This is a genomic window from Streptomyces sp. NPDC047453 (genome assembly GCF_040643155.1).
Lineage (GTDB): Bacteria > Actinomycetota > Actinomycetes > Streptomycetales > Streptomycetaceae > Streptomyces.
The window spans coordinates 1-55353 of sequence record NZ_JBEYTS010000038.1; the positions used below are offsets into that span (position 1 = coordinate 1).

Genomic DNA, 55353 nt, shown 5'->3' on the forward strand with positions numbered 1-55353 from the left:
ACCCCGGTCAGCTACCTCGCCGGACTTCACTTACGCGGCGCGGTCATCTGGCTCCGCAGCCTCACATGAAGATCTCAACTCGGCACAGACCCTAGCGCGCGCAGCCGACTTCAGCCATCCGTGCAGGCGACTTCGGAGGCTGACAAAGTCGTCGCTCACGAGCCCTGACTGTTCCATGGGGGTGTTTCAGACGTCCAGTCGTTTGCAACGACTCATGAAACGTGATCGCCGCAGGTGGACCGCCGCGCGACGGAGTGTTTCATGAGCGACCACCTATGAAACACCGCCCTACGTCGTCGGTCAGAGCGTCCGGGCTGGCGAGCTGTGCGCGAAGATCCCGAGTTCAGATGGCTACGCTGGATCCGCAAGCTGGAGGTGGTGGCGATCTGTATGGGTGACGGGCACGGGCCCGGGCGGTCTGAGCAGGAGGATGCGCTCGAAGCCGGATGGGAGAGGCACCGGCCCGCGGTTTTCGGTGTGGCCTACCGGCTGCTGGGGAGTGTGGCTGATGCCGAGGACGTGACCCAGGATGTGTGGCTGCGGGCGGCCGGAGCGGATCTGCAGGGCATCGGTGATCTGCGGGCCTGGCTGGTGACGGTGGCCGCGCGGCGGTCGTACGACATTCTCAAGAGTGCCCGCTTCCGCCGGGAGACCTATGTCGGACCGTGGCTGCCGGAGCCGCTGCTGACGGGGCCGGACGCGTCGCAGCCGGTACTCGTCGATGAGTCCGTCAGTTCGGCGATGCTCCTGATCATGGAGGAGCTGTCCCCGCCGGAGCGGGTGGCCTTCGTCCTGCACGACGTCTTCGGTCTTGAGTTCGGCCGGATCGCCGAAGTGCTGGACGTCTCTGTGCCGGGTGCCCGGCAGTTCGCCTCTCGGGCGCGACGGCGGGTGGCCAAGGCGAAGCAGTCCATGCCGCAGGCGTCGAAGGCGGAACGCGAACGCGTCCTCGCGGTTTTCCGCGCCGCCTACGAGGCCGGGGACCTGGCCGGCCTGGTCAGGCTCCTGCACCCGGACGTCGTCTACGTCACCGACGGCGGCGGCAAGGTCTCTGCGGCACGCAAGCTCATACACGGCGGCGAGCGCGTCGCCGAGGTCATGGTGCGTGTGGGGCACCAGTGGCACCCGGACCGTATCGACTTCGCCGAGGTCGGCGGCGAGCTCGCCCTGGTGTTCTACCGCGAAGGCCGGGTCTACTCCGTCGACACGGTGCAGATCACAGACGGTCTGATCACCGCGTACCGCCGGGTCATCAATCCCGACAAACTCCTGCGCGTCTGAGCTGTCACACCCGGAGGGGCTACCTCGTCTCCCTGATGAGAACGCAAAACGCGCGACGACGATCATGCGGAACGGCACTACATCCACCTGCTGCATCTTCCCGATGACGAGCCGCTATGAGCCCTGCGTGTCGGGCTGCATGCTCGAGTCGCCCCTCCAAGTAAGGACCTGTATGCAAGCCATCACTGTGCGAGACCGTGACGCCGGTCTTGCCGGGATGTCCCTGACGGACATGCCCTACCCCCATGCGGCCGAGAATGACGTCATCGTGCGGGTGCACGCGGCGGGCTTCACCCCTGGCGAGCTGGACTGGCCGGGCACGTGGACCGATCGCGCCGGCCGCGACCGGACGCCGAGCGTGCCCGGGCACGAGCTGTCTGGTGTCGTCGCAGAGCTGGGGTACGGCACCACCGGCCTGAGCGTCGGCCAGCGGGTGTTCGGCCTGGCCGACTGGACCCGCAACGGCTCGCTCGCCGAGTACGCCGCGGTGGAAGCCCGCAACCTCGCGCCGCTGCCGGCGGACATCGACCACACCCTGGCCGCCTCACTGCCGATCTCCGGGCTGACCGCCTGGCAGGGCCTGTTCGACCACGGCCGCCTCACCACCGGCCAGACCGTCCTGATCCACGGCGCCGCGGGCGGCGTCGGCTCGATCGCGGTACAGCTCGCCCGCGAGGCCGGCGCGCGCGTCATCGGCACCGGCCGGTCCGCCGACCGGGACAGGGCACTCGCCCTGGGCGTCGACACGTTCCTGGACCTGCAGACCGAGAAGCTGGAGGACGCCGGCGAGGCCGACGTCGTGTTCGACGTGATCGGCGGCGACATCCTCGACCGCTCGGCCACCCTGGTCCGGGCCGGCGGCACGCTCGTCACCATCGCCATGCCGCCCAAGGTCCGGCCCAAGGACGGGCGGGCGGTCTTCTTGGTCGTCGAACCCGACCGCGCCCGGCTCACCGACCTCGCCCAGCGGGTAAGGGACGGCCGGCTCAAGCCGGCCGTCGGTGCTGTGCGGCCGCTCGCCGAAGCACCCGCCGCGTTCGCCCCCGGCAAGCGCACCCCGGGCAAGACGATCATCCGCGTCACGCAAGACCGAACAGGAGACCGATCGTGATCGGAATACGGATCGCCGGTGGCTTGCTGGCCGTCGCCACGCTGACTGCGGCCACGGCCTGCTCGACCTCCAACCAGCCTGCCCACGCCAAGGGGCCGACCGAGGCCGTGGCATCGACGCGCCCCTCCGAAAGCCTCAAGCCGCTACTCCAGCAGGCCCTTCCGAATGTGAAGAGCAGGACGTTCACTTCGGCGGTCGTCGACTTCCCGCCCAACGCACGCGCGATGCCGCACCGGCACGGCCAGGCCTTCGTCTACGCCTACGTCCTCGAAGGCACCGTGCGCAGCAAGCTCGACGGCAAGCCCGTGAGCACCTATCACCAAGGCGAGAACTGGGTCGAGCAGCCGGGTGCCCACCACGTCCTCACGGAGAACACCAGCCGGACCAAACGGGCCAAGCTCCTGGTCATCTTCGTTTCCAACACCGGGGACAAGCTCAAGGTGGACGACCCGAGGTCGTAGCCCGGGGCACGCAGCGGGCGGCAACGTTCCGCACGAACTCTGCCCGGCCGGAACACACATCACCGGCCACCAAGACGCGCCCGAAGGGCGCAGCGCAGGCCACACGAACGAATCGAAGGAACCATGACCGAAACCTCGCGCGTCAACATCGGCAAGCAGCACCCGGCCGCCTACAAGGCCCTCATCGCCCTGTCCTCGGAGGTGGAAGAGACCGCCGCCGCAGCGGGCCTTGACCCGCTCCTGGTCGAGCTGTTGAAGATCCGCACCTCCCAGATCAACGGCTGCGCGTTCTGCCTGCGCATGCACACCCGCGACGCCCTCAAGAAGGGCGAAACCCCCGACCGGATCGCCGTGCTGCCCGGATGGGAAGAGACCGGCTACTTCTCCGAGACCGACCGCGCCGCCCTCCGCCTGACCGAGGCGATCACACGCGTGCCGGACGGACACGTCAGCGACGAGGACTACTACGCCGCCGCGGCTGTACTCACCGCAGACCAGGTCTCGGCAATCGCCTGGCTGGCCACTGTGATGAACGCCTTCAACCGCGTCGCGATCACCAGCCGGTACCCCGTCGGCAGCTGACCTCGACGCGAGCGCTGGCCACTCCAGCGACACCGCGACCGGTAGCCGGGTGATGTCCTTACGCACGACGACGCCGGTGATCCCGGCCTCGCCAACGTGCCCGTTGGCCCAGGAGACGATGTCTTTGGCCATCAGCCGTACGGTTGTGCGCCACGCCGACGTGGCGCCCTCGAGATGGTGTCCGACCGATGGCGGGGCACCCTGATGGTGGGACAGCCAGCCAAGGAGACGCTCGGCGAGGTTCGGCTCGGCGAGGCACCCGGCCGAGCCTCCCTGCCCCGAGCGTCTGAAGCGGTGTCGTAGGTTCGAATCCTGCCAGGGGCACAAGCGCAAATTCTTCGACATCCCGCAACCTGGGGCACCGACCAGGCTCTGCCTGTCACCTCCCCGCCCGCCGGTTCGGACCAGCCCCTGGGCGGAGAGCTGGGTGGTCATACTGTGCGCATGAATTCCGGGGTACTCGAAGCGATCCTCTACTGCCTGCAGTTCAGCCCGGAGCTGGGCGATGAGGAAGTCGAACGCATCAGTCGCATGATCCTGGAGCAGCCCTTCCACGGCCTCACCACAGAAGAGCAGTACGCCGGAATCGAGGCGGCACTCGCCGCGGAAGCCTGGAAGAACGACCTGTCCTGGCAGCCGCATGACGAGCCGTCGGTCCGAAACTTCCTACGGCGCCTGCTGGAACGTCTGCACGCGCTGCGGCCATGGCAGGAGCCGCCGTTCCGCAACCTTGGGCTTGGCCGCTGGGAGGAGTTCAAACACGGGGCACTGCTGGCCCACGTACGGCTGTACTCCCCGGCGCAGGACCAGATGCACGCGCGCCTGCGCACCGTGCCCGGCGACGAGCACCGGCTGCGGGGACTGGTGCTGCGTCTGCGGTCCGGGGACGAAGTCGCCCTGGTGGCACCGCCCTTGCCGAACGGAGACGATGCGGTGCTGGTGGCGGTGCCACCGCACAGGCCCGCGCAGAAGGTTATCGAGGCGTTCCTAACCCATACGGGGTATCCACGTGGGCGGGTGTCCCCGGCGGGCCGGCGGCGGTGGGGAAGGCGGAGCGGTGGAACGCTGCCTCCGGGGCTGCGGGGCTGAACGAGCGAGCCGGCCTGGCGGCGGCCCGCATGCTGGGGAGGACCGACATCGGGAATGTCCTGATACTCGGCAGTGGTGCAGGTCTACCGCCGACCCTCCAGCTCTCAGAGCGACTACTACCTCAAACCAGCGCCCAGCCGACCCGACCAAGCCCCCCAGGTCACACCGCCCAGCCCCGTCAGCCGGGCCCGGAAACGAGGCGGCTCGAACTCGAATAGGCTCGCTCCGTGAAGGTCTTGATCACCGGGATGTCGGGGACCGGCAAGTCGACGGCACTCCGTCTCTTGCGCCTGCGAGGGCACAGGACGGTGGACACCGATACCGACGCCTGGAGTCAATGGGTGACGCTACCCGATGGCTCCGCCGACTGGATCTGGCGTGAGCAGGCCATCACAGACCTGCTCAGCAACCACAATGAGGGCAACCTCTTCGTGGGCGGCTGCAAGACCAACCAAGGCCGATTCTATCCCCTGTTCGATCACATCGTGCTGCTGAGCGCGCCGGCCGAGGTGCTGCTGGCTCGGATCGCCGCCCGGACCAACAACCCCTACGGCAAGCGGCCCGAAGAACGAGACGCCGTTCTCCGCCACCTGACCACCGTCGAACCGCTGCTGCGTGCCACTGCGACCGTCGAGATCGACGCCACCGTACCCATCGAACGCGTCGTTCAACAGCTGGAAGAGCTCGCCGAGCACTGACCCCGGGACAGCCGCAACCCGAAAGCAACGGCGCATCGCAGACTGCATGCGGTTGTGGGTGTCGTTCATCTCCGGTTGATCATGCGGAAGGGCAGGGCCGTTGATCGGCTACCGGTCATTCCTTCGCGGCGCGTGGCCGCATGGAGCGCTACAAGGCCGAGGTGCGGCAGGTGCGCGCGTCCTGGGTCCGCACCTGGTCCACCCCGGCCACCCAGGCCGACTTCGAGGCCAGTCGCGCACGCTGAACAGCCCCAGGCACGGCCGGCGGCGGTATGCCGTCGGTCCGGCTCGTGCCGTGCCGCAGGTCGTGCTCCGCCGGATGGCTGGCGACGTTGGATGCGTCGGTGCGCAGCTCGTCCGCTTCGTCCGGCCCGCCGGGCTCCTCCTGGTAGGGCTGGGGCAGGTAGCTGCCCGGCGGGCGGCACAGGGCGAGCACGTCCAGGACGACCGCGGTCTCCAGCAGGTCGTCGCGGCACTCCATCGCCTGGAGGCCCACTTCTGTCAGCCCCGGTCTCGGTTGCCGCGCTCGTGCGCCACGGCCAGGTCCCGGCGGTCCGTGACGTTTCTGTGGAGCAGAGCCGGGATGGGCTGACTGATGCGGACCGTGTGCTCGCCGTACACGGCCTGTGCGGCTCGGCTGGTCACCCAGCCCGGCCACGGCTCCGCCGTAGACACTCGGTGCGGGATCATGCGCGGCACGCTGCCGGCCGCCTGCGACAGCCGGACCGTACACCGGGAACATTGACGTCGATACTGGCAAGCGTCAAGTCGCCATGACCCCGAAAGGCGTCGGCGTCCATCTGCACGGCATACGGCCGGATCACATCTCTGAACTGCCGCGTATCGGGGCAGCTCCTTCACGCACGCGGCCCCGCACGATGTCCTGCGGTGAGGCGGGCAGCTTCTCCGTGACGGGATGCGAAACGCTCACCTCGGCCACCAAGGCAGACTGTTGCGCTCACCGGCACGCGCGCACTCGACCGGGCGCGAGAAGTGCGGCTGCCGTAGACGTTCGCGTACAGAGATGAGCTTCGCGGCCATGGTTCCTCTCAGCGGTCAGGGAGTTGACTGAGAGCATGACGAACACACTGAACGACTCCACGACTTCCGCGAAGACGGACAGCATGATCCTGGTGATCGGAGGCACGGGCAAGACCGGGCGCCGGGTGGCTGAGCGGCTCACCGCACAAGGGCTTCCGGTGCGGGTCGGGTCCAGGTCCGGCGAGCCCCCCTTCGTGTGGGAGGACCCCGGCACCTGGGAGGCCGCCCTCGACGGGGTCCTCGCCGTCTACGTCACCTACTACCCCGACCTCGCCTTCCCGGGCGCCGCCGAGACAGTCGGCGCCTTCGCCCGGACCGCGGTCGCCAAGGGCGCCCGGCGCCTGGTCCTGCTCTCCGGGCGCGGCGAGGAAGGGGCCCGCATCAGCGAGGACAAGCTCAAGGAGTCCGGAGCCGACTGGACGGTCGTCAGGGCCAGTTGGTTCGCGCAGAACTTCAGCGAGAGCTTCTTCCACGAACCGGTCCTCGCCGGCGAGCTCGCCCTGCCGACCGGGGACGCGGTGGAGGCATTCGTCGACGCCGACGATATCGCCGACGTCGCCGTGGCGGCCCTCACCGACGACCGGCACATCGGCAGGACCTACGAGCTGTCCGGCCCGCGTCTGCTGAGCTTCCACGACATCGCCACGGAGCTGAGCAAGGCGACCGGCCGGCAGATCACGTACATCCCGGTCACGGTCGACGAGTACCGCAAGGCCCTCGAGGACAACGGGCTTCCCGTCGAGTTCGCCGACCTGTTCGAGCTGATCCTCGACGGCCGCAACGCCCACCTCGTCCACGGTGTCGAGGAGGCTCTCGGCCGCAAGCCCAAGGACTTCGCCGACTTCGCCCGGGACGCCGCCGCCACCGGCGTCTGGAACACCTGAGGAACCGAGGACCTGGCAAACCTGACGCACCCGGCGACCGCGGCCCGACGCGGCGCCGCGTGCGCTGTCAGCCGCCCGCCTTGTCGCCCCGCCAGGGGACGAGGAGCCCGCTTCGAAGCGATGTCGAGTGAGCGTCTACAGACGCTGCCCGACCACTTCCACGGATTCGCACGTATGCACATCGCCATGCGCCGCGACGTCCGCAGGCTGGCCGGCGGGGCACGCTCCGTGACGGCCGAGCAGATGGTCCCGGTCAGCACCTGATGACACCGGCTGCGTGAGGTGATCGACTGGCACCACCACAGCGAGGACGAGGTGCCGTGGCCCGAACTGCACCGTGCGATACCGATGTTCGCCGAGGCCGCGCGCACCCTCGGCGACGACCACGGGCGACTCGATGACGCCATGGACCGCGTCGACGAGGCCTTCGTACACGGTGTCCCGGCCGTCCTGATCCCCGCCGCCGACGCGTTCGGCACCATCCTGTGCCATCACCTTGCGGACCAGTAGCAACTGGCCTTCCCCGCCTTCGCGGGACTTGGCCCGCAGGCCTGTCTGTCCGTCGAACGCAGACTGCTGCGCACCGCGCCGCCGAAGGTCCTCACCCACCTGCCGGCGTGGATGCTCGACGAGGCGGACCTGACGACCGCAGGCCGGTTGGAGGCCACCATGCCGCCGCCCGTACGCCTGCTCGGCCGGACCGTACTGCGCCGGCGCTACGAGCGGACGCCGGCCGCGGCCGTCCGGCTCGCGCAGACGGCTCAGGTGTCCGACGACAAGGAGACGCAGCGATGACCCACGCCTCGGCGCTCCCCGCGCCCCCGGTGTCCAAAGCCCCGGCGCGGGAGGTGACCTCGCGCCCTATGCCGCCACCATCGCCATGGGCATGAGCGCGGGCTTCTACTTCACCGCTGCCCGCACGCTGGAATGCACAACGGCTCTGGCCTGCCTCGGCCGGGCCCTGGCACTCTGGGCCCCGTACCTGAGTCGGCGTCTGCTCCCGGCTGTTCCCCGTCTCGGAGAGCAGGCGTCCCGTACCCCCAACTCCCGGAGGACGACATTGGACGCGATCACCGGCCTTCTCGAGGGGCCCAGGGCACGCGGCGCCTTCCTGCTGAAGTCCGTGTTCAACCCGCCGTGGGCGCTGCGGATCGAGGACCGGGCGCCGATCTCGCTGGTGACGATGGTGCACGGCGAAGCCTGGGTCAGGCCCGACCGCGCCGAGCCGGTCCGGCTGCGCCCCGGCGACGTGGCGGTGATGCGCGGGCCCGACCCGTACGTCGTCTCCGACGCGCTCGACACGGCAGTGCAGATCACCGTCGGTCCCGACCAGCGGTGCAACACCCCTGCCGGGGAGGACGTCACGGAGACGATGGCCCTCGGCATGCGCACCTGGGGAGACGCGCTGGGCGAGGGTTCGGCGGTGATGCTCTCCGGCACCTACCTGGCGCCCAGCGAGATCGGCCGGCGCCTGCTGCGCACGCTGCCCGCCGCTGTCGTACGCCCCGCCGGAGAGGGCAACGACCCGCTGATCGGACTGCTCGCCGAGGAGATGGCCCGCGACGAGCCGGGCCAGGAACTCGTCCTGGACCGGCTGCTGGACCTGCTCCTGGTCAACGTACTACGCGGCTGGCTGGCCGATCCCGACTCCAGGGCACCGGCCTGGTACCGGGCCCAGAGCGATCCGGTCGTGGGTCCCGCGCTGCGGCTGCTGCACGACAGCCCCGCCCATTCGTGGACGGTCGAGTCGATCGCCCGCAAGGTCGGATTCTCCCGGGCCCAGCTCGCCCGCCGCTTCACCGCTGTCGTCGGGGAGCCGCCGATGGCCTACCTCGCCGACTGGCGGCTCGCCCTGGCCGCGGACCTGCTGCGCGAACCGGACACCACGGTGGCCATGGTGGCCCGCCAGGTCGGCTACAGCAGCGGCTTCGCCCTGAGCTCCGCCTTCAAACGAGTCCGCGGCCTCAGCCCCCAGGAATACCGAGCCCAGGCAGCGACAGGCACGGCGGGGGCCTGAGCCTGAGGTTCAACCGTCCGGCGTAGCCTCGCGCCACCGCCGGCTCCCCCTGAAGATCCTGTCCAGGACCGATCCAGCCGCGTGGCGCATCCGACGCCGCCTGCCTGGGCTCGCCATGAGCGCGCGTCGGCGTCCCACTCACCATCGTCTCGACCAGAGCGAGGACGCACCGATGACAGCCAATCCGTACCAGCAGGAGTACGGCGAGTTGGGCAGCGACACCCCCACACCGCAGCGGCCGGCCGAGCGACCGAGCAGAATCGCCGGCCGGCTGCTCGTCGTGTCGACCATCGAGATGGGTCCCATGGCCGGTCTGTTCTTCGCTTTCGACGTGTCGGTGATGCCCGGGCTGAACAGCACCAGTGACCGCACCTTCGCCACCGCGATGCAGAACTTCAACAGTGTGCTCTCCTCATCTCCTCTTCGGCCGTTCCGGTCGCCGGTCACGGCTCCAGGCGGCTGCGCAGGCCCGGCCGGAGGCGGTCGCCGTGGGCGGTGACCATGTCGTCGCACAGGCGCCAGATCTCCTCGACCGTCAGGGTCGCGGCCGTGGCCGGGTCCGCCTGCGCCGGTTCTCCCGCATGCTCGTCACCCCCAGCGGCAAGGTCGCCGCCCTCGACCCGGGCGCGGCGCGCGGCGCCCGCCGTGTCGACGGCCGGGGACGCGTACTCCTGCCCGGCCTGCACGACGCCCACGGGCACCTCTGGGGCCTCGGAGCGCTCGCCGTCCAGCTCGACCTCACGGGGACGAAGTCCCTCCAGGAGGCTGTGGACCGGCTCGCCGCCTACGCCACCGCGCACCCGGAGGTGACCTGGATCCAGGGCCGGGGCTGGAACGAGGTGATCTGGGGTCTGGGGAGGTTGCCCACCGCCCGCGACCTGGACGCCGTAGTCTCCGACCGCCCCGTATGGCTGGTGCGGGTCGACGGCCACGCGGACGTGGCCAACACCAAGGCGTCCGTCATCGCGGCGTGTCTGATGTGCCGGGGCACGTCCTCGATCGCCGCCCGCACCACCAGGTCGTTGGCGCTGAGGTAGGTGCGGTTGAGCGCCGCCGGCTGGGGCGGGAGGGAACCGACGCGGGTGGGCTGGACGCCCAGCGAGTCCACCTTGTCGCGGGTCAGCGCGGCCAGTACCTCCAGGGCGCGGGTCCCGGTGTGGCCGAATCCTATGCGCTTTAGTTGCTTGGATCTGAGTGAAAAACTCAAGAAACGCTCATGATTGTGCATGCTCGCCTCGGGTGTTGGAAGAGGAGGCCGCCCGGCGGACGCCGTCGCATCGCGCGTGGGCCGACCGGCGCTGCGGTTGCGGGACGGAGGCAGAAGGGTCGGAACCCGTGATGCGAGGAGGCGAGCGGCTGGGATGGGGCTGGTGTGGGCCCCGCCGAGGGGGAGCGGATCAAGGCCCGGCGCGCGGCCGGAGCCGGACTGTGGCCGGGGGCCGGAACGCGGTCTGTGGCGGTGGCGGCTCTCCCCGAGCCGCCACAGGCCGGCGCGCGGCCGCAGAGGGCCTCGCCCCAGCCCTTGTCGTAGACACGAGCCTCTGCGGGGACACGAGCCTCTGCGGGCATCACCTGAATGTGGCGGGCGGGCCACCCGCGCTGTGCCGGACAGCCGCGGCTGCGCCACGCTGGATGGGCGGGCTGCACGGCGCCCGTGCCGTTCCAGTCGGTGAACAAGGTGAGGCAGGTGAGGCGCCCATGGCCACCCTCGACATCCGCGACCTGCACTGTTCGGTCCACACCGACGCCGGGCCGCGCGAGATCCTTCATGGGGTCGATCTGGTTGTACGCCAGGGCGAGACCCACGCCATCATGGGTCCCAACGGCTCCGGCAAGACCACCCTCGCCTACGCGCTCGCCGGGCACCCGAAATATCTGGTCACCTCCGGCAGCGTCACCCTGGACGGCGAGGATGTGCTCGCGATGAAGGTCGACGAGCGGGCGCGGGCCGGGATCTTCCTCGCCATGCAGTACCCCGTCGAGGTTCCCGGCGTAACCATGTTCAACTTCCTGCGCAGCGCCGCCACCGCTGTCCGCGGTGAGGCCCCCAGGCTGCGCACCTGGCTCAAGGAGGTACGCGAGGCGATGGAACGCCTCCAGATCGATCCCGCCTTCGCCGAGCGCAACGTCAACGAGGGCTTCTCCGGAGGGGAGAAGAAACGCCACGAGATCCTCCAGCTCGAGTTGCTCAAGCCGAAGATCGCGATCTTGGACGAGACCGACTCCGGTCTGGACGTCGACGCGCTGCGGGTCGTCGCCGAGGGCGTCAACCGCGTCCGCGTCACGGGACAGGTGGCCACCTTGCTGATCACGCACTACACACGCATCCTGCGCTACGTCCACCCCGACCACGTCCACGTCTTCGCCGACGGTCGCATCGCCGACTCCGGCGGCCCCGAACTCGCCGACCGGCTGGAGGACGAAGGCTACGAGGCCTACGTGAAGGGCACGGCGCAAGGCTGAACAACACAATCCGCCCCGTGCCCCCGGCGGCGGCCCAGCCTTGGGAGCTTTCTCACGGGAGTCCTGCCAGTCTCGGCCGCCCGGCGCACGGGAAGTGGGTCTGCGCACCAGCAGGTCCGCCTATACGCACGACGCCCCAGGAGCTGGGGGCTTTCGCGCGAGTTCCGTCTCGATGAGACGGTTCAGATGCCGGCGGGCGTCCTCCGTCGTCAGCGGGGGCGTCTGCCGCAGGTGCTGCAGGGCCAGGCCGTCGGCGAGGGCGGCGAAGCGGACCGTGACGTCGTCGAGGTCGTCGCAGGTGAACTCGCCCTCGGCGACGCCCCGTTCGATCAGGTGGCGGATCTGGTGGCGCCAGGCCTCGTAGCGCTGGGCCTGGCCGCGGGCGAAGGTCTCGTCCGCACCCTGCTCCCCCACGTTCCAGGGGTCGAACCACATGCGCCAGTCCCGGTCGGTGTCCTCGGCCAGCCCGCACAGCAGGGGCCATGACCGGAGGGCGTGACCGACCTCGAGCACCTCGCGATCCGTCACGCCCGCGACGACGGGGCACCCCCAGTTTATTTCTCTCGCGAGCGAGATATCTTGGGAGAGGCCGGGCCGATGTGTAAGCACCGCACGCCCGGAGGTCTCGCACGTATGGAGGATTGCCGTGGCCCTGCCCGCTCTGTCACCGCCCGACTCGTCGCCGCAGGCGACTGCTCCGGCGCGGCATCGCTTGTCCGGCCGGGCCGTCGTCAGCTGGCTGACGAGTACCGACCACAAGAGGATCGGCACCCTCTACCTGGCCACCTCGTTCGCGTTCTTCTGCTTCGGTGGCCTGTTGGCACTGCTCATGCGCGCCGAGTTGGCCCGTCCGGGCACACAGCTGATCTCGAACGAGCAGTTCAACCAGGCCTTCACGATGCACGGCACCGTGATGCTGTTCATGTTCGCCACGCCCATCTTCTCCGGCTTCGCGAACTGGATCATGCCGCTGCAGATCGGCGCGCCCGACGTGGCGTTCCCGAGGCTCAATATGCTTGCCTACTGGTTGTACCTGTTCGGCTCGCTGATCGCGGTGGGCGGCTTCCTTACGCCGCAGGGCGCCGCCGACTTCGGATGGTTCGCCTACAGCCCGCTGTCCGACACGATCCACTCGCCGGGTGTCGGCAGTGACATGTGGATCATGGGTCTGGCGATGCAGGGCTTCGGCACCATCCTCGGCTCGGTCAACTTCATCACCACGATCGTCTGCATGCGCGCCCCGGGCATGACCATGTTCCGCATGCCGATCTTCACGTGGAACGTGCTGCTCACCAGCGTGCTGGTGCTGCTCGCCTTCCCCGTGCTTGCCGCCGCGCTCTTCGCGCTCGAATTCGACCGGAAGTTCGGCGCCCAGATCTTCGCTCCCTCCAACGGCGGGGCGCTGCTGTGGCAGCACCTCTTCTGGTTCTTCGGCCACCCGGAGGTGTACATCCTGGCGCTGCCCTTCTTCGGCATCGTGTCCGAGGTGGTCCCCGTCTTCTCCCGTAAGCCGATCTTCGGCTACATGGGGCTGATCGGCGCGACCATCGCGATCGCGGGTCTGTCGGTGACGGTGTGGGCACATCACATGTATGCGACAGGTGGTGTGCTGCTCCCGTTCTTCTCCTTCATGACCTTCCTGATCGCGATTCCGACTGGTGTGAAGTTCTTCAACTGGATCGGCACCATGTGGAAGGGGTCCCTGAGCTTCGAGACGCCGATGCTGTGGTCCATGGGCTTCATGGTCACCTTCCTGTTCGGTGGTCTGACCGGTGTGATCCTGGCCTCGCCACCGCTGGACTTCCACGTCACGGACTCGTACTTCGTGGTGGCGCACTTCCACTACGTCGTCTTCGGCACCGTGGTGTTCGCGATGTTCGCCGGATTCCACTTCTGGTGGCCGAAGTTCACCGGCAAGCTGCTCGACGAACGTCTCGGCAAGATCACCTTCTGGACCCTGTTCATCGGCTTCCACGGCACCTTCCTGGTCCAGCACTGGCTGGGCGCCGAAGGCATGCCACGCCGGTACGCCGACTACCTGGCGGCCGACGGCTTCACCGCCCTGAACACGGTGTCGACGATCTTCTCCTTCCTGCTCGGTCTGTCGATCCTGCCGTTCTTCTACAACGTCTGGAAGACCGCCAGGCACGGCCAGGAGATCACCGTCAACGATCCGTGGGGCTGGGGCCGTTCGCTGGAGTGGGCGACCTCCTGTCCCCCGCCGCGGCACAACTTCGAGAAGCTGCCGCGCATACGGAACGAGTCACCCGCCTTCGGCCTCTCCCACCCCGAGATCGCCTTCAGCGACGACAGCGAGGAGGAGCGGGCGACGGCCACCGGTCGGCGCTGAGCAGGCCGGTCCCCCCTTCGAACATTCAGGAGCCGTCCATGGACGCCAGCCATGAAGCCGCCCTCGGCCTGCACCAGATCGAGGGCTACCTCTACCAGGAGGCCAACCGCCGTGAGGCGCACCGCAAGGCACGGGACTTCGCCTGGGACCTGCCCGGCCTCACCACGGACCAACGCCTCATGATCGAGGAGGCGTACGCCCGCGATCAGGTGGAGAACGCCCGCCAGGTCACCCACCACATCGCGGAACGCATACAGCAGATCGAGACCCGCTACGCGGCACGCCACCGCCGCTTCACGCGGGAGGCGGCCATCGCCATGGCCGTTGTCACCCTCGGGCTGATCGGGCTCTGCATCGCGGTGATCCTCGGCTCGGCGGCGGGAGCCGCCTGACGTCACCCAGCCGGTCCCTCAACCGGCGTCCGCCTCCAGGAACACCAGGATCTTGCGCAGGGCGTCCGCCACCCCCGCGCGTTCCTTGGGCTCCAGAACGGAGAGCACGTCCCGTTCCAGAGTGAAGTGCCGTTCCACCGCGCGGTCGAAACTCGCCCGGCCCTCCTCCGACAGACGGACCAGAGTGCTTCTGCCGTCGACGGGGGAGGGATCGCGCTCGATCCAGCCTTCCCGCTCCAGCCGGTTGAGCCTGCCCGTGAGGCCGGCGGAGGACACAATCAGCGCCTGGCGCAGTTGCCCGGGCGTCAGCGCGTAGGGAGGGCCGCCGCGGCGCAATGCCTGCAGCAGGTCGAAGTCCCCGACATTGGCAATGGGCATGCCGCCCTGTCGGCGCAGCCCCGACGCGAACAGGTCTTCCAGCAGCCGAGCCGCACGCAGCAGGCGAGCGATGACCTCGCTGGACGACACGTCCAGTTCCGGCCACTCACTGCGCCACTCGGCCAGCATCGCGTCCACGCTGTCGCTGTCGCCGCCGGCTTCGATCTCCTCGTCCTCACCCATCGCGGGCACAGCCTATCGGCAGCACCACCGAGCACGGTCTTCACCGGGGCAGTGCCCCCCTTTACGTCGGCCCTGGGAGGCGCACCCTGGAGCGCGGTTCGAGTGGCCGTGGCGACCGCCGACTGAGGACATGATGATGACGACGCCGATGTCGGACTTCTTCAAGAATGCAGTGGGACCGGAGATCCCCGCATTGTTGACCAGGACGTCAATGCCGCCGAGGGTGCGCACCGCGGCCTCGACGAAGTTTTCGACAGCGCGCCGGTCCTACACGTCGCAGACCGTCCCGGTGATGCGGGGATTATCCCTGAGTGATGTTGCCCTGGTGGGTTGCCGTGCCGGTGAGCAGGGTCAGCCAGCTCACTCCGGGAGTACCGCATGCGCCACGAACCCCTGCCGTCTCCACTGAGCGACATGAGGCCGACCGGGTGACGATGGACGTGTACTGACGTGACCACGCTACTGACAGGAGGAGGTAGGTGTCATGACATCTCCTTCCGGTTCCGCATCTCCTTCCGAGTCGCCGGGCCCCGTTCCCACGCGCGGCACCGAGCAACAAGAGGGGCCCCTGGCCGCAGGCATGGCTGCCCTGGCGAACATGGGCTGGCAGATCCTGCTCACCATGGGCCTTGCCAGCATCGCCCTGGGCGTCGTCGCCTTGGTCTGGCCGGGCGCGACGCTGCGGGTCGCCGGCGTGCTCTTCGGCATCTATTTGCTGGTCACCGGTGTCTTCCAGCTGGCCGGCGCCTTCGGCACGCATGTGCCCCGGCATCTTCGCGTACTGCACTTCATCACCGGTGCGGTCTCCATCCTGCTGGGGCTGATCTCCTTCCGGGGCACCCTGGAGTCGATTCTGCTGCTCGCCCTGTGGATCGGCTTCAGCTGGCTGCTGCGCGGCACCACTGAGACAGCTGCGGCGGCCTCCGCTCAGGAGATGCCGGCACGCGGCTGGCACGTGGCCTTCGGCATCATCGGATCGCTGGCGGGTGTCGTGATGATCATCATGCCGTTCGCCTCGATCGCGACACTGACCCTGGTCGTGGGCGTCATGGCCATAGTTCTGGGCCTGACCGAGATAGTCCGCGCCATCAGGACGCGCATCGAGATCGGCCATCTCGCTGCTGGCACGGCCACCCAGCGGCGGCCCCTGTTCCACGCCCGTCCGCACCCCCAGCACTGACCGACGGAGCCGAACCGGACGGCTGCCGCGTGAGCGGCGGGCGACGGTGCCGACGCTTCCCGATTCTCGATCCGCCCAAAGCCTCAAACGGGCTGGAGGCCCTGAGGGCTGCCGGGCCGTGCTCGACTGCCCTCAGGGCCATGAGTCCGGCGGACGAGAGCTGAGCAACCGAACCAACCGGCCGCCACCGTTTCGAGTCCGCGGCGAACGTGCGGCTGTCTCAGTCTGGCAGTTGGGGCATGGCTCGTGTCCGCCCTCGCCATTGACCACGCTCCCCCAGCCCCGGCACTCCTCACAGCCGCGGGCGCGGACCGGCTCGGCGTGGGGATGCGTGGCGCCCGCGGCCCGCGACGAGGGCAGCGACGGCCTTCCGGGGTGAGGCCGACGACGCCCGCCACAACCGAGTCGGCACGGCCTACCCGCGGCCAACGCGTTCGTCGACTGGGACACCCACGACATCACCTACAGCAGCACCGGCCACCTGCCACCGGCCCTGCTGCGGAGTGACGGCACCGCCGAGTTCCTGGCCCACCATTGCGGAGCCGACGCCGAAACCCTCGCCGATGCCCTACTGGCCGACCCTGGTAGCCGGCTCCACGTCGGGACGATCTCCAGGCCACGGACACGGTCTACGCGGCGGGGCAGCGCCAACCGCGGCTCTTCGCCGGTCAGCGACGGAGGGCACCAAAGCGACGACACGGCGTGTCACCCGCATAGGTGACGCCGCCGATCGGCTCGGGCGGCATGGCGCGCAGCCGCATCGAGGCCGTCCTCACCGTCCGTCCCCTGGAACGAGTTCAGGTCTACAGACCCACCCGCTCTCGGTCGACGATCCCACAAGCGCCCACCACGGCGCCGACCGTGTAGCAGGCTGCACCGACGCGGTCGGCGACAGCATCCTCGGAGACCACCTGCGCTCCGGCACACACGTCACCTGCATCGGCGGACGACCAGACGCACCCCATTGGCACGCGCGTGGTGCGCCTCGACGCCATGCCGGCAGGACACGCTCACGCCCGGGACAACGACCACCAGGTGACGTTCTCCGAACGCCTGGATCCCCGCTACCGCAGCCTTCAAACGGCGCGGTAGGCGGGAATCGCCCTGTTCACGGGGACGACGGCGTCAGAGTTCGGCCGCCGCTGTCAGGCCCTCCAGCACCGCTTCCTCCACGGTGCGGGGGGTGACGCAGTCCCCGGCGGTAAAGACACGGTCGGCCGGGACGCCGAGGGCGACGGGGTCGAGGTCGTTGACCGGGTCGTGACCCTGTGCGAGGACGGTGCCCGCCACCCCTTCGAGCAGCACCGGCTCCTCGGTGAGGGTGTGCTGGAGATACACGGTGTCGCTGTCGGCGCCGTAGAGCCGCACGTTGGGCACGATCTCGATCCGTGCCCGTGCCGCCTGAGCCAACATGGCGGCACGTACGTACTGCTGCAGGTGCTCGCCGGCCGCGAAGCCCGTGACGCACAGCGTCACCTTCCTTCGTTGGCTTGCGAGTTGGAGAGCGACTCCCAGGCCGATCCAGTCGCCGCGCCAGTCCGCCACCACGATCCGTCCGCGCGGCACCTCGCCGCCACGGATCACCGACCACGCATCGAACACCACGGGATCGTCGATCAGCTCCAGCCGTGGGCGGCGGGGGCGCGCGCCGGTCGCGAGCACCACGGCGTCCGGCGCCGCGGCGGCAAGGGCTGGGCCGTCCATCCGTGAGCCCACGAGGATGCGGGCTCCCGCACGTCGAGCCTCGCCCTCGAGATTGGTGACCGCGCCGCCGAACTCGGCGCGGCCGGGCAGCAGTTGCGCGAGAAGCACCTGGCCGCCGACGCGTCGTCCCGCCTCGTGCAGTTCCACCTCGTGGCCCCGCGCTGCGGCCACGGCCGCGGCCTTCAGGCCGGCGGGTCCGCCGCCGACCACCAGCACCTTCTTGCGCCGTGTGATCGTCGGCAGTACTCCGAAGCGACGCTCCCGGCCGGTCTCCGGGTGCTGGATGCAGGAGATCGGGTAGCCGAGCTGGAAGTGGCCGATGCAGGCCTGGTTGCAGCCGATGCAGGCGCGGATCTCCTCGGCGCGGTCGTCCGCGGCCTTGGCCGGCAGGTCCGGATCGCAGATCAGGGCCCTGGTCATCGCGCACACGTCCGCCTGACCGCCTGCGACGATCTGCTCTGCTTCCTGAGGCTGGTTGATCCGCCCGGCCACCATCACGGGAACGCCGACGACGGCGCGCACCTTGGCGGCGAGTGGCGCGGTGTAGCCGGCGGGCTGGAACATGGGCGGGGCGATGTGCTGGGCCCCGGACAAGCTGGACGAGCTACCCGCACACACCGAGACATAGTCGACGAGTCCCTCGGCGTCGAGCTCGGCGACGGACTGAAGCACCAGCTCGCTGCTGAGGCCGTCATGGCTCAGCTCGTCGCCGGAAATGCGCAGGCCGACCACGAAGCCGTCTCCTGCTTCCTTCCGGGCGCTGCGCAGCGCCGCGCGCAGGAACCGTATACGACCCTGCCGGTCGCCGCCCCAGCCGTCGTTGCGGACGTTCACCTCAGGGTTGAGGAACTGCGCCGGCAGGTAGCCGTGACTGGCGACGATCTCTACGCCGTCGAGCCCGGCCTGGCGCAACCGGCGGGCTGCCTGGCCGTAACCGTCGAGGACTTCGCGGATCTCGGCCTCGGTCATGGCGCGCGGCATGACGTGAAAACGCTCGCTCGGCGTTGCGGAGGGCGCCCAGGCGACCGGTGCGCTGCCGTCCTTGGACTCCAGGATCTCCCGGCCGGGATGGAAGAGCTGGCCGAAGACTTTCGCTCCGTGCCGGTGCACCGCCTGCGCGAGCCTGGCATAGCCGGGGACACAGTCGTCGTCGGTGGCCATGAGCACGTGGGTGGTGTAGCGGGCAGACTCGTGCACGCCCGAGACCTGGAGCACGATCAGACCCACACCGCCTTTCGCGCGGGCTTCGTGGTAGGCGATCAGTTCCTCGGTGACCTCGCCGTCCCTGACCAGGACCGTGTCGTGGCCCGAGGACAGGATCCGGTTGCGTACTGTCAACTTGCCTATCTGCAGCGGGCTGAACAGGTGCGGGAACCGCACTCCCATGGAATGTCCTCTCCGAAGCCTAGGCGCATACGCCGAGCAGGACGCGCGCGGTGCCGAGCATCATCTCGGCGTAACGTTCGGCGCTGAGCCCGGATCCGGACGCCACTGCCATTTCGCAGCCGTCGACCAGAGCCACCAGCGACCCGATGGCGAGGTCGGCCGGGACGGCGGGGTCGAACTCCTTGTTCCGCAGGCCTTGGTGGACGATCTCGCCAATCAGCGCCTGCCACTCGGCATGGACCCGGTGCACGCCCTCGCGCAGTTCCTCGCGGCGGGAGGCGCTCGCGCAGAACTCGGTCCAGGTGGCGCAGCGCCGGTTCAGTGTGGGATCGGTGGTGAGTGCCGTGACGAGCAGTTCGAAGCGGCGCCAGGCACTGATCGCGTCCGCGGCGGCCGCCCGCCAGCGTTCGATCAGATCGTCGATCGACCAGGCGAAGGCCTCACGGAAGAGGGTGTCACGGGTCTCGAAGTAGTGCTGCAGCGCGCCGATGGACACACCGGAGGTCGTGGCGACGTCGCGCAACCGGCCTGCGTCAAAGCCCCGTTCAGCCAGTACCTCGGCGGCCGCGCGCAGGATGCGCTCCCTCTGCTCGTCCATTGCTGCTCCCGTTGCTCAAGCTCTCGTCGTCCCGCCTTGGGCATTCATTAATAACGTATTATTGCCCTTCTGAACAGACAACGTGGCTTGGCCGGCCAAGACGGCCCCGACCGGCTTCTCGCTGAGATCGGGGCAGGGCGGGGGCGGTGTTGAATATGGCCCCATGAGCGAGAGCGGGCGTGCGGCGAGCCGGACGGCGGTGCTGGTCTGCCAAGGGCGCGGCCGCGGATGGGAGGGCTGCCACAGGCCAGTTCGCGGATCCGGTGGCGGTGGAGCTGCTGCGCCTCGTCGGCTGCGCCGCCTGACCACCTCCGCCTTCGGCACCCTCATGAGCCTGGAACCCTCCATCGCCATGCTCATCGGCGTCCTCGTGCTCGACCAGAAACCCGGCCTGGCACCGGCAGTCGGCATCGCCTTCGTGGTCGTCGCCGGCATCGGCGCCACCCTCACGGGCGCCCGCCCGACGGCGACACCGGCGACCACCACGCTGCCCGGGGCACAGGCCTGCATCCGGGAAGCGTCCTGAGCAAACCCAGGCTCGGCACGCGTCGGCCGGCCGACCGACCGGGCCGACAAGACAGTGGCGGGGCCTTCAGCCCAAGCTCCTGACTTGTTCCATCGAGCCCAGACGCGCGGTCTGCAGCCGTAGCGTCCAGGGTGCCGGTCGGCACGGGCCCGCAGTGTTCCTTGCCGCCCCGCGCGGGCCGGCTCACTGATAGCGTGCCGCCGCCGGCCGGCACCCGCGCGGTGTGGCTCGACAGAGGCATGAAGGTGACACGGTGACTTCAAGTCAGGATGCCCACCGCACTCTCCTCCCTGTCTCAGCAAGTGCGATGAACCCACCAGAAACACCTGAGGGGTCAACAGTGTCCGAAGCCCGTGACCAGCACCTGGAGAATGTTCCGACAGCTCGGGAAACCGGCGGACGGCAGAGGGCCTGGGCCGGACACACCGCCGCGGTACTGGCCTTCGTCTTCGGCCTGTTCAGTTTCTACTGGGCGGCCGGAGGCACCTTCGGCCTCGACACCCTCGGCGGCACGATCCAGCGGATGGCCGGACGACGGGACCCCGGATTCATCGCCGTCGTCTGGATCACCGGCGCACTCAAAATCGCGGGCGCCCTCTTCTCGCTGTCGCTCGTCCGGCCGTGGGGCCGCGTCGTCCCCCGCCCACTGATGCTCACCGCGGGCTGGGGCGGAGCAGCACTGCTGACCGTCTACGGGGCCCTGCAGGTCGGCAGCCTGCTCCTCGTGGCGCTCGGCGCGCTCACCCCGTCCAACCCCGTCGAGTGGAAGCCTCTGCTGTGGCGCCTGTTCGTCTGGGACATGTCGTTCCTGGTCTGGGGAATCCTGCTCTGCCTCGCCACCCGGACCTATGCGATGAACCATCCGCAGCGCCCGGGCACGTAAGACATCGGTGGCAGGTCTTCGGGGCGTTCGGGTGTTCCGGCTGCGGTGCGACCGCTCAGCTCCACAAAAGTTCTCGGACAGGGCGTGGACACCGTGCGCTGCGATGCGGTCACTTTCTGCGATGCACGCGAGCACCGGGGTGGCTGCCAGCAGGCGGCGGCTGGAGCCGCCGACCAGCCCGCTGAAGACGATCACGTAGTCCACGCACGGGCACAGCAGGACCAGAAGCATCCCCACCCAGCCTGCGCTGTTCTGTCATGAGGTGACGGTGCCGGGCGGCGCGGCGGTGGGCGGATGCGGTCGGCTGCCTCCGGGTGGTGGCGGCGTGCTGCCGGGCTTGGTCGTGGCGCGGGCGGCGCGCTGGTGGAGGAGCGCGGCCCGCCCCCTGGGGAGACGTTCCGCAAGACCGGTTTTGACCAGGCCATATCCGCCGCTCTCTCCCCGCGGCGGAGACCGCGGCTATCCACGATCCCAGCAAGGTCCTCGAAGCGGCGCGGCAGGCGCCCAACCTCGCACCGCACGGCCTTGCGCTCGCTAAGGGCATCATTCATAGGTGAGTTGAAGGTCGGCCATCACCACCTCTGAGTCGACCAGGGCCCGGATCGGCAGACGCGGGCCGGTGGGACCGGCCCGCGTCGGGTCAGCGCACGGTGACGGGCTTCGTGGTGGCCGTGCCGTTGGTCCAGCCGTTGCGGTGGACAGTGATCGTGACCGTGATCTTCTGGCCACGGTCGGCCTTCACCAGGACGTAGGTGGACTTGGTCGCGCCGCTGATGGACTTGCCGTTGCGCCTCCACTGGTATGTGTAGGAAGTGGCGGACGGCGACCAAGTGCCACGGGCAGCCGTCAGCTTGTAGCCGACCTTGACGGAACCGGAGATCGACGGCGCGGTGGTGGCCTGGAGGGCGGGGCCGACCGCGACCTTCAGCGCAGGTGAGGTGGAAGCAACGGAGCCCGCGCCGTTGCTGACCGTGACCCGGCAGGACACCTTGTGGGCGTAGTCCGCAGAGGTGAGGGCGCGGGTCTTGGCGGTGGCGCCGGAGATGACCACGCCGTCGCGCAGCCAGGACCAGGTGGCCTTGGTGTTGGTGCCGTTCCAGGCGGCGGAGCAGGTGAGGGTGGAGCCGGTTCGAACCGTTCCGCTCATCGCCGCGTTGGTGGTGATCTGTGGCTTGGTCAGCAGGGTCTGCGACTGGGACCACACCTGGGAGTTGTAGCCGCCGCTGCCGGTGTACTCGGCCTTGCGCCACAGCACCGTGGCCCGGCCGTCCGGTCCGGCAGCCACCTCGCCGGCCAGGGCGTAGGTGTTGGGGACGGCGGCGACGGGCGTGCTGTTCAGGGCGGTGGCCTTGCTCCAGGTACCGTCGGCGCGCACCGCCCACTCAAGGTAGTTGTCGTCGCCGTTGTCGATACTCCGCACCTGTGGCCACACGACCTGCACGGTTCCGTCAGCGCCGATGGAGGCATCCACCTGCCCATTGACGTAGCCGGTGGACAACGTCTTCGGCGCAGACCAGGTACCGGTGCTCGCGGTGCGGGTCACGGTCTGCACAACGGGGGTACCGGCGGTGCGGCTCCAGCCCGCCCACACATAGGTGACGTCACCATTGGGCGCGGCCAGCGGTTCGCTGCCGTCGCTGAAGTCGATGGCGGAAACTGCGGTCTGAGCGGCACCCCAACTGCCCGAAGGAGCGGTACGGATGGCGGATTTGAGGTCGTCAGCACCGTTGCGCCACAGCACGGTGGTGGCATTCTTGGCGTCCATCGCCACCTGTACGTTGCTGGACGTGGCGTCGGTGCCGGGCAGCACGGAGGTGCCGCTCCAACTCGTCTGGGCCGAGGCGCGGGTGGCAGTGGAGACCGTGTGCTCGTCGGTGAAGCGGTTGAGTTCATCCCAGACCGCGGTGGCGGCGCCGCCGGGGGCCACCGCGAGGTCGAGGCTCCAGATGGGTCCGGTGGCGGTGAAGCCCAGCGTCCGGGGTGCGGACCACGCCCCGTCGCCGGGGGCAAGGGTGGCGGTCCTCACGTCGTAGTTCCGGTACCCATCGCCCTGGTCCCATACGGCGGTGAAGGTGCCGTCAGCCGCCGCGGCCAGGCGGGGCGCGGACATGTCCAGGCCGTTCCAGGCGGCGAGCGTGGCCGGGGCGGACCAGGCTGCCGTCGCCGGGTTCCAGCCGGCGGCCAGGGCGACCAGCGAGCCGTCCGCTCCACTGCCGTCCAGCCAGCTCACCACGGCCCGCCCGTCGGCACTCACGGCAAGGACGGCCGCGGCGTTCTTGTCACGCCCGGTCGCCAAGGTGTGCGGCGCACTCCAGGTCGCGCTGCCGGCAGGCCGGACGACGGTCCGGAAGTCCCAACCGGTGGCCCGGGCGGCCTTGTCCCGCCACAACGCGAACGCGGTGCCGTCACCGGCCTCCTGGACATCGATGAGAGTCTGCTGGCCGTCCGCTCCGGTCAGGGCGACGGCGGTGCTCCATGGCCCCGCCGATGCCGTGTACCCGGCGGCGGTCGAGGGAAGGGTGGTGCCCAACGAGACCGCGGCAACGGTGGCGGCGATCGCCACCGTGGCAGTCTTCGGTCTGCGTTTCTTCAGTGCCATTACGGCTCCTGTCTCAGGCGAGCGCGTCTTGCGCCCGGCATGCTCGCGCACATCGGAGCGAGGGGGGCGCAGCACCGGCGGAAGGCAAAAGGCGTAGATGCCCTCATGCGGATCACGACGCCGCCGCTCCCGCGCCGTGGTCATGATGACAGGACGGAGTAACGGACCATGCTGCCGGGTGCCGGCAATCTTGTGCGGACCAAGCTGCGCGCTCCGCTCAGCGCACCACCGCCGTGGTGACCGGTCCCGCGAACCCGCCGCGGGAGCGCCCGGCGACCGGACCCACGCCGACTTCGCCGCCCTCGGGGACATCGGCGTGCCCCCTTTTTCGTGGTCGGTGGTGTGGTCGGCGTCGTTGGCTGGTCCGGCTCGTAAGTGCGGCGCCTGGCAGGAGTGCGCCGCACCGTATGGGAGGGGTGGGACGGGCGATGACGGACGTGGACGCGGGCGGCGGTGACCTGTTCCTCGGGGAGTTCCAGGAGCTGGAACACGGACGCCCTGACGGGCCTGCACTCCGTGAATCCGTCCGTGACCAAGCTTCCCCGGACGAGGAGAAACTCGTGCGCTGCCTCCGTTCAGGATCGGCGCTTGCACTCACCGGTGCACGGGTCTACGACGTGCTGAGCAGCGGCAGGGAGCTCATCGGCGCGTTGGAGTTGCGTGCCGATGGCGAGTGGTTCCGGTACTCAGACCTCGTCCACTACGTCGAGCGCTACCACGTCTCGCCAGACGAGGCGTTCGTCGACCACGCACGCGCACAGGAGCTCGATGCTGAGCCCGCTCCCGCCGGGCCCCGACACCGGAGCCGGCACGCCGACGTGGCTGGCCACGTCGGCGGACGTCGAGGGCGTCACCGGCCGGTTCCTCGTCAAGCGCCGGGAAGTCGAGACCGCGCCGCACACCACCGACGTCGAACGCTGCGACCGGCTCTGGAACGAGAGCGCGCGCCTCACCGGTCTTCCCCGGAGCATGTAGCGATGGTCTCCTCCAGCGAGACATCGAGCGGGGCGGGCTCTATTCCGAAGGCCTCGGTCGCGGCGGAGGAATCCACCACGAACGGCTTGCGGAACTGGTACTGGGTCTCGCGGAGTTCGCGAATGACCGGATTGCCCAGTCCGCCGAGCCAGAGCACTGCCGCGGGCATGGTGGACAACCGCGGCGGGGGCGCGTCGGCCAGTGCACAGGCGCGGGTGATGATGTCGCGGATGGAGACCGGCGCGGCGGTCGGCGCGTGCCAGGCGCGACCCCACGCGTTTTCGTCCGCCGCGACGGCGACCAGTGTGCGCGCCACGTCGCCGACGTAGGTCCAACTGTGCGGCGCGTCCAAGGCCGCGGGCACACTCACGCGCACTCCCGCCAGCGCCTTGGGCAGGACAGCCATGGTGAGCAGCGACTGGGTACCGGCCCCGAGGTAGTCCGAGGAACGGACCTCCGTGGTGCGGACGTGGCCGGCTTCGTACGCGGCGAGCGCGTCGGCCCACATCTGAGCCCGGACACGGCCCTTCGCGCCGGTCGCCAACAGCGGGTGCCGCTCGGTCATGGCGCCGGTCACCGGACCGTAGCCGTAGAGGTTGCCCGCGCTCACCAGCACAGCGCCGCTGGTACGGGCGGCTTCGAGGAAGGCCGCCGCCAGCGGCGGCCACTCGACGGGCCACCGGTGGTAGGGCGGGCCGGCACAGTTGTAGAGCACGGTCGCGCCCGCACAGAGCCGGCCGAGCGCCGAGGCGTCGGTCGCATCGGCGGCCACCCGCTCGACGGCCGGGTGGTCGGGGCCGGTACCGCGCCGCGTCACCACGCGGACCTGTTCCCCTTGGTCGGCGAGCAGGCGAGCGGTGGCTGACCCGACCGGCCCGGCACCGACGATGACGTGCAGAGACATGAGATGACCCCGGATGTGTGTATGGCGTTCTCTTGAGAGAACACTGTTCTCTCAATCTATTTGCACCACGGGCGGACCGCCTGTCAAGAACACTGTTCATTCTTCGGTCGACCGTTCTCCTCACCGTGCGAGAATGCAGTCATGTCGATGCCATCACTGCGGGCGCGGGTCCGTGCCGAGATTGCCGAGGAGATCCGCGCGATCGCCAAGCGGCACCTGGCCGCGGACGGCGCGAACCTGTCTCTGCGGGCCGTGGCGAGGGACGTCGGGCTGGTCCCCTCGGCGCTCTACCGTTACTTCCCGAACCGCGATGCGTTGCTGACCGCGCTGATCACGGACGCCTATGCGGCGCTCGCAGCGGCCGCGAAGGCCTCGGAAGCCGCCATACCTCGCCACGACCTGACGGCCCGGCTCCTGGCACTCGGCCACGGGGTGCGCTCGTGGGCCCTGGACCACCCTGCCGAATACGCCCTGATCTACGGCAGTCCGGTACCGAGCTACGAGGCTCCGCCGGAAACCACAGGGCCGGCATCAGAGGTCGTGATGGCCCTGATCGGCATTCTGTTCGACGCTGCCGGGCACGGGCTGCGCCCGGCAGCGCCCCGGCCGCTGCCCGCCGCGATCCGCGCGGAGTTGCGTCGGCGGCTGGACCAGAGCCCCATGCCGAAGCCCACGTGGACCGAACCGGCACCCGAGGTGGTCATCGCCACCGCTTTCACGCTGTGGACCCAGCTGTTCGGCCTGGTCAGCTTCGAGGTCTTCGGGCGGCTCGACGACTTGATCGAGGAACGGCGGGAGTACTTCGAGTACCAGATGCTGGTGATCGCCGACTTCGCCGGACTCGCTACGGTCGCCGCCCCCTCCCCCGGCGACGGGTAAGGGACATGGAACATGTGGTAGCAGTGCGGGCAACTCCTCCCGTCGTCGCGGTCATGGGCGGCTCCGGCAGGGAGGGCCGGAATGGCCGCCCCGCCGACGAGGACGCCCGACGCCCGCTCGTGACTCCTTGACGGTCCCGCCGCTCCCGACTCCCGCGAACGACCCAATGACTTCAGTAACGATGAGCCGGACTCCGTTCGGGTGACCGGTTGCGGGCGGTGGCGGCGGGAATGCGAAGCTGCCCGGTACTGCGGCCAGCTTCGCATTCCCGCCGCCAGTCAGGCGTTTGGCGTCACGGTGCACACCTGCGGAACACCCGGGGTACCGTGCGGTGCTCCGGTCACGATCAGCAGTGCCCCGTTGAGCACTCCGCTTATTGAGCAATCAGCTTGGCCAAGGTGAACCGGCCTTCGGTCGTCGCATGCTCCCGCAGGATCCGGGCGCGAACCTGCCGCTTCCCCCACGGCAGGGCGTGTGCGGCAGCGGCGCACGCCGTATCCGTGAACGAACTCGCTGGCCGTGCCCTCCTGTCGGCGTCGGGTCAACCGTGACCCACTTTGGCCGCGTGAGTTCGCCGTCAGTGGGCCGGAGTTCGACCGTCGCCGAGACCTCCACTCGGGAACGGACCGCAGAACGGGCCTGCCACTCAGACGTCTGCAGCTCGGCGCGGACGCGGACTTGCCTTCCCGGAGTTCTCGTGGGGAAAGACCCACGTTCCGAGCGCTTACGGGAGCGTCCCGCGCGTCACCTGCCGGAGCTGAACCAGCGGTGCAGGGCTTCGTGCACGCTGTCGGGCAGTGCACTGAGCTCCTCAATCGCCTCCCGGTCTCCTGGCCAGGGGGCGATCCCCGCCGCGGTCAGCGCCGCAAGGAGGTCCAGCCGCCGCAGGTCACGAGGATCGACGCGGCAAGCAGTGCGGGCTGCAGAAGTGGGCGGGGCCAGCAGGAAGTCATGCTCCGCGGCACGGTCCCACACTCGATCGGCTGACGCGGTGAAAGTCTGCATGATCTAACTCCGTTCTGTGTGCGCTTCCTTTTCACGGCCGCGCGGTCCCCGCGGGCCGAGTCCTGCGGCTTCCTTCTCTACGGGCCTTGACCTTCTGGCGCGGCGGGCAGATCGATTCGCCGACCGACGGCAGCCACCTCTTCGGCTCGTTGCAATGATCGGCACCAGGGACAGTCCGCTCCCGCGTGGTCCTCGCGTCGGCCGCCGTCCAGGAAGCAGGCGGCCACCGGCTCAGCGGGGCCGGATCCGAACTCGTCTCGCACCACAGGGTCATTGCGCATGCCAGACCAACCCCGTACAGCCGAACCCCGTTGCGGGCCACCATCACCCGCAGACCAGGCCGTAACCGCCAGGGCACTTCGTCCCAGCAGGGAATCGGATGTGTCTCGCCCAGCCTGTCGGTGACCAGCACGCATCGCATCCGTGCTACGGCACCCGGCGGCGCCGTCACAGCAGGGTGGCCGCCCACCCGCCAGCCGTGGAGCGAATTGCAGACCGCAACGTACGAGAACGCGTGGCGCGCCTGACGCGACATCGCCCGCACCGTCCAAGCCGCCGTTACCGAGTACGCGAAGGCGCTGATCGTGGACCGGCTCGCGGAGGCCGGGCTGGTCAAGCGGCGAGGACGGAGCCGAACGGATTCCACTCATGTGCTGGCAGCGGTGCCATGCCTCAATCGGGCTGAACTGGTAGCCGAGACGCTGCGCTGTGCTCTGGAGGAGCTCGCGCTGCAGGGCGAGACGTGGCTGGCCGCGCTCGTCCAACATGCTCGGCCGGCACTCCTTCCTGCTGCCCGAGATGCCCGGCAGCCTGCGCCCGCTGCGCGATACGGACGCCGCCGAGGCGTGAAGCCGCAGGCACCGTCGCGGGGGCCCGGACGCTGTGCTCCGCACTACCGGGCCCGGCCGAGGGCTGGAGGGGTTCGCGGTCGTAGGCGCTCTCCCTGCGGCCCGAACATGATCAGGTATTCGACCGGTCCGCCGGGTCCCGCGTTCGCGACTCCGTGGGCGGTGCGGGTGTCGAACTCGGCGACGTCCCCGGCGCTCAGGACGAGGTCCTGCTCGCCGAGCGCCAGCCACAGCCGCCCGTACAGGACGCACAGCCATTCGTACCCGTCGTGGGAGACCTGCCGCGGCCGCGCCGGCGGCGCGTCGACGGCGGGCAGGACGTGCTTGTGGGCGTGCAGGCCCCCCACGTACCGGGTCAGCGGCAACACCGCCTTGTCGTTGCCGGGACGCTGCGGCATCGGGGTGCGCGGTCCGGCCGCAGCAACGGGTGTGATGCCGGCCAGCTCATCCAGGGAGATCTCGTATGCCTTCGCGAGCGGCAGCAGCACCTCCAGGGTCGGCTTGCGCCGGCCGGTCTCGATCCGCGACAGCGTGCTCAGCGAGATGCCGGTCGCTCGGCTGACGTCGGTGAGTGTGGCGCCGCGCTGCTCGCGCGCGGTCCGCAGCCGGGGGCCCATGGCCGCCAGCGTGTCGGCTATGCCGTCGTCCGTCACCGTCGCCCCGCTCCCTCCGGCCGTGCCGCCTCCACCGCCCTGTCCTGCAAGTTTGCCAGGATGGCAAGGGTACTCGCGTCGGGCGGCCGCCGCGCCGCATGATCGGTGGGTAACCGCGGCCGCCCGTGAACCGAGGAGAAGCCATGCACCAGCCCGCCCCGTCCGCCGACCTGCGCCACCGCACCATCGAGGCACCCGCCGGGCGCCTGCACCTGGTCGAGCAGGGCACCGGACCGCTGGTCCTGCTCGTCCACGGCTTCCCCGAGTCCTGGTACTCCTGGCGCCGCCAGCTCCCGGCCCTCGCGGCGGCGGGGTACCGGGCCGTGGCGCTCGACGTGCGCGGCTACGGCCGCTCCTCCAAGCCGGCCGCGACGGACGCCTACCGGATGCTCGACCTAGTGGAGGACAACGTCGCCCTGGTGCGCGCCCTGGGCGAGGAGAGGGCGGTGGTCGTAGGGCACGACTGGGGCTCCAACATCGCAGCGGCCTCCGCCCTGCTCCACCCCGAGGTCTTCCGCGCCGTCGGACTGCTGAGCGTCCCCTACGCCCCGCCCGGCGGCCCCCGCCCCACCGACGTCTTCGCACAGATGGGCGGCGAGCAGGAGTTCTACGTCTCGTACTTCCAGGAGCCCGGCCGGGCCGAAGCGGAGATGGAGCCCGACGTCCGGGGCTGGCTCGCCGGCTTCTACGCGGCCCTGTCCGCCGACACCATGCCCGCCCAGGGCGAGCCCGACCCGCACTTTGTGGCCCGCGCCGGCGGCCGGCTGCGCGACCGCTTCCCCGACGGCAAACTGCCCGCCTGGCTGACCGAGGACGACCTCGACGTGTACGCCGGGGAGTTCGAGCGCACCGGCATGACCGGGGCCCTCAACCGCTACCGCAACATGGACCGCGACTGGGAGGACCTCGCCCAGTACGGCGGCGCCCCGATCAAGCAGCCGTCCCTGTTCATCGGCGGCGCCCTGGACGCCTCCACGACCTGGATGGCCGACGCGATCGACGCCTACCCAGCCACCCTCCCCGGCCTGGCCTCCACCCACATCCTGGACGGCTGCGGGCACTGGATCCAGCAGGAGCGCCCCGAGGAGGTCAACCGCCTGCTGACCGCCTGGCTCGCTTCCCTCCAGGGCTGAATCGCCGGACCCACGGCCGCCGCGCCGCCCTCCTGAATGGTCTGGGCGGCGCTACCAAGACGTTCTTCAAGGACTTCGCGCGCCGGACGGTCGGGCACACGATGGCCGACTCGATGGCCAGCGTCAGCCTGACTCTGGTGGCCGCCGACGGCCAGGACCGGTCGATCGGCGCCCTTTGCAGGCGCTGACGCTGAGCGTGGCCATGGGCAAGGTGAGTAGGGCCTGCATGGAATCAACCGCGGGCCATGTCCGCCTCGTGGATGGAGCAACTGCCGTTGACCGCAGGGCATCTGAGACACGGCGTCATGCCATCGTGACCTGCACGGCCCCGTCAGTCCAACGACCCCATCCAGTCGGCGACGGCCTGCCCGATCTCGTCCGGCGAGTCTTCCTGGACGAAATGGATCCCTGCCACTGTCACCTCGGTCCGCGCCGGCCAACTGCGGACGAAGTCGAGCAGCCAGTCGCTGGCGAGGATTGCACCTGGCTCGGCTTTCAGGAACAGCTTGGGTACATCGCTCGTAGCCAGCCAGTCCGCGTAGGCGGCCGCGATCGCAGCCACATCGGCAGGCTCGCCCTCGATGGGGATCTCCCGGGGCCACGTCAGTGTCGGCCGTCGCCCCTCCCCTGGCTCGGCGAACGGCCTTCGGTACGCCGTCATTTCCTCGGCTGAGAGGGTGCGCAGGACGGCCTGCGGCAGCACCTGCTCGACGAAGAGGTTGTCCCGCAGGACCATCGCCTCGCCGGCCTCGGAGCGCAGCGCGTGCAAGAGCGAGCGCTTTCCCATCGTGTCCCAGTGGTCCCAGGCCTGCGGCCGCACGATCGCCTCCATGTAGGCGATACCCTTCACCGCCTCGCGGTGGCGGTTGGCCCAGTCGAAGCCGAGGGCCGAGCCCCAGTCATGGACGACGAGCGTGACGCGCTCGTGCACGTCCAGAGCATCCAGCAAGGCGTCGAGTAGCGCCAGTGCTCGTCGAAGCGATACGAGCCGGGTCCGCTGTCGGGTAACTCGTCGGAATCACCCATGCCGATCAAGTCGGGGGCGATGCAGCGGCCCCGCGGCTGCAGATACGGCCGAGCGTCATGGCTGCCCACGCCATGGATCCTGGATACCGGGAATTACATACCAACTTTATTTTATGCTCACAAGTTGCATCGATTAGTGATGTTAATCGCGCTGCTGTTGGTAGCAGATGCGGCGTCCATTGCTGTCAGACGCGAATCTCGCGTCCTGGTAACGCCGCATCCTGTGTGGGTGGGGCGGACTGGCATCACCTGCTGGGCGGACAACGCATACCGCGGTTGCAGCCGCAGCCACAACCGCCGCTCGGGCCCCCCTCAGCCGCAGCGCGGCAGCACAAGCCGGCCGAGCAGCCCTCGCCTCATTACCAGGCTTCCGCACCGGCGACGCCCTCGCCTCCGCCGCGCTCACGACAGCCGCACCGGACCGCATGGCCATCCACGACCGACGAGCCCACAGCGGACTGCGCACTCTGGGCATCACCCTCAGCCACGCACCCGGCCACTGCACCCGCTACCTAGAAGCGATCGACCAGTTCCTGGCCGCCGTCCCAGACCCGATCCGCAACTGGACCGCACGAGACATGGAGACCCGCCTCCACATCGCGGGCATCTTCCTCTGGTCAGCGCGCTGATCCAACGCTCGCCAAACAGGTCCTTCCGGCAAGTGCCACGTCCGGCGACGCAACGGACGGCGAGGGCCGGAGCGTTGGTCAGCGGACGACGTCGAAGACGTTCTTCTGCAGACCGTTGGCGTAGACCTCGTGCTCGACGAGCTTCAGCTTCTGGGTGTCCTTGTCCGTGGTGCTGAAGAGACGCTTGCCCGCGCCGAGCAGGAGCGGGAAGACGAGCAGGTGGTAACGGTCGATCAGGCCGGCGTCCGAAAGGGCCTGGTTCAGGGAGGCGCTGCCATGGACGATGATCGGGCCGCCCTGGGTCTCCTTCACCGCGGCGACGTCGTCGAGCGAGCGCAGGATCGTCGTCTCGCCCCAGTTCGACACCAGGTTGTCCTCGGTCAGGGTGGTGGAGACGACGTACTTCGGCATCACCTTGTAGTCGGCGAAGTCCTCCATGTCTGGCCACACCGGGCTGAACGCCTCGTAACTGGTCCGGCCCATCAGCATCGCGGTGGCCTCCTTCTGCTCCCGACCCTTGATGTCGAATGCCTCGGGCAGGAACTCGATGTCCCTGAAGGTCCACCCGGCGTTCCGGTAACCGGGCTCGCCGCCCGGGGCCTCCACGACGCCGTCGAGCGAGATGAAAGCGGTGCTGATCAAAGTACGCATCTAAGTCCTCGGTGTCTCATGTCCGGTTATCAGCAGATTTGTTCGGTGCACGTTTTGACCACACTCGCGGCTGCCGCGCACCAACCATGATCTATGACTGTGGCTCACGGAGAAACTCATCGGTCGTCCTTCGGCCAACTTGCCCCAACCGGTGGCACGGGTTGCTGAGGGCTGGTCACTGGGCTGCGGTTGGGTTGCTCAGGTAGTCACGCCTGGACGCTGCCGGGGCAGTTCGGCGTGCCGCACCGCGTCGGAGGCCAAGGCGATGACCACGCCCAGGCTGGCGAAGATGCCGCAGCCGACGAACACCGGGGCGGCGCCCCAGGCTCCGATGGCAGCGCCGACCAGCGGGTAGCTGAGGGGGCGAGACCTACCATGGTGAGCATGACGACGGAGGTGACCCGGCCGGGATAGGCCGGGTCCGCCGTGGTCTGTATGAAGGCGCCCCGCCCTGCCCTGTCCTTTCCTGTGCAATTGCGATGCGCACCGATTGCGCAGGGCAGGACACGCAGCACAAGCAGCAGGGGGGTGGAGCCGCCAAGCCGGCCCACGCCCCCACCGGCCGAGCACCGCAGAAGGTACCGCGGCCCGAACCGGAGGGCACCGCTCCCCCGACCGCGGATCGTGCAGGGCAACATCCGAGCCAACGACGCCATCGACGGCGGAAGCGGGTGCCGGCAGCCTGTTCCGTACCCTGGCGGGTATGCGCATGCGCCCCACTGTGAGCTGGACCCCTGCCGAGGACCTGCCGCCGGGCACCACGGATCTGGAGCCGGTCGCCGATGCGCTGAGCACCGGCGGTGTACTGGTGCTCAGCGGGGCGGGCCTCTCCACGGAGTCGGGCATCCCCGACTACCGGGGCGAGGGCGGGAGCCTGAGCCGGCACACCCCGATGACCTACCAGGACTTCACCGCCAGCGCCCGAGCCCGGCGCCGGTACTGGGCGCGCAGCCACCTCGGATGGCGCACCTTCGGTCGCGCCCGCCCCAACGCCGGGCACCGGGCCGTGGCCGCGTTCGGGCGGCACGGCCTGCTCTCGGGTGTGATCACCCAGAACGTCGACGGTCTGCACCAGGCCGCCGGCAGTGGGGGCGTCGTGGAACTCCACGGAAGCCTGGACCGGGTCGTCTGCCTTTCCTGGGCGCTTTCAGCCCGCGCCGCGAACTCGCCCGGCGGCTGGAGGAGGCCAACGTGGGCTTCGAGCCGGTGGCCGCCGGAATCAACCCGGACGGTGACGCCGACCTCACCGACGAGCAGGTCGGGGATTTCCGCGTGGTGCCCTGCACGATCTGCGGCGGCATCCTCAAACCGGACGTGGTGTTCTTCGGCGAAGCGGTTCCGCCGCGGCGGGTCGAGCACTGCCGCAACCTGGTCCGTGAAGCGGCCTCACTGCTGGTCCTGGGCTCCTCACTGACGGTGATGTCCGGGCTCAGGTTCGTCCGCCAGGCGGCCCAGGCAGGGAAGCCGGTATTGATCGTCAACCGGGACCCGACCCGGGGCGACCGGTCCCCTGAGCGGTCCGCCTCGAGAGCCCCCTCATCGCACGCATGGAGCACCAGGGCAGGCCGGCCGGCACGGACGGATCGGGCTGCGTGATCGCGGGCGGGCTTGGCGTTGCGGCTCCCCTTGGTGGGATTCTGGGCGTCGGGCTTGTCGATGCCAGTGAACTCGGAGGTGTCGTCGCTTCCGTAGGCGGTGTAGCCGTAAGTGGCCTTGGTATCAACGTCCTTGCCGGTCAGCACCTCGACATCGGTGTGGCCGTTGTAGCTGTAGTAGGTGTCCTCGGTCGTGCCGTCGGTGTTCTGCTTGACCTGGGACAGGCGCTCGCCCTACGGGCTGTACTGGAAGAACGTCGACAGCCGGGCGGCGACGGCGCTGTGGGTCGCACTCGCATCGACCGACCGCGACCAGCACAAGCGCCTGCTCATCCTCCTGCTGGACGGGCTTCAGCACAGCCTCGGCGGGTGAGCCCTTGACGCAGGGTGCGGACGGGTGGCACCTCCGAGCAGGAGAAATCTTGGTCGGCGCAGGAGAATGAGTACCGATGGCATTGCGGTGTTCTCCGGGGCGACCCGCCGTTCGCATCGACAGGCTGGGAGGTTCGTCGTGAGCATGCCTCTCCACGCGTGGCCAGTGCTGGTCTACGAGGACCTGGCTCCCATGGTCGCTTACGTGAACCGGTTGGTGCAGGTTGCAGGCAAGTACACCCTCGACGAACCTTTCGAAGTCGGCTGGGGAAACATCGTCCTCGATGTCACGCCCCGTGGACTCAGGACGCCGACGCTCCGGAAGCTGGATGTGACCTTCACCGTGCATTACCGCCTGCTCGATGGCGACGTGGTCATCGAGACGGACTCGGGCTCACGGACCGTGCCGTTGTCCGACGGATCACTGGCTTCGTTCTACGCGTCGTTCTGCAGTGCGGTGGGCGAACTGGGTATTCACAGACCGGGCAGTTCGTTGATCTGCGAGATTCCCGATGCCCCGGCGACCTTCGGAGAAGATCGTGTCGAACGCCACTGGGATCGCGAAGCGGCTTGGCTGATCTGGACTGCGCTGAACCTCGCCGCCGCCGGGCTCGAGGCGTGGCAGGCGCCCTTCCAGGGTCACCGTCCCCGGGTCGGCGTGATGTGGGGTGGCTTCGACCTGTCCGCCACGCGGTACCGTGCGCAGCCCACTGTGCCGCCGGCCCACGGTCCGGCGTTCCAGCAGAACGCCCAAGTCGAGGCGTATGTGTCGGTTGGATTCTCCTTCGGCAGCCCTGAGTCGCCGAATGTGGGTATGTACGCCTATATCTGGCCCCAACCGGACGGCCTCGAAGCCCGGTCGTGGAGGGTCGACGGCGCGGCCTGGCATCCTGATGCCGGTCTGGTTCTGCTGCCGTGGGCCGCGCTCAGGGAGACAGCCGACCCGCACCAGGCCATCGTCACGTTCGGTGACGCGGTCTACGACGCCGCCGTGGAGACAGCAGGCTGGCCGTCGGACCTCGTCGGGCCCCGCTGCGACGGTTGGTACATGAGCAGGACACCACCTTTCCTGGTCCACGCCCAGCACCTCTGAAGTCCGCTGGTACGGGGCCGGCCAGTTCGACGTCCGGCACGGCTGCTTGCCCTTCGCTCTGACGACGGCCACGCTCTCGCGGGTGGGCATCCGTAGGAAGCCCACTTCGCATTCGGCGAAGATGTCGAAGATGCCCTGCCGCCACGGCCACACCGGCCGCCGTGCGTGGTCCTGGCCGACGTCTCCCAGCACAGCAGCCGCCTCGGCCCAGTTCGGCGACGAGCGCACCGATTCGGTCCCCGAGCGAGCGCCGCACCGATTCGGTCCCCGAGCGAGCGCCGCACCGGGACGGGTTCCGGCTCGGCCACGGTCACCTCCAGGCCCATGGCCCGAGCGGCCGCGGCGACCTCGGTGCCGAGGAATCCGGCACCGGCCACGACCACCCGGGGCCCGGCTCGCTGCGCGGCGCGGCGCGGCGCGCAGGACGATCGCGTCGTCGAGCGCCAGCGCCGTCACGCTCGCGGCGTCAGCCCTGGCGCGCCTTGAAACGGGGGTTCTTCTTGTTGACGACGAAGGTCACTCCCCGGCGGCGCACCACCTGAGCGCCCGGCTTGGCCTTCAGGGAGCGCAGGGACTTGCGCACCTTCATGACTGTCTCCTCCTCTTGCTCCGGCTCCCCTTGCTCGGGCACCGGACGGCGGTCAACCGCGGGCCGAGGCCTCGCGGCCGTAGCGCCGCTCGAAACGCTCCACCCGGCCCTCCGTGTCCACGACGCGCGAGGTACCGGTGTAGAAGGGGTGGCTGCCCGACGAGATGTCCACGTCGATCAGCGGGTAGGTGTTGCCGTCCTCCCACTCGATCGTGCGGCTCGAGTGCGCGGTCGAACGGGTCAGAAACGCGACGTCCGCGGCACGGTCGCGGAAGACGACCGGGCGGCTGACGGGGTGGATACCAGGCCTCATGGGGTTTTCCTCCTCCTGGCCGGCCGCCGGGCGGCGGCTCGGCTCAGCGTTCTTCGCGGAACGGGACGTGCTTGCCGGCCACCTGGTCGTACTTGCGCAGGACGAGCCGGTCGGGGTCGTTGAGACGGTTCTTGCGGGTCACGTAGGTGACGCCGGTCCCTGCCGTCGACTTCAGCTTGACGACGGGGCGCATGGTGCTGCGTGCCATGAGGTCCTCCTTCACCGACACCCCAGGCAATTGACCCGAGCATGTCAGTCACTGCTCCCCCCAACAACGGAACCCTTCGCTGCATTCCCGACTCGCCCCGCCCCCTGCGGGACCGCGCCTGGGCAGAGGATGAGGTCCGGGGCCACCACCCCTTCATCACCACGTGTCCCGCAACGCGGCAGGTCGCGCGGGCATTCCCCTGAGCGGTGGAGGCAGCTGAAGATGGTGTGATCCATGCGATTGGGATTGATGACTGGCCGAAGCCGACCGGCCGCAGCGCCATCGCCGCGGCGGGCGTCGATCGGACGGTGAAGGCGGGCGCGCACGTTCACGTCGCCGGACGGCACGGCGTGAGCAGGCGCGACCATGGGCGCGCTGACGCGAAGGGTAGGTAGGCCGGTCCGGCCTGCGGGCGACTACACCGGCGGGCTGCCGCGAGACTGAAGAGCGGCCCCTTGTCACCCCGCCCACCGAAGAGGTCTGGGCGCCCTGCCACGTGTTGGCCGCCCAGACCGGCCTTGCGAGCAGGGGCAGACCTGCCACGGGGGGGAGCTGGCCTGCCCCTGCACGTTGGCACCCGCGAGCCTCCCCCCTGGAGTGCAGGCGCCTGACCCCGACCGGGGTCACTACGTACAGCGCGACACGAGACCGGAGTGTCACGGGTGACGGTGGATGGTTGCACGGTCAACACCCTTGTACTGCACACTGCCGGGCGACGGCACAGTTCCGGTCAGTTCCGCCGGTGGTGGAGCAGGGCGGCCCGTAGGTCGTGCTCGGTGATTTGGTCGGCGGGGCGGTGGAGTGTCCAGCGGTGGGCCTCGCCGTCCATGGGCAGCACGGTGACGACGGTTTCCAGTGGTGGGTGGCCGGGCTCGGTGTACGTGAATTGGCGGATGACGACGGCGGTGTCGTCGTCAAGGCCGAGTACGGCGCGCACGGTGTCCCTCAGTGCGCGCAGGCGCGGACTCAGACCGGCGGTTGCTCGTCGCAGTTGCGGTGGCATGGGGGAGATCTCCTTGGTTCGTCACTTTGGTGGTGTGCGGGTGGTGGCCTGGTCCCAGACGGGTGCCCTGAGGGGAGGCCGGGCAGCGCGGTGTCGCCTGGTCACGATTGCCTGCCACATGGCGAGGAGCAGCAGGGTGCCGGTTTCGGCCAAGATGCTGAGCAGGGCCTGCGGGGCGGGCTGCAGGCCGTGTTCGGTGAATCCGAACACGCCCACGGTGCGGGAGGCGGCGAAGCCGCCGAGGGCGCCCAGCGCCACCCCCGCGGCGGCGAGCTTCAGCAGCGGCGGCATCCCGATCAGCAGCAGCGCGGCGACCACGAAGGAGACACTCGCCTGGAGCAGGAACAGGGGGCCCACGACGTGGATGAAGCGGTACTCATCGACGTAGAGGCGGGCGTGGATGTACCCGCTCCCGGCGAGCGTGGCGGCGATCGCGATGCGCACGGCCGGGGCGAGGAGTCTTCCGAGGGTCATGTCAGCCTCTCGTCCTTGATCGCCAGCTCCCGGTCGCCCTGCCGGTAGTCCACGGTGCGGATGCCGAGCGCGTCCTTGAGCTGCCGGGCGGGCACGACCTGCGGAGTCGGTGCGGGGGCCCGTCCGGGCTTCGGCAGCGGATAGGCCGTGGTGGTGGCCGAGTGGAAGGTGATGTTGCCCTCCGTCTTGGTGAACAGTTGGTGGACATGCCCGTTGAGACAGGTCACGGAGGAGAAGCGGCGCAGGAGCGCGATGACGCGCAACGCGTCGTCCGTGCTCCAGCCCCACTGCGGGTACATGGCGAACAGCGGGATGTGGCTGAAGACCACGATGGGTGTGTCCGGCGACAGTCCCGTGAGGTCCCTGCGGACGAACTCGATCTGCTCGTTGCCGAGATGGCCGAGTTTTTCCAGGCTCAGGGTGTTGACCAGGGCGATGAAGTGCACGCCGTGGGTGTCGAAGCTGTACCAGCCGTCGCCGAGCGTGCCCTTGCCGAAGGTCTTCCGGTAGGCGCGTCCCGCGTCGCCGATGGAGTCGTGCTCGCCGGGCACGGTGAAGACGCGGTCGGTCCGCATACCGGTCATCATCTGCCTGACCTGGTCGAACTGCGAGGGTGTGGAGAGGTGGGTCAGATCGCCGCTGTGCATGACGAAGTCGGGCCGGAAACCGAGCGAGTCGACCTGGTGGATCGCCTCGGAGAAGGAGCCGGCCACGTCCATGTTCGCCGGCCCCTGGAAGCCGATGTGGCTGTCGGAGACCTGCACGAACCGCAGTGCTCCGCTCCCCGCCGCGCCGGCTCCCGCAGCCGCGGTTCCGGCAGCGGTTCCGACGATTCCGCGCCGGTCGGCGATGTGGCTGATCACCTCGCCACTGGCCACGGTCAGCACCACGGCCCCGCCGAACCACCCCGCGTGCCGAAGGAGTTGGCGCCGGGACATGCCGTGTTCGCGGGCGGGCAACTCGGTGTCACCCAGCGGTGCTCCTTGGTGAGGGTCGCGGTACTCGGTCATCAGGTCACCTCCACGGTGGCGGTCATGAACGGATGGATGGTGCAGAGGTAGTGGTAGGTGCCGGGCTTGGTGAACGTGTAGCGGTAGGTGGCGTGAGTGGACAGGGCGGCCGAACGCAACGGGCCACCCGATCCGGCGCTGGTCACGGTGTGGGCGTCGGTGTCCTGATTGGTCCAGGTCACCGTCGTGCCAGCCTTGACCTTCAACGCGGCCGGGGCGAACGCGAAGTTCTTGATCGCAACGACGTTCCCCGACACCGGTGCGGCCGGCGTACTGCTGCTCGGGGGGCTCATGGGCATACGCATGCTGGGCATGGGCGAGGCGCCGGGAGCGGAGCCCGCCGCCTTTCCCGGTCCGGCGGCACCGGGCATGCCAGCCGTCTGGTGCTGGCCCTGTCCCGGCGTGATGGTGCCGGCACCGGTGGACGAGGAGTGCGACGACTGGCCGCATGCGCTCAGGAGTCCCAGCGCGCCGAGGGTGGCGACGGCGGCGACGGCAAGCCCAGCCGCAGCGCGTGATCGCCGGCCTGGTGTACGAAGGTGCGGGTACATGATGTTCGTTCCTCACGATCAGGTTGAGGCGCGGGATGCGTCTGCCGAGTGCGCGCAAACGAGGCGAAGGCGCAGGCGGCGTAGGGCAGATCCCGTCCGCGGGCCGAGAACGGCTTGGGGATATGGGCGAGAAATGCCGTGTATGTCGGCTCTCGTCTGACTCCACGGGCGGCGGGGTCGTACGGTTCGGTCGATACGCACTTTTCGCGACACTTTCTTTGGGCCGCTACAGATCGGCCGACCCTCCGGCGTTCCGCACACGCAGCCCTGGCGATGCGTACAGAAAGTCACCACTTCGGTGCACTGCATCACAAGACAAAGCAGTGAATGTGCATAATGATCGTGTTATGCCCTGGAGTTCCCGAAAACGTGGCCCAAGGACCGATCCGGATCGCTCCGCGAACCGTGTCTCTGGTAAAGGGGCCCTTTCGACCACGGACGAGGAACTGCTGCGCACCCTGTATGCCGAGCACGCGGGACCCCTGTTCCACTACGCGCTTCGGCTGACCTCAGGAGATCGGCAATGGGCGGAGGATGTCGTGCAGGAGACACTGCTCCGGGCCTGGCAGCACCCCGCCGCGTTCGACCCCGCACGCGGCCCGGCCCGGGCATGGCTGTGCACGGTCGCCCGGCACCTGGTCATCGACACCCACCGGGCCCGGCAGGCCAGGCCGGCCGAGGCCGGCGGCGAGGCGCTGGAGCGAGCCGCCGAGCAGACACCGGGCGAGGACGAGATCGAGCAGGCACTGCAGAGCTGGGCAGTTGCCGACGCCCTCCGGACGCTGTCCCCGGACCACCGCGCGGTCCTGCTGGAGACCTACTACCGGGGACGGACCATGGCGGAGGCCGCACGGGTGCTGGGCATCCCGCTGGGCACCGTGAAGTCGCGAACGTACTACGCCCTGCACGCCCTCAGGCTGGCGCTGCTGGAGCGGGGCATCGAGTCATGACCATGCCATGCAGGAGGTGGCGACCATGAGCGCTGAGCACGACGCCCTCCGGCTGGCGCTGGGAGGATACGTCCTGGGCGCGCTGCCCCCGGCGGAGATGGAACAGGTGCGCGACCACCTCACGGGATGCGCCGAGTGTCAGGCGGAACACACACAGCTGGCGGGGCTGCCCGCGCTGCTGGCGACGCTGACCGCGACCGAAGCCGCAGGTCAGACGGTGCCGGTTGCCGACGCGGAGCTGGCCGATCGGCTGGTGACGCGGGCAGCCGAGAGCGCGCAGGGCTCTCCGCCCGCGCGGCCCACCACGGCTGGGGCGCCGCAGGCACGCGAGGCGGGGGTGCTGGAGAAGCTGCTGCAGCAGGCCGCGGCCCGGCGCCGCAAGACGTGGCGGCTGCAACTGGCGGGCGCCGCCGCCTCCCTGATGCTCCTCGCGGGAGCGGTCGGCGGCACCTGGCTGGCGACCATCGGGTCCGTGGTCAGTGAGGCGAGGCCGCCCGGACCGACCATCCCGGCTCCGTCACGCACCTTCTCCGGACACGATCCCACCACCGGCGTCACCGCTTCGGTGAAGGTCTCACCCTCTGCCTGGGGCAGCGTCCTGCAGGCCACCGCCAAGGGGGCGCCCGCCGGGATCACCTGCCGGCTGCAGGCGGTCGGGTCCGGCGGGGTCAGGGCGGACGGCGCCACCTGGCGGGCGGGCGAGTACCCTCCCGGCACCACGGTCCCCGGGGCGGTCCCCATGTCTCCGGGCGCCATCGAGCACTTCGAGATCGTCGCCGGCAACGGTCAGAGGCTGGTCACGATCCGAGCGTGAGATCGCCAGGAGTCCGCCCGACCCTGAACCGGGCGGACTCCTGGCGCACCGGACCACGGTCGTTCACGGGACTCCGGTCCGCTCCCCTTGCGGTTGCCGAACCAGTGGGACCGGTCGCCCTCGCCGTCGCCCCCGCGAAGAAGGCCATTCCTTGGCCGACTTGACGCGTGAGTGCGCAGCTGGAACGTCCACGCTCCCCGGTCTTGACCTGACCAACAAGAAGTGGAGCAAAAGGAGCAAATTACTCGAACCGTTCGGCATGTGCCGTCCGTGGAACTGAATGAACGCTCCGATGCAGGATCCGGCATACCGACTGCCCTTCGAATGCGTTGGCAGTCTCCACGTTCCGGTCTCCGCACATGCACAGAAGAGTCAGAAGACCATGTTCGTAACCGATTCCCCCCGCCCGAGCCCACCGATCTCCCGGCGTTGCCGCCACGAGGCACTGCTCGCCCTGCCCGCGCAGGAGGCGCACGTCTCCGCCGCTCGTCACCTCGCGGCCGATCTGCTGGAGACCTGGTGTGTTCCCGAGAGCGAGCGCGAGTCCGCCGTTCTCATCGTCGACGAACTCGCAGCCAACGCCGCCCAGTACGGCCGCGAGCACATGACCCTGCAGCTCGTCCTCGACCGCGGCACCCTGAACATCGTGGTCAGTGACTCCGGAACGGCCGTGGAGCGCCGTCGCCCCGACATCGCCCCGGACGAGCACGGCCGCGGCACCGGCATCGTCCAGTACCTCGCACAGTCGACCGAGGTCCACCAGACGCGCAGCGGCCGCGAAGTCCGCGCCTGCCTGAGGTGCTCGGCATGACCGGCCTCGGTTTTCCGTGCGAGCCGCCGCCCCTTGCCGGGCCCCGCACCGCGGCAATGCGTCGGCTGCCGGCCACCGGCGGCCGCCGCGGCGCAGGATCACCCGACGACCCCCGCGAGTGGGCCCTCGCGACCCACAAGCCGTGCCCCATCGATGTCTGTCCAACCCCGGTCCGGGGACCCGTGCGGTCCCTGGCGAACCCACCGGTCCTCGACCATGGCAACCTGGACCGCGGCGATCTGGACCACGACACGGTGCTGTGCACACGCTGCGGCGCCCGCCCCGCCGCATCGAAGGAGGACGTCACCCCGAACACCGGCGAGGCCGTCGACGCCCCGCCCCCGCACGAGGCGTACGCGAACGCGCCCGACCTGCGCCGCGAAATGCACCAGTTGCTTGCCCTCGGAGCCGAGCGCGACGGCCGCCAGGCCAGGACCGTCACCGGCCCGCCGGTCGACGCCGCGGTCGCCGAACGCGCCTGGCTGCTGCGCCGGGCAGCCCTCATGGACCGTATGGCCCTGGAAAGCCCTGGCCCCGGCCCGGCCGGCGCCGCCGCACAGACCGCCGAACAGCTCCTGCGGCACGACCGCCGCCGTCCCGACCTGGTGGCCGGGCCGTACCGACCCGACACGATCACGCTCGGCCCCAGCTGCCGCCGCTACGTCCGCCAGGAATACGCCGCCTGGGCGTCCGCGGGGCGGCCCGGCACCTGAACCGGCCGACGCGACAGCCAGCCCCGCCCCGCCTCACCCGCCTCCGCCGTGACATGACTCGACGCTATCGGCCGACACTGGCAGTGGACCTCGTTCCAGGGTTGCTCCGGCCAGGGAACGACCGGCACCGGTTTGCCGACGCCCGCGGCCTGAAGGCCTACGCGGACTCCGCTCCCATCACCGCACCTCTGGAAAGAAGCCAGCTGACCAGCCGTGGGCAAGGCTGGGCGCGGGCGGAGGCGTGGTCGGCCTCATGGTCGGGGTCGTGGTCACCCCGCCCCATGGCGGCTCGGTCGGCGCTCCACACCGGCGCGGGGGATGTCTTCGCACCTTGCCGGTCAGTGCCTAGTGAAGCCCGTCCGGACGGGCGGCAACGCGCAGGACGTGGGGCAAGGAGTGGAAGGTGGGTTCGCAGAAGCATCCTGTGCCGTAGATGCGGTCGAACGAAGTGCACACCGGCATGGGCGAGGCGATCACCTTCGAGTACGCCAAGCGCGGCTGGAATGTCGTGGCCACCATGCGTGACACTGCTAAGGCCAACCCGGCCTTCACCGACCTCGCCAACGTCAGGGCGATGCGGCGCAGGTGGTCGTGACCTGAGTTCGTGCTTTCCCTGAGCAACACCCGCTCACCGAGAACGCCCTGCTGGCCTGCCGATGGACGCGTACATGTTCCGCCCCGCCTATATCCGCCCCCGCCACGGAGCAGTCTCCAGAACGCCGAGGTACCGCGTGCTCTACGGCCTCACCTCCTGGCTCTACCCGCTGCTGCACCGCCTCGCCCCCCGTCACACCACGACCACCGAACACATCGGCCGCGCCATGCTCGCCGTCACCCGCCCCGGAGCGATCGAGCAGCGGATCCTGTACAGCCCGGAAATCAACCGACTGGGCGGCGAGAGCGAAACCACCACCACGAAGACAGGGTGATTGATCACCGCTGCACTGTTGCCGCAGATCCACGCCCAGCACCGCCGGAGCCTGGGCCCCGCTACGGCGGGAGCCCCCCGGCAGGGGCACACACCGAGGAACACTCCTACGGCTCGGCCGCCACCACAGGCGTCGACGCGCCGACTTCGCGCGCCGCATCGACGCCGCTGTTGCTGGCGACGTCACTGCCGCAGTACACCAATGGCCGGCGTGTGAGGCACTGGAGCTCTGGTCCGGCCGGCCCGTCGTACGGACCGGAACGCCGCCCGACGACGAACCGGTCACCTACACCGAGCAGGAACTCGACAACTCCTGCCGCTACGGCGAAGAAGGCCCCCACACCAACCCCCGCAACGTGAGATGACCTCCGCGACCGGCCTGCACACCTTCGACCGCGCCCTGCTCCAACCCACCGGACCCATCGCCTTACGCCTGTCCGCCCACGCGAGCGCCTCGTCATCGCGGCCGAGTTGAAGTGCCCGCCCTGGGAGATCGAGTGCGCCCCGGCTGTCGGCGGTGTGAGGAGCGAACAGCGGGCCAGGAAGGCTCTTGTGACGGCGTCTCCTGGGGTGTCGGCACCTCCGATCATTCACGCATGTATGCCTGTGTCGTCTCTTCTCCGTACCGAACAGGTCGCCGGGCTCGGCTGGACTGCGTCCGTTGATCGGCCGGTGCGAGCGCGCAGTCGGCCCTCCCGGAGATCGAGTGAGTGAGGGTTCCATGGGCAACACAGTCGGAACACGTGCGAGCGGGACCTGGCGCACCCGCCGGGGCATGCGCGCTCGAGCGGCGCTGGCCACCGCCCTCGTGCTGACCGCCGTCACCCCCTGGACGGTCTCCGGAGTGGCCCAGGCCGCCGCTCCGGCAACGGCCGCTGCCGCCGCCGACTCCTCCACGGCGCAGTGGACCACGCAGACTGTCGCACCCGGGGTCGAGGTACGCACGGGCGTCCTGCGGCATGCGGACGCCGCGCCGACCTGGACCGTCACCGTCCAGGCAGCCGCTGTCAACCGGCTGACCGGGGCCGCCTCTTGGGCCCCGGTGGGTGACCGCTCCTGGGCCGAGGCCACCACGCAGCGGCTGCGCGACGCCGGCTTCGCGCCGCAGCTGGAGGAGGTGGTGTGGCCGGACTACGCGGACACCCTGCGCGGCGCCATGGGCTGGCGGCTGCGGGTGGGTTCGTATCCGACCCAGGCCGCGGCGTCGAGCGCGGGCAAGGCACTCACCGCGGCCGGGTTCCGGACCGCGGTGGACTGGACCGGCTACGACGCCGAGCAGCCGGCCGACCGCGAGAGCGTCCACGTCGCAGTCGTCGACCCGCACCGCTTCCAGGGCACGGTCGAGGGCACCCACCACGGCAACGTGGCACAGCGTGAGACGACCTCGTCGGTCGCCGCCGGACTGGGCTCCCTGATCGGTGTCAACGCAGGCTTCTTCATCACCTCCGACGCCGACGGCGTGCAGGGCACCTCGGCCGGGGTCGCCGCCTACGACGGTGAGCTGCAGTCCATGGCCGCCGGCAGCCGCGCCGCGCTGATCCTGGAGAACGGCGGTCGGAACGCCCGCATCGCCGACCTCACCACCACGGTCACCGCGCGGGCGGGGGCCGCCGCCTTCCAGGTGCAGGGGATCAACCGCGTACCAGGCCAGGTCCGCAACTGCGGTCGGCCCGGGGCGATCCCCACCGAGCAGCCCCGCCAGGACCTCACCTGCCGGGTCGACGACGACCTGGTGAAGTTCACTGCGCAGTTCGGGGCCGCACTGCCCAGCGGCAGCGGCACCCAGGTGGTGCTGGACGCCGCCGACCGGGTGGTCTCGGTCGGCGCCCGAGGCGGCACGGTCCCGGCCGGCGGCTCGGTGCTCCAGGGCATCGGCGCGGCCGCCGACTGGCTGTCGAGCCACGCGGATCTTGGTAAGAAGATCAAGCTGAAGGACGTCGTCCGGGACACCCACGGCCGGAAGGTCGAGCTCGGCCCCGGTGACAGCATCGTCAGCGCAGCTCCGACGCTGGTGGAGGACGGGCGGATCCACATCGACGCAGCCGCCGAGGGCACCCTCGACCCGCTGGACCTGTCGTTCGGATACGCATTGGTCGAATGCGCGTCAGCCCCGCACCATGGCCGGCATCGACCGCCAGGGCCGACTGATCCTGGCCACCGTGGACGGCAGGCAGCCCGGTGTCAGCGAGGGCTTCACGCTGGCCGAGGCCGCGCACTTCATGCGCTCCCTGGGCGCGGTGCAGGCGCTCAACCTGGACGGCGGCGGCTCCTCCGCGATGGCGGTGGACGGACGGCTCGTCAACATCACCTCCGACACGACCGGTGAGCGCCCGGTCGGCGACACCCTGCAGGTACTGCCGGCACGCCGCAGCTGAAGCCGATCGCACCGTTCCACAGGGGTCCTGTCTCCAGACACGACCCGGGGCCGATAGGGTTCCGGCCCCGGGCCCGCGGCCGCACCGCACAGCCCGGCCGGCCCCCGGGCCCGCAGACTGGCCACCCGATCCCGGTCCGGATTGGCTCCAGCGTGACGTCACCTCAGGGCCGGAGCCCAAGAACGCCGCCAAGGACGCTGAACTCGCCAGCGCCGGAGGAAGGCGAGGAAGAATCGCGTCTGCTGCTCCGTTTTGCCGCTCCGCGTGACCCGGTGATGGTCGCGGACTGAGACTGGGGGCCGGGCGTCGCCAACGGGCTCGGGGCCGCGGACTCTCCGCGGTCGCGAGCCCTTGCGTGACTGCCCACCACTGCTCGGGCATGTCCCGCCACGGACTGCCCGTACGGAACCGCCACATCACGCTGTTCACCAGTCGCCGCAGGTCAGGAATCGGGCTGCGATCGCCCGGCGGCAGCAACGGCTCCGGCATCGCCCACTCAAGGGCGCTTGCGATGACCCAAGCGCCTCCAGGCCGCGACGCCGACAGCCGCCACGACGGCGATGACGCCGATCTTGAGTGCCATGCCGATCGGGTTCCCACGGTCTGGCACGGCTGCCGCTTTCTTGGGTGCGGCGATGTCTCGCGCCGTCACGTCCACCGTCGCTTGCGCCTTGGCGGGCTTGGTCGTGGTCACCGTGACACGCCACTGGCCGCTCGGCAGCGGCTGGGCGGAGTGGTAGAGGTTCTGGCCTTCGGGCGCCGAGTTGAGCCGGACCGGACCGAAGGAACGGCCGTCGGTGGAGGTTGCGACCAACGTCGCCGCGACGATGTCTCTGACCGGATGGCCGTCCTTTTTCCAGGTGACCAGCACGTTGATGTCGTGGCTGCCGTCCCCGCTCACTTCCAGCTTGATCGGGCCGCTATGGGCGGACGCCGCCGGTGCGCCGAGCAGCAGGACGAGCCCGGTGAACAGGGCAGTCGTCATGGCGTGCCTCCGTGTCATCTTCATGGTCCGTGGCTCCCTTCGGGTTCGTCGTCGGGGGTGAGTGCTCCGCTGCCGGGGGCTGCCGGCAAGAACACGTGCTGGTGTCCGAGGCCGGCGTCGGTGTTCGCGGCGTCGAGCGCCGTGGCCCCGGTCGACCAGGTGAAGATCGCGTCGGCGCGCTGCCGTACGGCGAGTGCCACCACGGTCTCGCGGGTGGAACCGGTCAGTGCCCGCGAGGTCGCGTATGTGTCGACGGTGGTGGCGATCTGGCGTACGGCGGAGGCAAGGCTCGACCTCGCCACGTTGGTAGCGGTCTCGCCGGAGGGTGGGTCGGCGAAGGCCTCGACTGCTGCGGTGGCCGCACGCCGCCAATCCGCGACGTCGGCGGAGGTCACCGTAGTGGGTCGGGTGCTGTCGTCAGCGGGCATGGCCCGGTCCAGGCCCTCGAGCACAGGGACGAGCCGGTCGCGGGTCGTACGGGCCAGCTCGGTCAGGGTCTTGATCTGGGCCTTGTCCCGCTGGGCGGCCTCGACGCGAATCCGGTCGGCCGTCCGCTCGGTCGAACTCGCCCGGGTTCCGGCGAACACCAGGCCGCCGACGAGAAGCGCGCCGAGCGTGAATGCGGCCGTGAGTGTGAGCACCCGGCCTCGGGGCGAATTCCGGACCACCGTCGGTTCCCTGCGTCGGCTGATGATGCCCACCTCCTGATGAACGTTGGACGTATGTACTGATGGGAGCGGAATGGGGCGGGTGCCCCACGACAGTTGTCGCGGGGCACCCTGGTTGGTTCAACGGGGTGCCGGGGTTCCTTTCGGTCGCCCGGCACCCTTTCGGGGTCGCGGCCGGTGGTCAGTCCTTCGGCGTGCCGCCGTACTGAATGATCAGTGCGTCGGCGTCGCGGAGGAGCGTGGCCCGGACCTGGTCGTCGGAGACGTTCCTGTCGTCGTTGACGAAGGCCTTGAACTTCTCCAGCTCATCGATGGTCTTGTCGTTGGACTTCTCCTTGTTCTCGGCGTCGATCGCACCGTCGAGCCTGCCGTGGAGCTTGTGGGCGCCCAGCGGGGTGAGCTTTCCGGTGCTTTCGAAGTGGTCGATCAGGCTCGCGATGTCGGCCGTCGAGGTGACGACGGTGAACTTCACGGTCTGCTCGGTCCGGTTGCCGGCCTTGTTGACGGCGGTGACGCTGAGCGTGTGCTTGCCCAGGCCGAGCTCGTGCAATGCCAGGACCGTGCCGGAGGCGAACGGCTTGCCGTCCAGCGTGCCGCTCACCGACGCGATCCCGGACCCGGAGTCGACGGCCTGCCAGCTGATGGCCAGGTCCTGGCTGTCGCCGTACTTCTCGCCGTCTGCCACGCCGGAGACGAACACGGTCGGTGCCTTCGTGTCGATCTTGGCCGTGACGGCCTTGATGTCCTCCACATTCCCGGCCTTGTCGGTCGAGCGGTAGCGCAGCTCGTGCTGGCCCTCGCCCGTGACCGTGACCGTCGCGGTGTACGGCGTCCAGGGGCCGCCGTCCAGGGAGTACTCGGTCTTGGCCACGCCGGACGTCGCGTCCGTCGCGGTCAGCGTCACCGGCACCGCGCCGTTGTGCCACCCGTCGTCGTTCGCCGAGGCGATCTTCGCGGTGGTCATCGGCGCCGTCGCGTCCACCTTGACCGTGAGGGTCTTGGCGTCCTCGACGTTGCCGGCCTTGTCGACCGAGCGGTAGGCCAGCGTGTGCGAGCCGTCTCCGTAGACGATGACCGGGCCGGTGTAGGCCGTCCAGTCGCCGCCGTCCAGCTTGTACTCGGTACGGTCGACGCCGCTGCCCTTGTCCTCGTCGGCGGCGGTCAGCGTGACGGTGACCGGACCGGTGAACCAGCCGCTGTCCGGCTGTGCCGGGTCGGTCTTCGCTGTCGTCACCGGCGGCGTCTTGTCCTCCTCGACCGCCGGGGTGAGGTGGAAGTAGTCGAACTTGGCCGTCTTCGACGCCGCCTGGTTGACGCCGAAGGCGTAGAGTCCGGCTCTCCCGTTCGCCGAGACGACGTTGTTCTTGACCGGCGTCGGGTTGCCGTTCGACGCGATCTCGGTCCACGTCTTGCCGTCGGCTGAGTAGTAGCCGTGGAAGGTGTCGCCTTCCTTCTTCAGTCGCAGCCAGGTCACGCCGCTGGTGAGGTTGCTGACCGCAGGCTGCGGGTTCTGGACCACGTCGCCGATCTCGCTGCGCAGCTCGAGCCGCCGGGCGACGGCCTCGCCGGGCTGGTTGTCGGTGACGAAGTCGAACTTCACGTAGTTGGCGTCGTCCTTGTAGACGATCAGGCCGGCCTGCTGGTACCGCTCGTTGAAGGCGCTGCCGTCAACCTTGGTCTCCAGCGTCCAGTCACCGTCCGGCGCCTTCTGCACGATGAAGTTCTTCGGGTTGCTGTTGTCGGTGCCGTAGATGTCTCCCTTGGAGGTGTCGATCTCCAGGTTGCCACCGGTCACCCGCACGGCCGAGGGGTCGTGGCGCACGATCGAGTCCCAGCGGCACTGGTCGAGCGTGGTGCCGTCGAACTCGTCGTTCGGACCCGGCTTGGTCGCCGTGTCGTCGGGGGTGATGTGGAACCAGTCGAAGCGGGCGTCGATCACCGGGTGGTTGCCGGTCCCGGTGATGGCGAACATGCCGATCTTCGGGTTCTTGATCCCGGCGAGCGGCTTCGTCTCCGGCATCGCGGTGAAGTTGATGCCGTCCGCCGAGTAGTGAGCGGTCAGGTTCGTGCCGTCACTGATGAACCGCACGTACACGGTGTCGGGGTAGGCGTCCCCGAGCTGGGCCGTGTTACTGGCCGTCACCTCCTTGGGATCGCCATTCTCCTCGCGGATGAACTGGAAGATGCGGTTGGCGTGGTTGTCGGTGCCGCGGCCCTGCAGGACCATCTTGGCGTAGTTGTCGTCGTCGCCGTACAGGATCAGGCCCGCCTGCTGGTAGGCGTCGCGGGCATTGAGCGTGACCTTGGTGGTGGCCATCCAGGCGCCTGACGGCGCCGGCTGCACGACGATGTTCGGCGAGCCGCTGTTGGATCCGTAGATGTCGGTGTTCGACGTCGGGATGACGAGCGTGCCGTCCTGGACCTTGAGGTCCTGGTTCTCCCGGATGACCGACCAGCGGTCATGGTTGAGCTCAGTGCCCAGGAAGTCGTCGGAACGTCCGGTCAGGCAGAGCGAGTTCGACGCCTCCACCTTGATCGAGATCTCCTTGGTCGTCGCCGCGCCCTTGGCGTTGGTCACGGTGACCGAGGCGGTGTACGTTCCCGGCGCGCTGTAGGTGTAGCTCGCGTTCGCGGTCGTCGGCTGCGGGGCTCCCTTCACCCCGAAGTCCCACTTGTAGGTGAGCGGCAGGTTGCCGTCGGGGTCGGTGGCCGACGCGGTGAAGTCGACCTTCAGCGGGGCGGTGCCCGAGGTCGGGTTCGCCGACGCGGTCACCACCGGGCGCTGGCTGTCGGTGACACCCTTGCCGATGAAGTCGACCCAGTTGGCATTGATCAAGAAGGCGTCGTCGCCCGCGCCCGCCGGCTTGCGCACGACGAAGTACAGCGGGCCACTGTCGGTCGACGCGTTCGTCAGCTTCATCGTGACATCGACGTACTTCTGCCAGCCGCCGGTACCCGTCACATCGGCAGTCCCGACCAGCTTCCCGTTCTCCGGGTCACCCTGCCGGACCTGCACAGTCCCGCCGGAGTTGTTGGAGGCCACTCGCAGCCGGATCGCGTCGATGTTGGTCAGGTTCACCGGGTCGAACGACCACCAGTCGCCGTCCCGGATGTACCCGATGTTCAGGCCGCCGCCCAGCGGGTCGCCGGTGGTCTCCGTCCGAATGCCATGGGCAGTGGTGGCCTTGCTGTCCGAGACCCGGCCGGTCGCCGAGAAGTGCTCGGCCTGCTTGCGCTTGGGCTGCAACACGACCTGACCCCGCCCGGTCAGCGGCTTGGCCCCGCCGGCGGCGCCGTGGTCGGTGTAGCTGGCCTCGATCGCATAGAAGAGGTTCTCGTCGGCGCCGTGCCCGCCCTCGTTGGTCTGCACGATGCCCTCGCAACCCTTGAGTTGGTCGAGGGGGTGACCGTGGCCGTCATGGCCGAGGATCGCCTGGATCTGGACCTCGTCACAGTTGATCCGGCCGTCCTCGGGGTCGGTGACGGTGACTTTGAACTTCACCTGGTCGCCGAAGTCGAAGAATCCTCCGTTCGGCGGCAGGTCCACCTTCACGGTGGGCCGGGTGTTGCCCGCGGTGATCGTCACACTGGCCTTGGCGGTCATGCCGTCGTCGTTGGTGACGGTCAGGACCGCGTTGTACTCGCCCGCCTTGGTGTAGGTGTGCGTGGGGTTGGCGTCGGTCGTGCCGTCCGTGCCGTCACCGAAGTCCCAGGCGTAGGTGAGCGCCTTGCCGTCGGGGTCCTTGGTCCCCTCACTGGAAAACTTCACGGTCAGCGGCAGCGGACCGTCGGTCTTGTCCGCCGCGGCGCGGGCGACCGGCGGCCGGTTGCCCTTGACGTACTCGATCCGGTAGACGCCCGAGTCGGTGTTGTCACCGCCGAACCCGGACCCCCACTCGATCAGGTACAGCGCACCATCGGGGCCGAACTTGATGTCCATGGGCCGCTTGAAGCTCATGGACTTGAGGATTTGGTTGATCTTGACGAGCTTGGTGGTGTCCTCATTCAGCTGGAACGAGAACATCTTGTTGGTGTTCCACTCGCCGAAGACCGCCTTGCCGTCCCAGTACGCCGGCCACTTGACGTCCGACTTCAGGTCCGCGTCATACCGGTAGACCGGGCCCGCCATCGGCGCGCCGCCCTGCAGCTCGGGGAACTGGTTCGGGTCGGTGTTGTAGTGGTACCAGACCGTCGCCGGGATCGCCGGCGGCAGGTTGGTCAGCCCGGTGTTGTTGGGCGACTTGTTGACCGGGTCGGCGCAGTTGAACGCCGATCCCGACTTCTTGGTCGCGAAGTCGTACTCGATGTACGGGCGGTTGGGACCGGTGCAGTACGGCCAGCCGTAGTTGCCCGGCTTGGTGACCAGGTTCCACTCGACGGTGTTCTCCGGACCCCGCGTGGCGCTCGGAGACCCGGCGTCAGGGCCGTAGTCGGCGACCAGCGGATACCCGGTCTTCGGGTCGAGGCCGATCCGGAAGGGGTTGCGGAAGCCCATGCTGTAGATCTCCGGCTTGGTCTTCGCCGTCCCCGGAGCGAACAGGTTGCCCGCCGGCACGCTGTAGGTGCCGTCCGCTTCAGGGTGGATCCGCAGCAGCTTGCCACTCAGGCTGTTGGTGTTGCCCGAGGTGCGCTGGGCGTCCCACGCCTCACGCCCCGGCTGCTCATCGATCGGGGTGTAGGAGTCCGAGGCGAACGGGTTGGTGTTGTCGCCCACAGCCAGCCACAGATCACCGGTCTTGCGATCCATCAGCATGCCGCCGCCGTGGTGACAGCACTCCGCCCGCTGCACCGGCACGTCGAGCACCTTCTTCTCACTCGACATGTCGAGCGTGTCTCCCGTGACCGTGAACCGGCTCAGCCGGTCCACGTTCTCGCCCACCGGGGAGTGGAACAGGTACACCCAGTGGTTGGAGTCGAAGTCACGGTCCAGCACCAGCCCGAGCAGCCCGCTCTCGTTGGCGGTGAACACGTTCAGGTGACCGGCCGTCACCGTACCGCCAGTCGGCTTGACGACCCTGACGTCGCCCAGGCGGTCGATGTAGAAGACCCTGCCGTCCTTTGCGACGTCCAGCATCATCGGGTTCGACGTCTTGTTGTCGAGGGCGACCTTCTCGAAGCTGGCGCTCTGCGACGCCGCGCAGTCGGCCTTCACCACACCCGCGGCGGTCTTGATGCCGCCGAGGAGCATCTTCAGGAACTCCGGCTCACTGAAGCTCTCCTTGGTGTGACCGAGCCCCGTGTACCACGACCGGCCGCCGTCGTAGTCCTGACACCACGTGGTCGGGTGGTCGACGCCCATCGTGCCGCCGTTGTAGGACTTCTCATCCATCGACTGCAGCACGTGCACGGTGCCACGAGGGTTGGCCTGGTAGTCATACCACTCGTCGGTGCGCTTCCACGATGTCGGCAGACCCTCGGTCGACGGGTGCGCCGGGTCCTCGACCTTAACGGTGGCGTTCTGGATCGCCGGGTGCGACTTGAAGTACCCGCCGACGAGCTTGCCGTACCACGGCCAGTTGTAACCGCCGTCGGAAGCGGCGTGGACGCCGGCGAAACCGCCGCCGCGCTGGATATAGCGCTGGAAGGCGTCCTTTTGGTCCTGCGTGCCCAGCGGGTCGCCGGTCGTGGACAAGAAGATGACGGCCTGGTATTGCGCCAGGTTTTCGTCGGTGAACGCCGCGCTGTCCTCGGTGGCGTCGACCGCGAAGTCGTTTTCCTGGCCGAGCTTCTGAATGGCTGCGACGCCGTCAGGGATCGAGTCGTGTCGGAATCCGGTGGTCTTGGAGAAGACGAGCACCTTGAAGGCAGGTGCCGCAGTGGCGGCGTGCGCCGGCGATGCCAGGGCCGCCGGGGCGACCAGCGACAGGATGGGAAGGACGAGGGCAAACGCCATCGTCGCGGCTATTCGGCGTAGGGTTCTACGTCTGTGGGCCACAGCCGTTCCTCTGGGGCTCGGGGGAAAGTGGACTCATCGGGCGATTGCTGGTTGGGGTGCGCCGGGGTGCTGTCAGCGTCAGCGCCCCGCCCCACGTTCTGGGGTCGTCCGGCCGCAGATGCCGGGCTGGGGCCGGGACGGGGTCGGGGTCCCCTCGTCATGCGGTACGGGGGGCCTCCTGCCGGGACTGAGGGACACCCTCAGTGGATGGCTCCTAGCCACTCGCGGTTGACGCGGCGAGCAAACGCAGGAGCTTTACGTGCATGGACGGCCCCTCCCTCTGCGGTCCGACAGCGCCGGACCACGGTCCATCGGGCCACGGCGCATCGCCGCGGCCATGGATCTCACCGCCGTCCGGCTGATGCACGCCGGCGAGAACCTTGATCAGAATTGACTTTCCGAGGCACCGTTCCGCCCGAGCCGACAGTGCACCGCACCGGGAGTGTCTCCAGGTCACCGCCATCGAGTGCTCGGGCCCCGGGGAACGTCTTGACGCCCTGCACCCGCAACCGCGGCACGGTCACGTGGTTCCCCAAGGTGAGATCCATGTCCAGATTGGCTTTGTTTAGTCGCTGAACTTAGAGCGGGAATGTGGCAGTGTCAACACCTATGAAGGGTGGAGACTCGGCAGGGCCCGGGAACAGAGAAGTCATGGCCAGTCCAGCCCGGCAAGAAAGCCTGCGGACCCGAAACCTGTCGCTGGTGCTCAACCAGATCGCCGGCGCGGCGGAACCGGTGTCGCGTGCCGACGTGGCAGCGGCGACCGGACTGACCAGGGCCACCGTCTCGGCTCTGGTCGACGTCCTGATCGAGGGTGGTCTGGTCGGCGAACTGGAACCACGCAAAACCAGGCCGACGGGCCGCCCGGCGACCGGATTGGTACTCGCCGACGATCGGGCGGCCGGACTCGGGCTGGAAATCAGCGTCGACTACATCGCAGCATGCGTCATCGACCTCGCCGGAGGAATCCGTTACCAGGAGGTTGTACAGCAGGACCAGCGGGGGCGGACCCCGCGCGAGGTGCTGAGCACCGTCGCCGACATGGCCGCGACCGCGATCACTGCGGCCGAGAGGCTGGACTTGACCGTGGCCGGTGCGGGCGTGGCCGTTCCCGGACTGGTCGACAAGGGGCTGCTGCGCCTGGCACCCAACCTCAGCTGGCGCGATGTCCACATCTCGTCCCTGCTCGCCCGGACCGGAGCTTTGGACGGGCTGGCGATCACGGTCGACAACGAGGCGAACTTCGCCGCGCTGGGCGAACTGCGCATGGACCGGGGCGCCGTGCCCACCGATTTTCTGCATGTCTCGGGCGAGATCGGGGTGGGCGCCGGCATCGTCATGGGCGGTGCGCTGTTTCGTGGCGAGCACGGCTGGAGCGGTGAGATCGGGCACATGGCCATCGGGATGGACGGACCACCATGTCAGTGCGGCGCCCACGGCTGTCTGGAACAAGTGGC

The 55353-nt window shown here is 69.2% G+C and carries 55 protein-coding genes and 8 pseudogenes (1 of these 63 only partly in view); 34 read left to right on the plus strand and 29 right to left on the minus strand.

Annotated features, from left to right (window positions below):
• Positions 1 to 390 precede the first annotated feature (390 nt).
• The 6 genes from sigJ (at position 391) to ABZ818_RS27395 (ending at position 5222) form a co-directional block, all read left to right on the plus strand.
• On the plus strand, positions 391 to 1281 hold the full coding sequence (gene sigJ, locus ABZ818_RS27370) for an RNA polymerase sigma factor SigJ (RefSeq protein ID WP_361420112.1): 891 nt from the start codon (positions 391 to 393) through the stop codon (positions 1279 to 1281).
• Positions 1282 to 1453: 172 nt separating this feature from the next.
• Complete coding sequence (locus ABZ818_RS27375) at positions 1454 to 2392, plus strand: NADP-dependent oxidoreductase (protein ID WP_361419946.1); 939 nt, start codon at positions 1454 to 1456, stop codon at positions 2390 to 2392.
• Entirely contained in the window at positions 2389 to 2853 is a 465-nt protein-coding gene (locus tag ABZ818_RS27380) for a cupin domain-containing protein (RefSeq protein ID WP_361419949.1), read from the plus strand. The genes ABZ818_RS27375 and ABZ818_RS27380 overlap by 4 nt, the downstream gene beginning before the upstream one ends.
• Positions 2854 to 2976: 123 nt before the next feature.
• Positions 2977 to 3435, plus strand: coding sequence for a carboxymuconolactone decarboxylase family protein (locus ABZ818_RS27385; RefSeq protein ID WP_361419952.1), 459 nt, complete (start codon positions 2977 to 2979; stop codon positions 3433 to 3435).
• 444 nt (positions 3436 to 3879) lie between these two features.
• Positions 3880 to 4524: a hypothetical protein gene (locus ABZ818_RS27390; RefSeq protein WP_361419954.1), complete on the plus strand. Its 645-nt coding sequence runs from the start codon at positions 3880 to 3882 to the stop codon at positions 4522 to 4524.
• Between the two features lie 227 nt (positions 4525 to 4751).
• A complete protein-coding gene (locus tag ABZ818_RS27395) occupies positions 4752 to 5222 on the plus strand; it encodes an AAA family ATPase (protein WP_361419957.1) in 471 nt (156 codons plus the stop codon).
• 148 nt (positions 5223 to 5370) lie between these two features.
• Here ABZ818_RS27395 and ABZ818_RS27400 read toward each other — a convergent pair whose 3' ends face one another.
• Both ABZ818_RS27400 and ABZ818_RS27405 read right to left on the minus strand, forming a co-directional pair.
• Positions 5371 to 5703: a hypothetical protein gene (locus ABZ818_RS27400; protein WP_361419960.1), complete on the minus strand. Its 333-nt coding sequence runs from the start codon at positions 5701 to 5703 to the stop codon at positions 5371 to 5373.
• A gap of 20 nt (positions 5704 to 5723) precedes the next feature.
• On the minus strand, positions 5724 to 5912 hold the full coding sequence (locus ABZ818_RS27405; protein WP_361419963.1) for a hypothetical protein: 189 nt from the start codon (positions 5910 to 5912) through the stop codon (positions 5724 to 5726).
• Between the two features lie 386 nt (positions 5913 to 6298).
• Here ABZ818_RS27405 and ABZ818_RS27410 point away from each other — a divergent pair, with 386 nt between their 5' ends.
• From ABZ818_RS27410 to ABZ818_RS27440, 7 genes and pseudogenes are all read left to right on the plus strand, one after another.
• A complete protein-coding gene (locus ABZ818_RS27410) occupies positions 6299 to 7147 on the plus strand; it encodes an NmrA family NAD(P)-binding protein (protein ID WP_361419966.1) in 849 nt (282 codons plus the stop codon).
• A gap of 120 nt (positions 7148 to 7267) precedes the next feature.
• A complete protein-coding gene (locus tag ABZ818_RS27415) occupies positions 7268 to 7411 on the plus strand; it encodes a hypothetical protein (protein ID WP_361419969.1) in 144 nt (47 codons plus the stop codon).
• Between the two features lie 18 nt (positions 7412 to 7429).
• On the plus strand, positions 7430 to 7657 hold the full coding sequence (locus ABZ818_RS27420) for a hemerythrin domain-containing protein (RefSeq protein ID WP_361419972.1): 228 nt from the start codon (positions 7430 to 7432) through the stop codon (positions 7655 to 7657).
• A gap of 111 nt (positions 7658 to 7768) precedes the next feature.
• Positions 7769 to 7942 carry a hypothetical protein gene (locus ABZ818_RS27425; protein ID WP_361419975.1) on the plus strand — a complete coding sequence of 58 codons (174 nt, stop codon included), beginning with the start codon at positions 7769 to 7771 and terminating at the stop codon, positions 7940 to 7942.
• Positions 7943 to 8207: 265 nt separating this feature from the next.
• A complete protein-coding gene (locus ABZ818_RS27430) occupies positions 8208 to 9164 on the plus strand; it encodes an AraC family transcriptional regulator (RefSeq protein WP_361420115.1) in 957 nt (318 codons plus the stop codon).
• A 172-nt stretch (positions 9165 to 9336) separates the two neighbouring features.
• Positions 9337 to 9663: a hypothetical protein gene (locus ABZ818_RS27435; protein WP_361420124.1), complete on the plus strand. Its 327-nt coding sequence runs from the start codon at positions 9337 to 9339 to the stop codon at positions 9661 to 9663.
• An 82-nt stretch (positions 9664 to 9745) separates the two neighbouring features.
• A pseudogene (locus tag ABZ818_RS27440) lies at positions 9746 to 10060 on the plus strand (amidohydrolase family protein); the annotation flags it as partial.
• A gap of 59 nt (positions 10061 to 10119) precedes the next feature.
• Here the strand turns inward: ABZ818_RS27440 and ABZ818_RS27445 are convergent.
• A pseudogene (locus tag ABZ818_RS27445) lies at positions 10120 to 10272 on the minus strand (alpha-glucosidase/alpha-galactosidase); the annotation flags it as partial.
• 590 nt (positions 10273 to 10862) lie between these two features.
• Between ABZ818_RS27445 and sufC the strand changes: the two are divergent.
• On the plus strand, positions 10863 to 11627 hold the full coding sequence (sufC, locus tag ABZ818_RS27450; RefSeq protein WP_361419978.1) for a Fe-S cluster assembly ATPase SufC: 765 nt from the start codon (positions 10863 to 10865) through the stop codon (positions 11625 to 11627).
• A gap of 120 nt (positions 11628 to 11747) precedes the next feature.
• Here sufC and ABZ818_RS27455 read toward each other — a convergent pair whose 3' ends face one another.
• Positions 11748 to 12155, minus strand: coding sequence for a TetR family transcriptional regulator C-terminal domain-containing protein (locus tag ABZ818_RS27455; RefSeq protein WP_361419981.1), 408 nt, complete (start codon positions 12153 to 12155; stop codon positions 11748 to 11750).
• Positions 12156 to 12273: 118 nt separating this feature from the next.
• On the opposite strand from ABZ818_RS27455, the gene ctaD reads away from it, so the two are divergent.
• On the plus strand, positions 12274 to 13977 hold the full coding sequence (ctaD, locus tag ABZ818_RS27460) for a cytochrome c oxidase subunit I (protein WP_361419985.1): 1704 nt from the start codon (positions 12274 to 12276) through the stop codon (positions 13975 to 13977).
• Positions 13978 to 14015: 38 nt separating this feature from the next.
• Complete coding sequence (locus ABZ818_RS27465) at positions 14016 to 14369, plus strand: hypothetical protein (RefSeq protein WP_361419988.1); 354 nt, start codon at positions 14016 to 14018, stop codon at positions 14367 to 14369.
• Between the two features lie 18 nt (positions 14370 to 14387).
• Here the strand turns inward: ABZ818_RS27465 and ABZ818_RS27470 are convergent, their stop codons facing one another.
• Positions 14388 to 14930 (minus strand): MarR family transcriptional regulator, encoded by a 543-nt coding sequence (locus ABZ818_RS27470; protein ID WP_361419991.1) that lies wholly within the window; start codon positions 14928 to 14930, stop codon positions 14388 to 14390.
• Positions 14931 to 14942: 12 nt separating this feature from the next.
• Positions 14943 to 15185: pseudogene (locus ABZ818_RS27475) on the minus strand (hypothetical protein); the annotation flags it as partial.
• 229 nt (positions 15186 to 15414) lie between these two features.
• Between ABZ818_RS27475 and ABZ818_RS27480 the strand changes: the two are divergent.
• The gene (locus ABZ818_RS27480) at positions 15415 to 16110 is read left to right on the plus strand and encodes an HdeD family acid-resistance protein (RefSeq protein WP_361419994.1); all 696 of its coding nucleotides are present in this window, start codon (positions 15415 to 15417) and stop codon (positions 16108 to 16110) included.
• 1125 nt (positions 16111 to 17235) lie between these two features.
• Here ABZ818_RS27480 and ABZ818_RS27485 read toward each other — a convergent pair.
• Positions 17236 to 19200 (minus strand): FAD-dependent oxidoreductase, encoded by a 1965-nt coding sequence (locus ABZ818_RS27485; protein WP_361419997.1) that lies wholly within the window; start codon positions 19198 to 19200, stop codon positions 17236 to 17238.
• A 19-nt stretch (positions 19201 to 19219) separates the two neighbouring features.
• On the minus strand, positions 19220 to 19798 hold the full coding sequence (locus ABZ818_RS27490; RefSeq protein WP_361420000.1) for a TetR/AcrR family transcriptional regulator: 579 nt from the start codon (positions 19796 to 19798) through the stop codon (positions 19220 to 19222).
• Positions 19799 to 20126: 328 nt separating this feature from the next.
• Between ABZ818_RS27490 and ABZ818_RS27495 the strand changes: the two genes are divergently transcribed.
• Positions 20127 to 20324, plus strand: coding sequence for a hypothetical protein (locus ABZ818_RS27495; RefSeq protein ID WP_361420003.1), 198 nt, complete (start codon positions 20127 to 20129; stop codon positions 20322 to 20324).
• 340 nt (positions 20325 to 20664) lie between these two features.
• Positions 20665 to 21207, plus strand: a complete 543-nt coding sequence (locus ABZ818_RS27500; protein ID WP_361420006.1) for a DUF3995 domain-containing protein — start codon at positions 20665 to 20667, stop codon at positions 21205 to 21207.
• 129 nt (positions 21208 to 21336) lie between these two features.
• Here the strand turns inward: ABZ818_RS27500 and ABZ818_RS27505 are convergent.
• Both ABZ818_RS27505 and ABZ818_RS27510 read right to left on the minus strand, forming a co-directional pair.
• Positions 21337 to 21444: pseudogene (locus ABZ818_RS27505) on the minus strand (arsenic resistance protein); the annotation flags it as partial.
• Positions 21445 to 21847: 403 nt separating this feature from the next.
• Positions 21848 to 23806 (minus strand): hypothetical protein, encoded by a 1959-nt coding sequence (locus tag ABZ818_RS27510; protein ID WP_361420009.1) that lies wholly within the window; start codon positions 23804 to 23806, stop codon positions 21848 to 21850.
• 768 nt (positions 23807 to 24574) lie between these two features.
• On the opposite strand from ABZ818_RS27510, the gene ABZ818_RS27515 reads away from it, so the two are divergent.
• Positions 24575 to 24781: a hypothetical protein gene (locus tag ABZ818_RS27515; RefSeq protein WP_361420012.1), complete on the plus strand. Its 207-nt coding sequence runs from the start codon at positions 24575 to 24577 to the stop codon at positions 24779 to 24781.
• Here the strand turns inward: ABZ818_RS27515 and ABZ818_RS27520 are convergent.
• Positions 24756 to 25685, minus strand: coding sequence for an NAD-dependent epimerase/dehydratase family protein (locus ABZ818_RS27520; protein ID WP_361420015.1), 930 nt, complete (start codon positions 25683 to 25685; stop codon positions 24756 to 24758). The two genes, ABZ818_RS27515 and ABZ818_RS27520, sit on opposite strands and share 26 nt — an antisense overlap.
• A gap of 141 nt (positions 25686 to 25826) precedes the next feature.
• On the opposite strand from ABZ818_RS27520, the gene ABZ818_RS27525 reads away from it, so the two are divergent.
• Positions 25827 to 26564 (plus strand): TetR/AcrR family transcriptional regulator, encoded by a 738-nt coding sequence (locus ABZ818_RS27525; RefSeq protein ID WP_361420017.1) that lies wholly within the window; start codon positions 25827 to 25829, stop codon positions 26562 to 26564.
• 744 nt (positions 26565 to 27308) lie between these two features.
• Here ABZ818_RS27525 and ABZ818_RS27530 read toward each other — a convergent pair.
• On the minus strand, positions 27309 to 27569 hold the full coding sequence (locus ABZ818_RS27530) for a hypothetical protein (protein WP_361420020.1): 261 nt from the start codon (positions 27567 to 27569) through the stop codon (positions 27309 to 27311).
• Between the two features lie 892 nt (positions 27570 to 28461).
• Positions 28462 to 29070 carry a helix-turn-helix transcriptional regulator gene (locus tag ABZ818_RS27535; RefSeq protein ID WP_361420023.1) on the minus strand — a complete coding sequence of 203 codons (609 nt, stop codon included), beginning with the start codon at positions 29068 to 29070 and terminating at the stop codon, positions 28462 to 28464.
• A 143-nt stretch (positions 29071 to 29213) separates the two neighbouring features.
• Between ABZ818_RS27535 and ABZ818_RS27540 the strand changes: the two genes are divergently transcribed.
• On the plus strand, positions 29214 to 30203 hold the full coding sequence (locus tag ABZ818_RS27540) for an alpha/beta hydrolase (RefSeq protein ID WP_361420026.1): 990 nt from the start codon (positions 29214 to 29216) through the stop codon (positions 30201 to 30203).
• A gap of 331 nt (positions 30204 to 30534) precedes the next feature.
• Here the strand turns inward: ABZ818_RS27540 and ABZ818_RS27545 are convergent, their stop codons facing one another.
• Positions 30535 to 31170, minus strand: coding sequence for a haloalkane dehalogenase (locus ABZ818_RS27545; protein ID WP_361420118.1), 636 nt, complete (start codon positions 31168 to 31170; stop codon positions 30535 to 30537).
• Positions 31171 to 31654: 484 nt separating this feature from the next.
• Here ABZ818_RS27545 and ABZ818_RS27550 point away from each other — a divergent pair, with 484 nt between their 5' ends.
• Positions 31655 to 31858, plus strand: a complete 204-nt coding sequence (locus tag ABZ818_RS27550; protein ID WP_361420029.1) for a hypothetical protein — start codon at positions 31655 to 31657, stop codon at positions 31856 to 31858.
• A 78-nt stretch (positions 31859 to 31936) separates the two neighbouring features.
• Here ABZ818_RS27550 and ABZ818_RS27555 read toward each other — a convergent pair whose 3' ends face one another.
• Together ABZ818_RS27555 and ABZ818_RS27560 are read right to left on the minus strand one after the other, a co-directional pair.
• Positions 31937 to 32509 (minus strand): dihydrofolate reductase family protein, encoded by a 573-nt coding sequence (locus tag ABZ818_RS27555; protein ID WP_361420032.1) that lies wholly within the window; start codon positions 32507 to 32509, stop codon positions 31937 to 31939.
• A 198-nt stretch (positions 32510 to 32707) separates the two neighbouring features.
• Positions 32708 to 32946 (minus strand): annotated as a pseudogene (locus ABZ818_RS27560) (MFS transporter); the annotation flags it as partial.
• A 266-nt stretch (positions 32947 to 33212) separates the two neighbouring features.
• Here ABZ818_RS27560 and ABZ818_RS27565 point away from each other — a divergent pair.
• The 3 genes and pseudogenes from ABZ818_RS27565 (at position 33213) to ABZ818_RS27575 (ending at position 35569) form a co-directional block, all read left to right on the plus strand.
• Positions 33213 to 34105: pseudogene (locus ABZ818_RS27565) on the plus strand (NAD-dependent protein deacetylase).
• A 210-nt stretch (positions 34106 to 34315) separates the two neighbouring features.
• Entirely contained in the window at positions 34316 to 34477 is a 162-nt protein-coding gene (locus ABZ818_RS27570) for a hypothetical protein (protein WP_361420035.1), read from the plus strand.
• A 144-nt stretch (positions 34478 to 34621) separates the two neighbouring features.
• Positions 34622 to 35569 carry a DUF5996 family protein gene (locus ABZ818_RS27575; protein ID WP_361420121.1) on the plus strand — a complete coding sequence of 316 codons (948 nt, stop codon included), beginning with the start codon at positions 34622 to 34624 and terminating at the stop codon, positions 35567 to 35569.
• Here the strand turns inward: ABZ818_RS27575 and ABZ818_RS27580 are convergent.
• The 8 genes from ABZ818_RS27580 to ABZ818_RS27615 form a co-directional block, all read right to left on the minus strand.
• Positions 35455 to 35952, minus strand: coding sequence for an FAD-dependent oxidoreductase (locus ABZ818_RS27580; protein WP_361420038.1), 498 nt, complete (start codon positions 35950 to 35952; stop codon positions 35455 to 35457). The two genes, ABZ818_RS27575 and ABZ818_RS27580, sit on opposite strands and share 115 nt — an antisense overlap.
• Before the next feature lie 83 nt (positions 35953 to 36035).
• On the minus strand, positions 36036 to 36158 hold the full coding sequence (gene ykgO, locus ABZ818_RS27585) for a type B 50S ribosomal protein L36 (protein WP_141365801.1): 123 nt from the start codon (positions 36156 to 36158) through the stop codon (positions 36036 to 36038).
• Between the two features lie 52 nt (positions 36159 to 36210).
• Positions 36211 to 36471, minus strand: coding sequence for a type B 50S ribosomal protein L31 (locus tag ABZ818_RS27590; protein ID WP_361420042.1), 261 nt, complete (start codon positions 36469 to 36471; stop codon positions 36211 to 36213).
• A gap of 43 nt (positions 36472 to 36514) precedes the next feature.
• Positions 36515 to 36679 carry a 50S ribosomal protein L33 gene (rpmG, locus tag ABZ818_RS27595; RefSeq protein ID WP_141365795.1) on the minus strand — a complete coding sequence of 55 codons (165 nt, stop codon included), beginning with the start codon at positions 36677 to 36679 and terminating at the stop codon, positions 36515 to 36517.
• A gap of 730 nt (positions 36680 to 37409) precedes the next feature.
• On the minus strand, positions 37410 to 37682 hold the full coding sequence (locus ABZ818_RS27600; RefSeq protein ID WP_361420046.1) for a hypothetical protein: 273 nt from the start codon (positions 37680 to 37682) through the stop codon (positions 37410 to 37412).
• Positions 37683 to 37703: 21 nt separating this feature from the next.
• Positions 37704 to 38156: a hypothetical protein gene (locus ABZ818_RS27605; protein ID WP_361420049.1), complete on the minus strand. Its 453-nt coding sequence runs from the start codon at positions 38154 to 38156 to the stop codon at positions 37704 to 37706.
• Positions 38153 to 39166, minus strand: coding sequence for a metallophosphoesterase (locus ABZ818_RS27610; protein WP_361420052.1), 1014 nt, complete (start codon positions 39164 to 39166; stop codon positions 38153 to 38155). Before ABZ818_RS27610 ends, ABZ818_RS27605 begins: the two co-directional genes overlap by 4 nt.
• Positions 39166 to 39459: a plastocyanin/azurin family copper-binding protein gene (locus tag ABZ818_RS27615; protein WP_361420055.1), complete on the minus strand. Its 294-nt coding sequence runs from the start codon at positions 39457 to 39459 to the stop codon at positions 39166 to 39168. The genes ABZ818_RS27610 and ABZ818_RS27615 overlap by 1 nt, the downstream gene beginning before the upstream one ends.
• A 605-nt stretch (positions 39460 to 40064) precedes the next feature.
• Between ABZ818_RS27615 and ABZ818_RS27620 the strand changes: the two genes are divergently transcribed.
• The 7 genes from ABZ818_RS27620 to ABZ818_RS27650 all read left to right on the plus strand — a co-directional run bounded on the left by ABZ818_RS27620 (position 40065) and on the right by ABZ818_RS27650 (position 46308).
• Positions 40065 to 40667 carry a sigma-70 family RNA polymerase sigma factor gene (locus ABZ818_RS27620; protein ID WP_361420058.1) on the plus strand — a complete coding sequence of 201 codons (603 nt, stop codon included), beginning with the start codon at positions 40065 to 40067 and terminating at the stop codon, positions 40665 to 40667.
• A 25-nt stretch (positions 40668 to 40692) separates the two neighbouring features.
• Complete coding sequence (locus ABZ818_RS27625) at positions 40693 to 41481, plus strand: zf-HC2 domain-containing protein (protein ID WP_361420061.1); 789 nt, start codon at positions 40693 to 40695, stop codon at positions 41479 to 41481.
• A gap of 382 nt (positions 41482 to 41863) precedes the next feature.
• Entirely contained in the window at positions 41864 to 42292 is a 429-nt protein-coding gene (locus ABZ818_RS27630) for an ATP-binding protein (protein WP_361420064.1), read from the plus strand.
• Between the two features lie 182 nt (positions 42293 to 42474).
• Positions 42475 to 43005: a hypothetical protein gene (locus ABZ818_RS27635; protein ID WP_361420067.1), complete on the plus strand. Its 531-nt coding sequence runs from the start codon at positions 42475 to 42477 to the stop codon at positions 43003 to 43005.
• A 433-nt stretch (positions 43006 to 43438) separates the two neighbouring features.
• Complete coding sequence (locus ABZ818_RS27640; protein WP_361420070.1) at positions 43439 to 43600, plus strand: hypothetical protein; 162 nt, start codon at positions 43439 to 43441, stop codon at positions 43598 to 43600.
• A gap of 136 nt (positions 43601 to 43736) precedes the next feature.
• A complete protein-coding gene (locus ABZ818_RS27645) occupies positions 43737 to 43934 on the plus strand; it encodes a hypothetical protein (RefSeq protein ID WP_361420073.1) in 198 nt (65 codons plus the stop codon).
• Between the two features lie 2116 nt (positions 43935 to 46050).
• On the plus strand, positions 46051 to 46308 hold the full coding sequence (locus ABZ818_RS27650) for a phosphodiester glycosidase family protein (RefSeq protein WP_361420076.1): 258 nt from the start codon (positions 46051 to 46053) through the stop codon (positions 46306 to 46308).
• A 378-nt stretch (positions 46309 to 46686) separates the two neighbouring features.
• Here ABZ818_RS27650 and ABZ818_RS27655 read toward each other — a convergent pair.
• The 5 genes and pseudogenes from ABZ818_RS27655 to ABZ818_RS27675 all read right to left on the minus strand — a co-directional run.
• Positions 46687 to 46797 (minus strand): annotated as a pseudogene (locus ABZ818_RS27655) (IS5/IS1182 family transposase); the annotation flags it as partial.
• 7 nt (positions 46798 to 46804) lie between these two features.
• Positions 46805 to 47293, minus strand: coding sequence for a hypothetical protein (locus tag ABZ818_RS27660; protein WP_361420079.1), 489 nt, complete (start codon positions 47291 to 47293; stop codon positions 46805 to 46807).
• A 20-nt stretch (positions 47294 to 47313) separates the two neighbouring features.
• Positions 47314 to 47961 (minus strand): hypothetical protein, encoded by a 648-nt coding sequence (locus ABZ818_RS27665; RefSeq protein ID WP_361420082.1) that lies wholly within the window; start codon positions 47959 to 47961, stop codon positions 47314 to 47316.
• A 181-nt stretch (positions 47962 to 48142) separates the two neighbouring features.
• The gene (locus ABZ818_RS27670) at positions 48143 to 53854 is read right to left on the minus strand and encodes a ThuA domain-containing protein (RefSeq protein WP_361420085.1); all 5712 of its coding nucleotides are present in this window, start codon (positions 53852 to 53854) and stop codon (positions 48143 to 48145) included.
• Positions 53855 to 54218: 364 nt separating this feature from the next.
• Positions 54219 to 54399, minus strand: a pseudogene (locus tag ABZ818_RS27675) (ATP-binding cassette domain-containing protein); the annotation flags it as partial.
• Between the two features lie 148 nt (positions 54400 to 54547).
• On the opposite strand from ABZ818_RS27675, the gene ABZ818_RS27680 reads away from it, so the two are divergent.
• A protein-coding gene (locus tag ABZ818_RS27680; protein ID WP_361420088.1) for an ROK family transcriptional regulator crosses the window boundary here: on the plus strand, positions 54548 to 55353 show its 5' portion. The gene runs 403 nt beyond the window's last position; only the first 806 of its 1209 coding nucleotides appear in the window; it begins with the start codon at positions 54548 to 54550; its stop codon lies beyond the right edge, outside the window.

Excerpts from the sequence above, each read along its gene's own strand:
- sigJ (WP_361420112.1), top strand. The coding sequence starts at position 391 with ATGGGTGACGGGCACGGGCCCGGGCGGTCTGAGCAGGAGGATGCGCTC.
- ABZ818_RS27660 (WP_361420079.1), bottom strand. The coding sequence starts at position 47,293 with ATGACGACTGCCCTGTTCACCGGGCTCGTCCTGCTGCTCGGCGCACCG.
- ABZ818_RS27510 (WP_361420009.1), bottom strand. The coding sequence starts at position 23,806 with ATGGCACTGAAGAAACGCAGACCGAAGACTGCCACGGTGGCGATCGCC.
- rpmG (WP_141365795.1), bottom strand. The coding sequence starts at position 36,679 with ATGGCACGCAGCACCATGCGCCCCGTCGTCAAGCTGAAGTCGACGGCA.
- ABZ818_RS27375 (WP_361419946.1), top strand. The coding sequence starts at position 1,454 with ATGCAAGCCATCACTGTGCGAGACCGTGACGCCGGTCTTGCCGGGATG.
- sufC (WP_361419978.1), top strand. The coding sequence starts at position 10,863 with ATGGCCACCCTCGACATCCGCGACCTGCACTGTTCGGTCCACACCGAC.
- ABZ818_RS27480 (WP_361419994.1), top strand. The coding sequence starts at position 15,415 with ATGACATCTCCTTCCGGTTCCGCATCTCCTTCCGAGTCGCCGGGCCCC.
- ABZ818_RS27385 (WP_361419952.1), top strand. The coding sequence starts at position 2,977 with ATGACCGAAACCTCGCGCGTCAACATCGGCAAGCAGCACCCGGCCGCC.
- ABZ818_RS27495 (WP_361420003.1), top strand. The coding sequence starts at position 20,127 with ATGAGCCTGGAACCCTCCATCGCCATGCTCATCGGCGTCCTCGTGCTC.
- ABZ818_RS27555 (WP_361420032.1), bottom strand. The coding sequence starts at position 32,509 with ATGCGTACTTTGATCAGCACCGCTTTCATCTCGCTCGACGGCGTCGTG.
- ABZ818_RS27530 (WP_361420020.1), bottom strand. The coding sequence starts at position 27,569 with ATGCAGACTTTCACCGCGTCAGCCGATCGAGTGTGGGACCGTGCCGCG.
- ABZ818_RS27490 (WP_361420000.1), bottom strand. The coding sequence starts at position 19,798 with ATGGACGAGCAGAGGGAGCGCATCCTGCGCGCGGCCGCCGAGGTACTG.
- ABZ818_RS27550 (WP_361420029.1), top strand. The coding sequence starts at position 31,655 with ATGGCCATCCACGACCGACGAGCCCACAGCGGACTGCGCACTCTGGGC.
- ABZ818_RS27435 (WP_361420124.1), top strand. The coding sequence starts at position 9,337 with ATGACAGCCAATCCGTACCAGCAGGAGTACGGCGAGTTGGGCAGCGAC.
- ABZ818_RS27610 (WP_361420052.1), bottom strand. The coding sequence starts at position 39,166 with ATGACCGAGTACCGCGACCCTCACCAAGGAGCACCGCTGGGTGACACC.
- ABZ818_RS27615 (WP_361420055.1), bottom strand. The coding sequence starts at position 39,459 with ATGAGCCCCCCGAGCAGCAGTACGCCGGCCGCACCGGTGTCGGGGAAC.
- ABZ818_RS27425 (WP_361419975.1), top strand. The coding sequence starts at position 7,769 with ATGCTCGACGAGGCGGACCTGACGACCGCAGGCCGGTTGGAGGCCACC.
- ABZ818_RS27485 (WP_361419997.1), bottom strand. The coding sequence starts at position 19,200 with ATGGGAGTGCGGTTCCCGCACCTGTTCAGCCCGCTGCAGATAGGCAAG.
- ABZ818_RS27605 (WP_361420049.1), bottom strand. The coding sequence starts at position 38,156 with ATGACCCTCGGAAGACTCCTCGCCCCGGCCGTGCGCATCGCGATCGCC.
- ABZ818_RS27540 (WP_361420026.1), top strand. The coding sequence starts at position 29,214 with ATGCACCAGCCCGCCCCGTCCGCCGACCTGCGCCACCGCACCATCGAG.
- ABZ818_RS27465 (WP_361419988.1), top strand. The coding sequence starts at position 14,016 with ATGGACGCCAGCCATGAAGCCGCCCTCGGCCTGCACCAGATCGAGGGC.
- ABZ818_RS27405 (WP_361419963.1), bottom strand. The coding sequence starts at position 5,912 with ATGATCCCGCACCGAGTGTCTACGGCGGAGCCGTGGCCGGGCTGGGTG.
- ABZ818_RS27640 (WP_361420070.1), top strand. The coding sequence starts at position 43,439 with ATGCGGTCGAACGAAGTGCACACCGGCATGGGCGAGGCGATCACCTTC.
- ABZ818_RS27415 (WP_361419969.1), top strand. The coding sequence starts at position 7,268 with ATGTCGAGTGAGCGTCTACAGACGCTGCCCGACCACTTCCACGGATTC.
- ABZ818_RS27400 (WP_361419960.1), bottom strand. The coding sequence starts at position 5,703 with ATGGAGTGCCGCGACGACCTGCTGGAGACCGCGGTCGTCCTGGACGTG.
- ABZ818_RS27410 (WP_361419966.1), top strand. The coding sequence starts at position 6,299 with ATGACGAACACACTGAACGACTCCACGACTTCCGCGAAGACGGACAGC.
- ABZ818_RS27590 (WP_361420042.1), bottom strand. The coding sequence starts at position 36,471 with ATGAGGCCTGGTATCCACCCCGTCAGCCGCCCGGTCGTCTTCCGCGAC.
- ABZ818_RS27625 (WP_361420061.1), top strand. The coding sequence starts at position 40,693 with ATGAGCGCTGAGCACGACGCCCTCCGGCTGGCGCTGGGAGGATACGTC.
- ykgO (WP_141365801.1), bottom strand. The coding sequence starts at position 36,158 with ATGAAGGTGCGCAAGTCCCTGCGCTCCCTGAAGGCCAAGCCGGGCGCT.
- ABZ818_RS27630 (WP_361420064.1), top strand. The coding sequence starts at position 41,864 with ATGTTCGTAACCGATTCCCCCCGCCCGAGCCCACCGATCTCCCGGCGT.
- ABZ818_RS27520 (WP_361420015.1), bottom strand. The coding sequence starts at position 25,685 with ATGTCTCTGCACGTCATCGTCGGTGCCGGGCCGGTCGGGTCAGCCACC.
- ABZ818_RS27620 (WP_361420058.1), top strand. The coding sequence starts at position 40,065 with ATGCCCTGGAGTTCCCGAAAACGTGGCCCAAGGACCGATCCGGATCGC.
- ABZ818_RS27525 (WP_361420017.1), top strand. The coding sequence starts at position 25,827 with ATGTCGATGCCATCACTGCGGGCGCGGGTCCGTGCCGAGATTGCCGAG.
- ABZ818_RS27670 (WP_361420085.1), bottom strand. The coding sequence starts at position 53,854 with ATGGCGTTTGCCCTCGTCCTTCCCATCCTGTCGCTGGTCGCCCCGGCG.
- ABZ818_RS27470 (WP_361419991.1), bottom strand. The coding sequence starts at position 14,930 with ATGGGTGAGGACGAGGAGATCGAAGCCGGCGGCGACAGCGACAGCGTG.
- ABZ818_RS27390 (WP_361419954.1), top strand. The coding sequence starts at position 3,880 with ATGAATTCCGGGGTACTCGAAGCGATCCTCTACTGCCTGCAGTTCAGC.
- ABZ818_RS27575 (WP_361420121.1), top strand. The coding sequence starts at position 34,622 with ATGCCTCTCCACGCGTGGCCAGTGCTGGTCTACGAGGACCTGGCTCCC.
- ABZ818_RS27650 (WP_361420076.1), top strand. The coding sequence starts at position 46,051 with ATGGCCGGCATCGACCGCCAGGGCCGACTGATCCTGGCCACCGTGGAC.
- ABZ818_RS27600 (WP_361420046.1), bottom strand. The coding sequence starts at position 37,682 with ATGCCACCGCAACTGCGACGAGCAACCGCCGGTCTGAGTCCGCGCCTG.
- ABZ818_RS27515 (WP_361420012.1), top strand. The coding sequence starts at position 24,575 with ATGCTGAGCCCGCTCCCGCCGGGCCCCGACACCGGAGCCGGCACGCCG.